Raw genomic sequence first — 57,671 nt, forward strand, 5'->3', positions numbered from 1 at the left:
GGTGTTGCGGACCATGAACTCCTTGAGGATGTCGTTCTGGATGGTCCCGTCGAGCAGCTTGCGCTCGACGCCCTGTTCCTCGCCGGCGACGATGAAGAAGGCGAGGATCGGGATCACCGCGCCGTTCATGGTCATCGATACGCTCATCTTGTCGAGCGGAATGCCGTCGAACAGGATCTTCATGTCCTCGATCGTGTCGATCGCCACGCCGGCCTTGCCCACGTCGCCGACGACGCGCGGATGATCGCTGTCATAGCCGCGATGGGTGGCCAGGTCGAAAGCGACGCTGAGGCCCTTCTGGCCGGCCGCCAGATTGCGGCGGTAGAAGGCGTTGGATTCCTCGGCAGTCGAGAAGCCCGCATATTGGCGGATGGTCCAGGGCCGACCCGCATACATGGACGCGCGCACGCCACGGGTGAAGGGGGCGAAGCCCGGCAGGCCCGGATCGACGGTCACGTCCTCGGCCGTGTAGAGCGGCTTCACCACGATACCTTCGGGGGTATCCCAGTTCAGATCCTTGCCCTTCACTTCCTTGGCCGCAGCGGCGGCCCACTGGTCCAATGTCGGCTTCTCGGTCATGCGTGTCCTATCCTACCCATTCGTCACCCCGGCCTTGAGTCGGGGTCCCGCTATCTTCATCCCGCTTGCTGAAAAGAAGCGGGATGCCGGATCAAGTCCGGCATGACGTAATTCAATGCGCACCGTCCTTCGGCGTCTCCATGATCTCGGTCAGCACCCCGTTCATATCCTTGGGGTGGACGAAGAAGATGGGCGTGCCATGAGCGCCGATGCGCGGCTCGCCCAGCACCTTCTTCCCCAGCCCCTCGAACCAGGCCTTGGCCTCGTGGATGTCAGGCACTTCATAGCACATATGATGCTGCCCGCCGGCCGGGTTCTTGGCGATGAAGCCGTGGATCGGGCTGTTCTCGCCCAGCGGCTCGATCAGTTCGATCTGCGTGCCGGCGGTGCCGCCTTCACCCGGCGTATCGACAAAGCACACCTTCACCCCCTGCGCCGGCAGGTCGAACGGTTCATGCGTGATCGTCGCGCCCATGATGTCGCGATAATAGGCCAGGCTCGCCGCCAGCGAAGGCGTCGCGATGCCGATATGGTTCAAGCGGCCGAGTTTCACATCCTATCCTTCGTCATTGCGAGCGAAGCGAAGCAATCCATGCGACGTTTCACCCTTGAGCGATGCCCTGATACAAATCCTGCCAATCGGGATTGAACCCGGTAATCAATGCTAGCTTCTTCGCCCGCGAGCCTGCCTTGATCTGCTTCTCGCGGGCGATGGCTACCTCCATCGTTTCCGCCATTTCGTACCAGACCAGCATCTTGCAGCCGTACCGTTGCGTGAACCCGACGGTTATACCCTCCCGATGCTGCCACACACGCTGCGGCAGGTTTGAGGTGACACCGGTATAGAGCGTCCCGTTCCGTCCGCTCGCCATGATGTAGACCGCCGGCTGCATCATCTTCATTCCATATCTTCGTCATTGCGAGGAGCCGCAGGCGACGCGGCAATCCATACGGCGCGCAAGTGGATTGCTTCGCTGCGCTCGCAATGACGAATAAAATGTCATTTCAAACCCTCACAGCGGAATATTGTCGTGCTTCTTCCAGGGGTTCTCCAGCGCCTTGTTCTTGAGCTTGCGCAGGCCCAGCGCGATCCGCTTGCGGGTCGAATGCGGCTGGATCACCTCGTCGATGAAGCCCTTGCTCGCCGCCACGAAGGGGTTGGCGAAGCGGTCTTCATATTCCTTGGTCTTCTCGGCAATCTCCTCGGGCGTCTTGCCGCGGAAGATGATCTCGACCGCGCCCTTGGCACCCATCACCGCGATCTCGGCGGTCGGCCAGGCATAGTTGAGGTCGCCGCGCAGATGCTTGGAACTCATCACGTCATAGGCACCGCCATAGGCCTTGCGGGTGATCACGGTGATCTTCGGCACGGTCGCTTCGGCATAGGCGAACAGCAGCTTGGCGCCATGCTTGATGATGCCCGAATGTTCCTGCGCGGTGCCCGGCAGGAAGCCCGGCACGTCGACGAAGGTGACGATCGGGATTTCGAACGCATCGCAGAAGCGCACGAAGCGGCCGGCCTTCTTGGACGAGTTGATGTCGAGCACGCCGGCCAGCACCATCGGCTGATTGGCGATGATGCCCACCGTCTTGCCCTCGATCCGGCCGAAGCCGCACAGGATATTGCCCGCATGGGCCGGCTGCACCTCGAAGAAGTCGCCCTCGTCCACCACCTTGCGGATCAGTTCGTGCATGTCATAGGGCTGGTTGGCATTGGCCGGGATCAGCGTGTCGAGACTGTCCTCCAGCCGGTCCCACGGGTCCGCGCTCGGCCGCTCCGGCACCGGTTTCTTGTTGGACGCGGGCAGGAAGTCGACGAAATCGCGCACGGCCAGCAGCGCTTCGATGTCGTTCTCGAACGCCACGTCCGCCACGCCCGACTTGGTCGTGTGGGTGATCGCGCCGCCCAGTTCCTCCTGCGTCACCACCTCGTTGGTGACCGTCTTGACCACGTCGGGCCCGGTCACGAACATGAAGCTGCTGTCCTTCACCATGAAGATGAAGTCGGTCATCGCCGGCGAATAGACTGCGCCGCCCGCGCAGGGGCCCATGATGACGCTGATCTGCGGCACCACGCCCGACGCCAGCACATTGCGCTGGAAAATCTCCGCATAGCCCGCGAGCGAGGCGACGCCCTCCTGGATGCGCGCGCCGCCGCTGTCGTTGAGGCCGATCACCGGCGCGCCGACCTTCATCGCGATATCCATGATCTTGCAGATCTTCATCGCGTGCCGTTCCGACACCGCACCGCCATAGACGGTAAAATCCTGGCTGAAGACATAGACGAGGCGGCCGTTGATCGTGCCCGATCCGGTGACCACGCCGTCGCCCGGAATATGCTGTTCATCCATGCCGAAGTCGATGCAGTTATGCTCGACATACATGTCCAGCTCTTCAAAGCTGTCCTCGTCCAGCAGCACTTCGATCCGCTCCCGCGCGGTCAGCTTGCCCTTGCCATGCTGCGCGTCGATGCGGCGCTGGCCGCCGCCCATGCGGGCGCCTTCGCGCTTGACTTCCAGCTGTTCGATGATGGCGAGCTTCGACATGAAAGGCTTCTCTCCAAATTCGTGGCGTCAATAGCTTGGCCGACGCCGCCTTGCCCTTCCCCTACCCAGCCGCAAGCAAAGTTCGCAAATGTAAATTTGCCAATTTGCAAATCGCGACTTCGCAAATTAGGGTAAGGATTATGGCACGCGGCAATCGTATATTCGCAGGTCCACGCCTGCGCCAGCTGCGCCTGGACCATCGCATGGACCAGGCGACGATGGCGCAGGCACTGGGCATATCCGTATCTTATCTCAGCCAGATGGAAAATGACGATCGCCCGCTGACCGCCAAGGTCAAGGCCGCGCTCGCCAACGCCTTTCCCACCGACTGGGCCAGTTTCGACAGCCGTGAGGATGAGCAACTGCTGGGCGCCTTCGCCTTTGCCCTGTCCCATCCCGAACTGCCTGGCCCGGCACTGGAGCCGGAACGGATCGAGAAGCTGCACCTGCAATTCCCCGAATTCGCCGCGCGCTATGTCGATCTCTACAACGCCCATATGCGCGCCAATGAGCGGATCAACATGATCGAGGAGGCGATCGCCAACGATCATGAGGTGCAGGCCCGCCTGCCCTGGGAAGCGGCGCGCGACTGGTTTCATGAGGCCGGCAATTATGTTCATAGCCTCGACTGCCTGGCCGAGGAGATGGCCGAGAGCTTTGCCCAGGGCCAGGTGCTGGACGAAGGGATGCTGGTCGAGGCGCTGGCCCGCCGCCACGGCATCGAGACGCTGATCGCCGAGACGCCCGACAGCGCGCTGCGCGCCTATCGCGCCGCCGACCGGCAATTGTTCATCAACGCCGCCCTGCCGACCGAAAGCCGCAAGTTCATGCTCGCCCACCAGCTGATGATGCTGGAGGGGCAGGCGGTGATCGCCGATGTGGTGCGCAAGGCCGGCCTGCCGGTCACCGGCGCCGACCGGCTGCTCGCGATCGGCCTTGGCAATTATGCCGCCGGCGCGCTGCTGATGCCCTATGCCCCCTTCCGCGAGGCGGCACGGACGATGCGCCATGATATCGACCGGCTGGCCCGCACCTTCGGCGTCAGCTTCGAACAGGCCTGCCACCGCCTGTCCACGCTGCAGCGGCCGGGCCTGCGCGGCATCCCCTTCTTCTTCTGCCGGGTCGACATGGCCGGCAACATCACCAAGCGCCACAGCGCCACCCGCCTGCAATTCGCCCGCTTCGGCGGCGCCTGCCCGCTGTGGAACGTGCATGAGGCGGTGGCCGTGCCCGACCGCATCAATGTGCAGCTTGGCGAGACCCCCGACGGCGTGCGCTATGTCTCGATGGCCAAGGGGCTGGTGAAGCCGTCCGGCAGCTACAAGCGCACCCCGCGCCGTTTCGCCGTGGTGCTGGGCTGCGAGGTCGCCCATGCGGCCAATTTCGTCTATGCCGACGGCCTGCATCTGCAGGAGGAAGGCGCCGCGACGCCGATCGGCATCACCTGCCGCCTCTGCTCGCGCCAGAGCTGCGACCAGCGCGCCTTCCCGCCGGCCGACCGCCCGATCCATGTCGACCCCGACAATCGCCAGATCGTGCCCTACTGGATCGGCTGACACGAAGTAATAATGGCACGAAAATCCGAAATAAAATTCTACGTTACTTTTACATTTCAATACTCATCTTCAATCATGAATATCATGCAGCATATTGAAATATAATTCACTTATATGTCGTGTCACTTTTAACAAAATTGTCATAGCGAAATCCCAGTTGCAGGGCGGGACTGTCACGGACAGCTCGGTGCCAGAACAGATAATCGGCACCCTTGTCGCACATGGTAAAAAGGGATTTCGGGTCAATGAAACAGCTATTGATGTGCAGCGCCGCGCTGGTCGTGGCGGCTGCGCCGGCGACCGCGCTTGCGCAATCGACCGGCTCGCAGGATTTCGAGGACAGCATCATCGTCACCGGCGCGCAGGGCGACCAGAGTGTCGGCGGCGTCAAGATTCCCGAAACACCCAAGGCCAAGGTCACGCTCGACCAGGAAATCATCGCCCGCCAGCGCCCCGGCCAGGCGATCAACGAAACGCTGAACCTGGTGCCCGGCGTCAGCTTCTCCAACCAGGACCCCTGGGGATCGCTGGGCGGCAGCTTTACCGTGCGCGGCTTCAGTTCCGACCGCGTGTCGCAGACGATCGACGGCATTCCGCTCAATGACTCGGGCAATTACGCGCTCTACACCAACCAGCAGCTCGACCCGGAAATCATCGAGGCGGCGACCGTCAGCCTGGGCTCCACCGATGTCGACAGCCCGACCGCCTCGGCCGCCGGCGGCACGATCAACATCCGTTCGCTGATGCCGTCGGACGAGATGGGCGCGATGATCAGCGCCAGCTATGGCAATATCGTCGCCCGCGGCAATGACGATGATCGCGCCTATCACCGCATCTTCGGCATGTTCCAGACCGGCGTCTTCACGCCCTTTGGCACCAAGGCCTGGTTCTCCGCCTCGCGCGCGACCAATAAATCGACCTACACCAATTATGGCGGCGTCGATAAGCAGCAATATAATGGCAAGATCTACCAGCCGATCGGCAGCAATGGCGACTTCATCGCGCTGGCGGGCCATTACAACCAGAACCGCAACACCTTCAACGGTTCGACCTATACCACCGCGACCTTCCCCGGCACGACCGACGGCCGCTTCTACGACACCGCGACCTGCACCGTGGACACGCCCCAGACCGGCGTCACGGATTATGCCAATAGCTGCGGTTCGGCGTTCGAGCGGCGCTACAACCCATCCAACACCGGCAATGTCCGGCTCAATTCGCGCTTCACCCTGGCGAACGGGCTCACGCTGACGGTCGATCCCAGCTTCCAATATACCAAGGCCAATGGCGGCGGCACATCCTATGCCTATGAAGGCGCCAGCGCCGACGGCAATACGGGCGGCTATTATCTCAAGGACAGCCGCAACACCGCCACCAGCAGCTCGACCCAATATTATTATGTCGGCGGCGTGGACCTGAATGGCGATGGCGACACGCAGGATTTCGTCCGCGTCCTCTCACCCAGCCAGACCGTGACCAAGCGCTATGGCGTGATTGCCAACCTGTCCTACGATATCGACCCCGACAACCGCCTGCGCCTGTCCTACACCTATGACCGCGCCCGCCATCGCCAGACCGGCGAGGCCGGCTATCTGGAGGCCAATGGCGATCCGGTCGACGTCTTCCCGATCAACAATCCGATCGTCGATGCCGACGGCAATGTCGTACAGAAGCGCAACCGGCTATCCTATGCGACGCTGAACCAGATTTCGGGCGAATATCGCGGTTCCTATCTCGACGATCAGGTCATCCTGCTGCTGGGCGCGCGCCTGCCCTTCTTCAGCCGCGACCTCAATCAATATTGCGTCACCACCGACGCATCGGGCAACGTCAACTGCCCGGCGACCCAGGCCGGCGTCGATGCCCAGCTTGCCGCCAACAGCGCCTATGCCGCGCCGCAGTCGCGCAAGTTCGACTATAACAAGCTGCTGCCCAACCTTGGCGTCACCTACAAGTTCACCAGCAAGGCCAGCGTCTTCACCAGCTATGCCAAGAACCTGTCCGTGCCCGGCACCGACGCCCTCTATGGGGCGCTTTATTTCGACGAAGGCTCCAGCTCGGGCAATCCCAAGCCGGAAACCTCCGATGCGTTCGACCTTGGCGTGCGCTATCAGTCGGGTATCGTCCAGGCGCAGCTGTCGGGCTGGTACACCCGCTACAACAACCGCCTGGCGACCGCCTATGACGCCGATTGCGATTGCAGCGTGACCCGCAACCTCGGCCGCGTCGACAAATATGGCGTCGACGGCAGCGTCGCGGTGCGTCCGGTCAAGGATCTGATGCTCTACGTCTTCGGCTCCTACCTCAAGTCGGAGATCAAGGACGATGTCCAGACTGGCGCCAGCACCTATGCCGCAACCGCCGGCAAGCGTGAGGCCGGCGCGCCGGTCTACACGCTGGGCAGCCGCATCCAGGGCACGCTCGGCCCGGTCGATATCGGCCTCCAGATCAAGCGGACCGGCGAACGCTATGTCAACGACATCAACACGGTGAAGCTGCCCGGCTATACGCTGGTCGATCTCGACGCCCGCTTCTCGCTGGAGCAATGGGGCCTCAAGAAGACCTTCTTCCAGCTCAACGTCACCAACCTGTTCGACAAGGTCTATATCGGCTATTCGGGCACCGGCCTCACCAGCACCGCCACCACCGCCTATCTCGGCTCGCCCCGCGCGATCAGCGGGTCGATGGTCGTCGCCTTCTGACCGGACGAAGGGGCGCCGACATCGGCGGGCGCCCCTTCAGCCCATCACGGGCATCGCCCCGTCCAGATAGTCGAGAAAAGCGCGCACCCGCGCCGCCGTGCGATCTTCTGCCGCGTAGAGGGCGTGAATATCCTCGCCATCGCCGGGATTATAGTCGGCCAGCACTTCGACCAGGCGCCCCGCCCTGATGTCGCTGGCGACATGGAAATGGCCGTGCCGGGCGATGCCACCGCCGGCGACCGCCATCTGCCGCACCACTTCGCCTGAATTGCCGTAGAAGCTGCCCTGCACCGGCCGCTGCACCAGCTTTCCGCCGATGCGGAACGGCCAGCCGTCGATCGAGCGGCGGAAGCTGAAGCGCAGGCAATCATGATCGTCCAGATCGTCCGGCGTCTGCGGCGTGCCGCGCCGGGCGAGATAGGCAGGGCTGGCCACCAGCACCATTGCGCTATGGCCCAGCTTCTTCGCGCGCAGGCTGGTGTCGCGCAGCGGGCCGATGCGGATGGCGATGTCGGCCCGCTCCTCGACCAGGTCGACAATCGTGTCGGACAGGGTCAGGTCCACCGTCACCGCCGGATAAAGGTCACGAAAGCCCGGCAGCACCGGGATCAGGCATTCGATGCCGAATGAGGGCGAGGCATTGATCCGCAGCAGCCCGCGCGGCGTCGTGCGATCCTCGCCCAACCCCGCCTCCAGCGCCATCATGTCGCCCAGCAGCACCGCCATACGGTCGCGATAGGTGACACCTTCCGGCGTCAGCGCCAGCGCGCGCGTCGTCCGCCGCAGCAGGGTGACGCCCAGCCTTTGTTCCAGCCGGGCGATCGACCGGCTGACTGCCGATGGCGTCAGGCGCAGCGCCTTGGCGGCCGCCGCCAGACTGCCCTCGCCCGCCACCATCAGGAAGGTTTCGATGTCCCCGAACCGATTATCCATGATTTCAAATCACTTCTGAAATGCGAAAGTGCAATCTAATCACCAATGATAAATAGTCTATCTTGGTGTCAACGTCGCTGTCACTTTTCAGAGGAATGCACCATGGATCTTCAGCTTTCGGGCAAGACCGCCCTCGTCACCGGATCGACCGCCGGCATCGGCTTCGCCATCGCCAAGCGCCTGGCTGAGGAAGGGGTCGAGGTCGTCATCACCGGCCGCAACCAGGCCAAGCTGGACGCTGCCGCCGCCGAGCTTTCGCAGGCCGGCACCATCCGCCCGGTGCTGGCCGATCCCGCCACCGCAGCGGGCGCCGACGCGCTGATCGCGGCCGTCCCGGACATCGACATTCTCGTCAATAATCTCGGCATCTATGAGGCCAAGGACTTCACCGACATCACGGATGCGGACTGGCATCATCTGTTCGAGGTCAATGTCGTGAGCGGCGCCCGCCTCGCTCGCCATTATTTCCCGAAGATGCTGGCCAAGAACTGGGGTCGCGTCCTGTTCATCGCCAGCGAAAGCGGTCTGCTGCCACCGGCCGAGATGATCCATTATGGCATGACCAAGTCGGCGCAACTCGCCATTTCGCGGGGCCTTGCCGAACATACGCGCGGCACCGGCGTCACCGTCAATTCGGTGCTGCCCGGCCCGACCCGTTCGGAAGGCATTGTCGAATTCATCCGCTCGGTGGTCGAGAACAAGGACGCGTCCGAAGCCGAGCGCGAAGCCGAATTCTTCACCAAGCTGCGCCCGCTCTCGCTGATCAAGCGGCTGATCGAAGCCGATGAGGTCGGCGCGATGACCGCCTATCTCGCCAGCCCGCTGGCCGCCGCCACCAATGGCGCGGCGGTCAAGGTCGAGGGGGGCATGGTGCCGACGATCTACTGACGCCCAGCGCCAACCTCCAAAAAACGGAAGTTTGCGCGCGCCTCCATCACAATCCTGCTTGTGGCAACTGGCCCTGTCGCTCGTTTCCTCCTCTGCCTATGGGGATGGAAATGAGCGATACGGACTGCCTGCCCACCATCGACCAGGCGCTGGAACAGGATGGCTATGCCCGCCTGGCCGGCGCCGACCTGCTGCGCCAGCTGGATATCGGCGCGGCCGACTGGGCGCCCTTTGCCCGCAGCTGGAACGATCTTGGCCCCGATCTCTTCATGGCCGATGGCGGCCGTTATCGCCGCCGCCGCCACGCCACCTTCCACTGCGCCGCCGGGCAGTTCAGCCGCCAGCCGCATCAGCCCCATTATCAGAGCCGCGACTATAACCCGCTGAACGGCGACGTGCAGCGCTGGTTCGATCCGGTCGAGGATGCGACGATCGCGCTGCCGGTGACGCAGGCGCTGCTCGCCTTCTGCGCCGGCCATTTCGATCCGGCGTCATCGGGCGACTGGCATGTCGAGATGCACCAGTTCCGGATCGAGGCGAAACCGGGCGAGCTTGGCCGTCCCACGCCCGAGGGCATGCACCGCGACGGCGTCGACCGGGTCTTCGTGATGCTGGTGGAACGCCGCAATGTGCGCGAGGGCGTCACCCGCATCGGCGCCGCCGACGGCACGCCGATGGGCGAGTTCACCCTGGCCCAACCGGGCGACGCGATGCTGATCGATGACCACCGCATCTTCCACGGCGTGACCGAGATCCACGCCGTCGACCCAGCCCAGCCCGCCTGGCGCGATGCGCTGGTGATCACCTTTCAATCCTCCCCGGCACGGGGAGGTGGCATCGCGCAGCGATGACGGAGGGGGCTGGCCGAAGGCACGCCCCCTCCACCCCTGGCTTCGCCAGCGGTCCCCCTCCCCGCGAGCGGGGAGGATTATTTCAGCAACACCAGCTCTTCGGCCATGCTGGGGTGCAGCGCCACGGTATCGTCGAAATCCTGCTTGGTGAGGCCCGCCTTCACCGCGACGGCGGCTGCCTGCAGGATTTCCGGCGCATCCGGGCCGATCATGTGCAGGCCCACCACCTTGTTGGTGGTCGCATCCACGACCATCTTGTAGAGCGCCCGCTCGTCGCGCCCGGCCAGCACATTCTTCATCGGCCGGAAGTCGGAGGTATAGACCTTCACCGTGCCATATTTGTTCTTGGCCTGCGCTTCGGTCAGGCCGACGCCGGCCAGCGGCGGATGGCTGAACACGGCCGACGGCACGCAGCTATAGTCGACGGTGCGCGGATTGTTGCCGAACACGGTGTCGGCAAAGGCATGGCCCTCGCGGATCGCCACCGGGGTCAGTTGCAGCCGATCGGTGACGTCGCCCACCGCATAGATGCTCTCGCAGTTGGTACGGCTATATTCATCGACCTTGATCGCGCCCTTGTCGTCGATCTCGACGCCGGCATTCTCCAGACCCAGACCGTCGGTGTGCGGGCGGCGGCCGGTGGCGAACAGCACGATATCGGCCGCGACCGGATCGCCATTCTTGAAGTGGACGCACAAGGTGCCGTCCTCCTTCTTCTCGATCTTCTCCATCTGCGCGTTGAAGCGGAAATTAATCCCCTTCATCGTCGAAATCTGGAGCAGGCGGTCGCGGATCTGCTCGTCATAGCCGCGCAGCAGCGTGCCACCGCGGTTGACCATCGTCACATGGCTGCCGAACTGGTGGAAGATGCCGGCAAATTCATTGGCGATATAGCCGCCGCCGACGATGACGATGCGCTTGGGACATTCGTCCAGATGGAACACCTCGTTGGAGGTGATGCCATATTCGGCGCCCTCCACCTCGGGGATCAGCGGCCAGGCGCCGGTCGCGACCAGGATGACCTTGGCCGTCACCTCGCGCCCGCTGGCAAGCTTCACGCTATGCGGCCCGGTCACCGTCACGCGCTCGGCGATCAGCTCGACCTTATGGCTGTTGAGCGTATTGGTGTAGAGCCCTTCGAGCCGGTCGACATCGGCCAGCACATTGTCGCGCAGCGTCGCCCATTCGAAACCGCAATCGGGCACGTTCCAGCCGAAGCGGCGCGCGTCCTTCAGATCCTCGGCGAAATGGGCGCCATAGATGAGCAGCTTCTTGGGCACGCAGCCGCGAATGACGCAGGTGCCACCGACGCGAAATTCCTCGGCCACCGCGACCTTGGCGCCATGCGCCGCGGCGACGCGCGACGCGCGCACCCCGCCCGATCCTGCGCCGATGACGAAAAGGTCGAAATCATAATCGCTCATGCCAGTCTCCGCTCGGCGCACTATCTTGGCGGCGGATATGGCGGCTGGATGGCCCAGTTACAAATGGGAATTTTGGCTGCAACTTCCGTTCGTTTCGAGCCTGTCGAGAAGCCTTTCCCGACATCGCCCGAAACGAACGGTCGCTATTGCCTTATTCGCCCAACGCGATCTCGATCAGCGCCATGGTCGAGGGGTCGAAGCCGGTCGGGCCGTTTGCCTCGATCGACTTGGCGATCTCCTTGCCCAGCTCGACACCGAACTGGTCATAGGGATTGATCCCCATCAGCACGGCATTGGCGAAGGTGCGATGCTCGTAGAAGGCGATCAGCGCGCCCAGGGCATGCGGGTTCACATCGTCCATCAGGATGGTGGTCGACGGGCGGTTGCCGGCATAGGCGCGCGCCGGGTCTTCATTGTCCTTGCCGCGCATCAATGCCGCGCCCTGGGCGAAGCAATTGACCAGCAGCGCGCGATGATGCGCCGGGTCGAGCGCATTGCCCGGCTCGATCGAGGCGATGAACTCGACCGGGGTCAGGATCGTGCCCTGGTGCAGCAGCTGGAACACGGCATGCTGCGCATCGGTGCCGACACCGCCCCAGGTGATCGGAGCAGTCGGCCCATCCACCGGCGAGCCGTCCAGCTTCACCGACTTGCCGTTGCTCTCCATCTCCAGCTGCTGGAGATAGGAGGGCAGCAGCGCCAGTCGCTCGTCATAGGCGAACAGGGCGCGGGTCTCGCAACCCAGCACGCGGGCATAATATTGATCGACGAAGGCAGCGATCAGCGGGATATTCTCGCGCGGATCGGTCAGCTGGAAATGGCGGTCCATCGCCGCCGCGCCCTCCAGCAGGCTCTCGAACGCGTCCCAGCCCAGCGCCAGCGCGGCGGGGAAGCCGATCGACGACCAGAGCGAATAGCGGCCGCCCACGCTTTCGGGGAAGGGCAGGATGCGGGTTTCGTCGACGCCCCATTCCATCGCCTTTTCCGGCGCGGCGGTCAGCGCGATGATCTTGCCATAAGGGTCTTCGACACCGGCCTCGACCATCCAGTTGATCGCGCTCGCTGCGTTCAGCATGGTTTCGCTGGTGGTGAACGTCTTGGACGCGATCGCGATCAGCGTGGCGTCGGGGTCGAACGCATCCATCGCCTTTTCGAGCGCCGTGCCATCGACATTGGAGACGATCGCGACATCATAGCGCATGCCGTCGCCGCCCAGCGCATCGACGATCAGGTCGGGGCCGAGCGCCGAGCCGCCGATGCCGATATGCAGGATATGGCGGATCGGGCCGAGCGCCTCTGCCTCGATCGCGTCGATCAGCGCGCGGGTGCGATTGTGCAGCGCCTTGGCCAGCGCCACGCTGTCGGCATTGCCGACGCCGCGCTGCGCGGTGTGCTCGGCGGCGCGCCCTTCGGTATTGTTGACCGCCTCGCCGGCGAACAGCGCCTCGCGCCGGCCGGCAAAATCCTGTTCCTGCGCCAGCTTCAGGAAGCCGTCGACCAGATCGTCGGTCAGATGCGTCTTGGACCAGTCGAAGCGCAGCGGCCCATGGCTCAGCACAAGCTTGGACAGGCGGTCGGGATCACTCTCGAAGATGGTCTTGAGTTCAGCTTGAGGCAGGGCGGCAAGGGCCGCCAGTGCGGGACTGGACATGCGGGAGATCCTCTTGGTCGTTGGTCGATATCGACGCTGCACCGGTCGATTCTTCCTCTCCTTATCCAAAAGCGGCACGCATTGCATCGTCCACGCGCTTGACGCGGCGCGGGCGACCCCGCAAAAGCCGCGACAGGCCGCAGTGACACGTCGCAGCGCGGCACGATCTTGAAGGAACATTAGGCAGACATGAGCGCAAAATCGGAAACGCGGGACTTCATCTGGTTCCTCGCCAAGCTGGCGGTGTTCGTCTTCGTCCTGCGCAGCTTCATCGTCTCGCCCTTCAACATCCCTTCGGAATCGATGCAGCCGCGGCTGCTGATCGGCGACTATCTGCTGGTTGCCAAATGGCCCTATGGCTATTCGCGCTATTCCCTGCCCTTCTCGGTGCCGCTGATCCCCGGTCGCATCTTCGCCTCGACGCCGCAGCGCGGCGACGTGGTGGTGTTCAAGGCGCCGCCGAGCCAGAAGAACGACTATATCAAGCGGGTGATCGGCCTGCCGGGTGACATGATCTCTGTCCGTGGCGGCACCGTCTATCTGAATGGCCAGGCGATCCCGAAGCAGAAGGTCGCCGACCTCGTCATTCCGGTGACGCCCAACATGGAAGATGCCGCGCAGAAGGAAGGCAGCCCCTCCCCCTGCTATCGCCCCGAATTCGAACAGGCCGCGCCGGGCGGTGGCAAACAGTGCCGCTATCCCCAGTATCGTGAGACGCTTCCGGGCGGCAAGAGCTATAACGTCCTCGACCTGGTGCCCGATGGCGCCGCCGACGACCGTGACACCGTGCTGGTGCCGCAAGGCCATCTGTTCATGATGGGCGACAACCGCGATCGCAGCGCCGACAGCCGCTTCCCGGCGGTCGAAGGCGGCGGCATCGGCCTCGTCCCCGAGGAAAATCTGGTCGGCAAGGCGCTGGTTTCCGTCTTCTCGACCGACGGCAGCGCCAACTGGCTGCTGCCCTGGACCTGGTTCACCGCCGCACGCTGGAGCCGGATTGGGGAAGGCTTTTGATGGTGGCTTCGCACAGGCCTGATACCGCAGCCTGGCTGATCGCGCTGATCGGCCGCGCGCCGATCAACCCCGCTGCCTTCGAACAGGCGCTGACCCATGGCAGCGCCAAGGCGGAAAATTACGAACGGCTGGAATTTCTGGGCGACCGCATCCTGGGGCTGCTGATCGCCGAATGGCTCTATGCCCGCTTCCCGGCCGAACCGGAAGGCAAGCTGTCGCGTCGTTTCAACGCGCTGGTCTCCGGCGAAACCTGCGCGCAGGTGGCCCGCGCCGCCGGCGTGCCCACCCATCTGGTGCTGGGCAAGCAGGCGCGCGATGATGGCGCCGCCGACAGCGACAATGTGCTGGGCGACGTGATGGAGGCGCTGATCGGCGCCCTCTATCTGGAGGCCGGACTGGACGAGACACGCACACTGGTCCGTCGCCTTTGGGGCGACCGGGTCGACACCCAGACCGCCGCGCCGCGCCATCCCAAGTCGGCGCTGCAGGAATGGGCCGCGTCGAACAAGCGCAAGCCACCCGAATATGTGATGACGGACCGGTCGGGGCCGCACCATGCGCTGCGCTTCACCGTCACCGTCTCGATCAAGGGCGCGGGCGAGGCGAGCGCCACCGGCGGCTCCAAGCAGGAAGCCGAAACCGCTGCCGCGAAAGCCCTGCTGGAGCAATTGGCGGGCTAAGCCTGTCCCCAACATTCATTTTGGTTTAGGAAGACGTCTCCGCGCATTGGCGTGGAGCGAACGGAGCATGTGATTGACCATCGAGTTTGAAAATCAGCGCTGTGGCGTCATCGCCATCGTCGGCGCCCCCAATGCCGGCAAGTCGACGCTGGTCAATGCGCTTGTCGGGCAGAAGGTGGCGATCACCAGCCCCAAGGCACAGACCACGCGCACCCGCGTCATGGGCGTCGCGATCGAGGGCGATGCGCAGATGGTGCTGGTCGACACGCCCGGCATCTTCGCGCCGCGCCGCCGCCTCGATCGCGCGATGGTGCAGGCCGCCTGGGGCGGCGCGCAGGGCGCCGACCTGATCGTCCTGCTGGTCGATGGCAAAGCGGGCCTTGGCGCCAAGATGGAGCCGATCATCGCTGCGCTGAAGGCCCGGCCGGAACGCAAATGGCTGGTGCTCAACAAGGTCGACATCGCGGTCAAGGAGAAGCTGCTGGTCCATACCCAGCGCCTCTATGAGGAACTGGAGTTCGAGGAGACCTTCTTCGTTTCCGCAGCGACCGGCGATGGCTTGCCCGAACTCAAGACCGCCTTTGCGAACGCCATGCCCCAAGGCCCCTGGCATTTCCCCGAGGATCAGGTGTCGGATGCGACCGACCGCATGCTGGCGGCCGAAATCACCCGCGAGCAGCTTTATCACCAGCTCCACGCCGAACTGCCCTATGCCGCCGCGGTCGATACCGAGCAGTATAAGGAACGCGACGACGGTTCGGTCGAAATCCACCAGCAGATCCTGGTCGGCCGCTCCAGCCAGCGCGCGATCGTGCTGGGCAAGGGGGGGCAGCGCCTCAAGGAAATCGGATCCAAGGCGCGCGCCGAACTGGCCAACCTCCTGGGCGTCAAGGTCCACCTCTACCTCCACGTCAAGGTGAAGGAAGACTGGGAAGAAGATCGCTTCATCTATCGCGACATCGGCCTCGACTGGGTCGACTGACTGACGACCGTTCGCTTCGAGCCTGGTCGAGAAGCGGAGAGCGCTGCGCGCGCGTTTCTCGACACGCTCGAAACGAACGGATCGGGGTTCGATTACTCAAGCGAAACATAATCACCATCCCGGTCGTTGAGCCATCATGCTCAAGACCATCATGGTGGCCACGCGGGATCGCGCACGACTGGCCGAGATTACCAGCGTCGCGACCCGCTTCGGCCTCGACATGCTGCTCGCCCGGCTGGGACTGGCGAAAGGCGATGACAGCGCCGCCGCCGATCCGCCCGACCTGCCCCGCCGCACCCGGCAGGCAATGGAAGCGCTCGGCCCGACCTATGTGAAGCTCGGCCAGATCCTCGCCACCCGGCAGGATCTTCTGCCCGAGGCGTGGATCGCCGAATTCGGCAAGCTGCACAGCGACGCGCCAACCCTGCCCTTCGATCAGCTTCGCCCACGCCTCGAAGCGGTGTTTGGCGAACCGGTCGAAACCGCCTTCGCCCGCTTCGACACGGCGCCGCTCGCCGCCGCCTCCATGGCGCAGGTCCATCGCGCGACCCTAACCGACGGGCAGGAGGTGGTGGTCAAGATCCGTCGCCCCGGCATCCGCAAGGCGATGGAGGCGGACCTGCGCCTCATCACCCATCTGGCCGGCGTCGTCGAAGCAAGCAGTCGCGAGGCGCGCCGTTTCCAGCCGCAAGCGCTGGTGCAGCAATTGCTCGACACCGTGCTGGAGGAACTGGATTTCACCCAGGAAGGTCGCAATGCCGACCGGCTGCGCGAAGACCTAGCCGACAACCCGGCCGTGGTCATCCCGGCGATCCACTGGACCTATTGCGCGGAAACCGTGCTGGTGATGGATTATATCGACGGCGTGCCGCCGCGCGACGGCGATGCCTTGCGCGCTGCCGGCATCGATCCGGCCGCGATCGCCGACCTCGGTGCCGCGCTGGTGCTCGACATGGTGCTGGTCCATGGCCGCTTCCATGGCGATCCGCATCCCGGCAATCTTCTCTGCCTGCCCGGCGACCGGCTCGCCTTGCTCGACCTTGGCCTGATCGGTCATGTCAGCGCGCGGCGGCGGCAGGAATTCCTGTCCTTCATCCTCTCGCTGCGCTCCGGCGACGCGCGCACCCTGGCCGACACGCTGCTGGTCTGGTCAAAGGCCAGCGCGCCCGATCCCGGCCAGGTGCTGGACGCCGCCGAGCAACTGGTCGCGCGCCATGGCAGCGGCCCGCTGGTGCTGACCCGCATGGTCGCCGACTTCTTTCCGCTGCTGCGCAAGGAGGGGCTGGTGCTGCCGCCCGACCTCGCCCTCATCTTCAAGGCGCTGATCACGATGGACGGGGTGCTGGGTGCGATCCAGCCCGGCTTCGACCTGTCGCAAGCCCTGCAGAAGGCGCGCGGCCGCCTGGTGATGAACCAGGTCGCGGCAGCCCATGCCCCGGAAAAGACCGTTGCCCTGCTGCTTGAGCTCTCGCGCATCGCCGACGACGCCCCGCGCCTGCTGCGCGCGCTGACGCGCCGACTGGAGGCAGACGCAACACCAGCCACCCCGTCCCCATCGGACCAAGGCAGCAAATGGATCGCCGCCGCCATCCTGGCCGCCGGCACCCTGATCGCTGCCGCCCATAATTGGGGCTAGCCCCGCAGCAAGCGACCAGGGCGATGGCGGATTATTCCGCCGCCGCCTTCTTCTTGGCCGGCGCCTTCTTGGCGGCGGGCTTCTTTTCGCCCGCTTCCTTCTTCGCCGCGGGCTTCTTGGCGGCGGCCTTCTTCGCCGGTGCCTTCTTGCCCTTCTTGGCCGGGGCGGCCGCTGCGCGCGCGTCGATCAGTTGGGTTGCTTCCTCCAGCGTCAGCGCATCCTGCTCGATCGTCTTGGGCAGGGTCGCGTTGGTCGTGCCGTCGGTGACATAGGGGCCATAGCGGCCCGCCATCAGCTTGATCTCCGCCTCGGTGCGCGGATGCTTGCCAAGCACCTTCAAGGGCTCGCGCGACGATCCGCCACGCCCGCCCTTGTTCGCCGCATCGGCGAGCTTGGCGACGGCCATGTTCATGCCCACCTCGAAAATCTCGGCGGTCGAGGACAGCCGGCCATATTTGCCGTCATGCAGCAGGTAGGGACCGAAACGGCCGATATTGGCAACGATCGGCAGCCCGGTTTCCGGGTGCAGGCCGACTTCGCGCGGCAAGCTCAGCAGCTTGATCGCCCAATCGAGCGTCATCTCGCCATCGGGCAGATCCTTGGGGATCGACCCACGCTTGGCCTCCTTGCCCTCGCCCATCTCGATATAGGGGCCGAAACGGCCAGACTTCTTGACGATGTCCTGCCCGGTCTCGGGATGCTGGCCCAGAATTTCGGGGCCGGTATCGGCGCCATCGCTGCCGCCCGGCTGGCCGAACTTGCGGGTATATTTGCACTCGGGATAGTTGGAGCAGGCGATGAACGCACCGAAGCGGCCACCGCGCAGCGACAGCTGGCCATCGGCGCAGAGCGGGCAGGCGCGCGGATTGCTGCCGTCCGCCTTGGGCGGGAACAGCATCGGCTCCAGGAACTTGTCCAGCTCGGCCGTGATGTCGGACGGCTTCTGCTCCATGATCTCGGCGGTCTTGGGCTTGAAGTCCTTCCAGAAGGCTTCGAGCACCTCCTGCCACTGGGCACGGCCGCCGGAAATCTCGTCCAGCTCGTCCTCAAGGCCCGCGGTGAAGTCATAGGAGACATAGCGCTCGAAAAAGCGCTCCAGGAAGGCCGTGACGAGACGCCCGCTTTCCTCGGCGAAGAAGCGGTTCTTCTCGACGCGGACATAGTCGCGGTCCTTCAGCACCTGCAGGGTCGAGGCGTAGGTCGACGGGCGACCGATACCCAGCTCTTCCAGCTTCTTGACCAGCGAGGCTTCGGAATAGCGCGGCGGCGGCTGGGTGAAATGCTGTTCGGCGCTCACCTTCTTCTTGGCCGGCGCGTCGCCTTCGCTCAGGCGCGGCAGCAGCTTGCTGTCGTCGTCTTCCGCGTCGTCGCGACCTTCTTCGTAAAGGGCGAGGAAACCGGGGAAGATCACCACCTGGCCGGTGGCGCGCAGCGTGTGGCTGCCGCTGCCGTCGACCATGTCGATGGTGGTGCGTTCCAGCCGGGCCGAGGCCATCTGGCTCGCCAGCGCGCGCTTGAAGATCAGGTCATAGAGGCGCGCATGATCGCCACCACCGACCTTGTCGCGATGGAATTCGGTCGGACGAATGGCTTCGTGCGCTTCCTGCGCATTCTTCGCCTTGGTCTGATATTGGCGTGGCTTTTCGGGCAGGTAGCCGCCGTCATAGCGCTCCGCGATCGCCTTGCGCGCGGCCGAGATGGCGCTGCCGTCCATCTGCACGCCATCGGTACGCATATAGGTGATCGCGCCATCCTCGTAGAGCTGCTGCGCGATCCGCATCGTGTGGCTGGCCGAAAAGCCGAGCTTGCGCGCGGCTTCCTGCTGCAGGGTCGAGGTGGTGAAGGGCGGTGGGGGATTGCGGGTGAGCGGCTTGGTCTCGACCTTGTCGACGGTGAAGCGCCCGGCCTCCACGTCCGCCTTGGCCGCCATGGCATCGCCTTCCTTGCCGATGGTCAGGCGGTCGATCTTCTCGCCCTTCCAGCGGACGAGGCGCGCGGTGAAGCCCTGCCCGCCCTGCTCCATCTCGGCCGAGATCGACCAATATTCCTGCGGCACGAAGCTTTCGATCTCGCGCTCGCGCTCCACCACCAGCCGCAGCGCGACCGACTGGACGCGGCCCGCCGACTTGGCGCCGGGCAGCTTGCGCCACAGCACCGGCGACAGGGTGAAGCCCACCAGATAGTCGAGCGCACGGCGCGCCCGATAGGCATCGATCAGATCCTCGTCCAGCGCGCGCGGCTTCGCCATCGCGTCCAGCACCGCCGCCTTGGTGATCGCGTTGAACGTCACCCGGTCGACCGTCTGCGGCAGCGCCTTCTTGGCGCGCAGCACTTCCTGCACATGCCAGCTGATCGCTTCCCCTTCGCGATCAGGGTCAGTCGCCAGGATCAATCGCGTGGCCTTCTTCGCCTCGTCGGCGATGGCCTTGAGCTGCTTGCCCTTGTCGCCATAATTTTCCCAGGACATGGCAAAGCCATTGTCGGGATCGACCGACCCGTCCTTGGGCGGCAGGTCGCGGATATGGCCGTAGCTGGCCAGGACATGGAAATCCCCGCCCAGATATTTCTCGATGGTCTTCGCCTTGGCCGGCGATTCGACAATGACAAGTTGCATTCAGGCCCCGGTTTGGAAGTCTCTCACGTATACGCGCGAGTTTGATCGAGTGACCTAACGAAGGTCAACAGCGGACACGCTTGGCGCGAGCTAGCTCATTTGATCAGGCTAGAACAATGGACTTTCTGGAAACGAAGAACATAATCTCCAACGACCACAGTGTCGCCGTCATCCAGCTCCACGCTGCCGCCCGCCCTCACCTCTCGTCCATTCACATGCACACCGTTGGTTGAGCAATAATCTTCAAGAAACACATGCTCCCCCTCCGATATCAAGCCACAATGGAAGCGAGATATGTCATCAGCGCTCAACATCAGATCATTCCCTGGATCCCGTCCGATTGTAACCCTCGAATTCAGCGCAACAAAAAGAACTATTCCTTTATGCACGACCCTTTCAGGTGGCTCGCTTTGAATTTTTAATATTCCTACAGCAAAGCGTCTTTGCGCCCCTTGGGAAGTATTCGGATCCAGCAACAAGCGTGTAATTTCTATCGCGATCTCGCCCCTACGTTTGCGATTCTCCTTGCTCACCGTTCGATAGGCAACAAAAATGCTGGCGCAGGCAGCGATCAGCGCTGCCGAAAGTGTTCCCCATATCGGCAATGCTATCAATTCTAACATTTAGCTTACACTCACTTTCCCACCCGCCTGCCGTTCCAGCCCGCCCGCCAGTTCCAGTTCCAGCAGCACCGTCTGGACGATAGCGGGCGACAGGCCGGACAGGCGGATGACCTCATCCACCGCCACCGCGACCGGTCCCAGCAGCGCGATCACTGCCGCGCGGTCGGCATCGGCGACATCGCTCGACACCGGCTGGCCGATGAAGTCGAAACTGCCCTGCCGCACCATCCGGGGATCAAGCCCGCCGACCGCCTCCAATATATCGTCGGCATTCTGCACCAATGTCGCGCCCTCGCGGATCAGCAGGTTGCAGCCCTGGGCGCGCGGGTCGAGCGGCGATCCCGGCACCGCCATCACCTCGCGCCCCGCCTCGGTCGCCAGCCTTGCGGTGATCAGCGACCCGGACTTGGGCGCCGCCTCCACCACGACCGTGCCCAGCGCGAGGCCGGCGATGATCCGGTTGCGCGCCGGGAAATGCCGGGCGAGCGGCTGGGTGCCGGGCGGATGCTCGGTCACCAGCAGGCCGCGCTGCGCGACATCCTCCTGCAAGGCGCCATTTTCGGGCGGGAAGCCGATGTCGATGCCGCTGGCGATCACGCCGATCGTGCCGCTGTCGATCGATCCGCGATGCGCTTCGGTATCGATACCGCGGGCCAGGCCGGACACGACCACCGCGCCGCGATCGCCCAGCTGCTGCGCCAATATCCGGGCAAAGCGGCAGGCCGCCGCCGACGCGTTGCGCGCGCCGACCATGGCGATGCAAGGCCGGCCCGCGATCGCGGCATCGCCGCGCACGATCAACGCCGGCGGCGCGCCCTCCATCTCAGCCAGCAGCGCGGGATAGTCGGCATCGCCCATCAGCAGATAGCGGGCGCCGATCGCGCGGGTCGCGGCAATCTCCCGCTCGATCGCAGCTCCATCGGCCACCCGCGCCTCGCCCCCGCCGCGCGCCGCAAGCATGGGAATGGCGCGCAGCGCCTCGGCCGCGCTGCCGAAGCGCGCGAGCAACTGGCGGTAGCTGACGGGGCCGATCCGGGGGGATCGGATCAGGCGGAGACGGTCGAACCGCTCCTGCCCGCTCACTCGGTGGTGGCTTTCTGCTTGGAACTGCCGACCTTGGGCTCCTCGCCCTTCATCAGCCTGGCGATATTGGCGCGGTGCCGCCACAGCACGATCAGCGCGAGCGCCAGGCTGACCGGCACCAGATCGATCCGGCCAAAGGCAAACATGGCGATCGGCGCGCTGACTGCGGCGGACATGCCGCCGACCGACGACCATTTGGTGCCGAACAGCGCGCCCAACCACACGACCGCAAAGACGATGCCGGCCGGCCAATACATGGCCGTCACCACGCCCATCATCGTCGCCACGCCCTTGCCGCCGGCAAAGCGCAGCCAGACGGGGTAGCAATGGCCGATGAACGCCATGGCGCCCGCCATCGGCCCGCCACCATCCACCAGCGCCGCGCCGATCAGCACCGCCGCCGCGCCCTTGAGCAGGTCGAGCAGCAGGGTCGCTGCCGCCAGCCCCTTGCGCCCGGTGCGCAGCACATTGGTCGCGCCGATATTCCCCGACCCGATCTGGCGCAGGTCGCCAGCGCCGGTGAAGCGCGTCAGCAGCAGGCCAAAGGGGATCGAGCCGAGCAGATAGCCCAGCACCAGGACAAAAGCGGGAAGCAACCAGGGAGGTGTCATGAAATTCGCCGATAAAGCGTTTTCAAAGCAGGTGGAACAACTGCTGACTCGGAAAACGCGGTACATCAAAAGACCAGAACAGGACAGCCGATGCAATCGGCCGGCCTGTTCTGATTGTTGCGCGCGACCATAGCGTGACAGGCGCGCGGAGCAATGGGCAGTATCGGTTTACCGCACCCGCGCGGGATTGCCGACCACGGTTGCACCGGCCGGCACGTCGCGCGTCACCACGCTGCCCGCGCCGATCAGCGCATCGTCGCCGATCGTCACGCCGGGCAGGATGATCGCGCCACCACCGATCCACACATTGCGGCCGATACTGATCGGCACGCCCCATTCGATGCCGGTGGCGCGCTCGGCCGGATCGCGCGGATGACCGGCGGTCAATATCTGTACTCCGGTGCCGATCTGCGTGCCGTCGCCGATCGTCACCGGCACGACATCCAGGATGACGCAGTTGAAGTTCAGGAACACGCCCGCGCCCAGGAAGATGTTGAAGCCATAGTCGCAGTGGAAGGGCGGCCGGATCGTCGATCCCGCCCCCAGCGCGCCCAGCCGCTCGCGCAGCAGCACCTCGCGCTCGGGCGGCAGGGTCGCGTTGAAACGCTGCATCCACGCCGCTGCGGCCAGTTGGTCCGCGATGATTTCCGGGTCGCTCGCATGATAGGGCTCACCCGCGATCATCTTCTGCTTCATGCTGGGCTGCGTCATCCTGTTCTCCTTCGATCGGCCCGCGAGGTGGCAGCGACCGGCCCGCTTTGCAAGCACCGGGCGTTGACACTCCCGCCCCATGCCGCGACACAGGCGCGCATGACGGTCGCACCAGACGCTCCCATCCTTTTCTTCGATTCCGGCGTGGGGGGGCTGTCCATCCTCGCCCCGGCCCGCGCTGCCTTGCCGAACGCCCCGGTCGTCTATGCGGCCGACAGCGCCGGCTTCCCCTATGGCACAAAGAGCGAGGCGGAGATCGCGGCGCGCGTGCCCGCCCTGCTCGGTCGGCTGGTGGAGCGCTATCGCCCGCGCCTCGCCGTCATCGCCTGCAACACCGCCTCGACCATCGCGCTGCCGCATGTCCGCGCCGCGCTCGACATTCCGGTGGTCGGCACCGTCCCGGCGATCAAGCCGGCGGCACTATTGTCCAAAAGCCGGGTGTTCGGCGTGCTGGGCACCAATGCCACCGTGCGCCAGCCCTATGTCGACCGGCTTGCCGCCGAACATGGCGCCGACTGCACCGTGCTGCGCCATGGCAGCGCCGCGCTGGTGCAACTGGCCGAGGCGAAGCTGCGCGGCGAAACGCTCGATCCCGCTATCGCCCGTGATGCGCTGGCGGGGCTTCTCGACCAGCCGGGCGGCGATCGGATGGACATGGCCGTCCTCGCCTGCACCCATTTTCCGCTGGTGGAACAGGAACTTGCAGCCGCCGCGCCGCATCCGATGGGCTTCGTCCATGGCGGCGAAGGAATCGCTCGGCGCATCGCCTTCCTGACCGATGGCCAACCCTGGCCGGACACGCCCTCGCCCGGCATCGCCGTCTTCACCCGTGTCGATGACAAGGTCGATGCGCTGCGCGACGCTCTTGCCGGCTATGGCCTTGATCGCATCGACGCGCTCTAACCCCAGGGGGTAGGCCATTTGTCCAATGGCAAAGCGTTTCGATCACACTGATAGGGAATCTGCGTATCGTTGCGAGCGGTTATCGCTGGCAATGGCAGGCGCGCGCAGGTAAATGCACTCCTCAGGCAGAGGATGGCGCGACCATAGAAGAACCGGCGCGCGAGCAACGGGAAGAACGGCGTAGTGAATTACAAGCATATCTTTTCGCAGGCGATCGACCGGCTCCACAGCGAGGGCCGCTACCGCGTGTTCATCGACATCCTGCGCAACAAGGGCGCGTTCCCCAACGCCCGCTGCTTCCACGGCCATAACGGCCCGAAGCCGATCACCGTCTGGTGCTCGAACGATTATCTCGCCATGGGCCAGCATCCCAAGGTGGTCGCCGCCATGGAGGAAGCGCTCCATGATGTCGGCGCCGGATCGGGCGGCACCCGCAATATCGGCGGCAACACCCATTATCATGTCGATCTGGAAGCGGAACTCGCCGATCTGCATGGCAAGGAGGCGGCTCTGCTCTTCACCTCGGGCTATGTCTCGAACGAAGCGACGCTCTCGACCCTCGCCAAGATTTTGCCGGGTTGCATCATCTTTTCGGACGAGCTGAACCACGCCTCGATGATCGCGGGCATCCGCAATTCGGGCTGCGAAAAACGCGTCTTCCGTCACAATGATCTCGATCATCTGCGCGAACTTCTCGCCGCCGAAGATCCCGAGGCACCCAAGCTGATCGCCTTCGAAAGCGTCTATTCGATGGACGGCGACGTCGCGCCGATCGCGGAAATCTGTGACCTGGCCGACGAGTATAACGCGCTCACCTATCTCGACGAAGTCCATGCCGTGGGCATGTATGGCGCGCGCGGCGGCGGCATTTCGGAGCGCGACGATGTCGCCCATCGCCTGACCATCATCGAAGGCACGCTGGGCAAGGCGTTCGGCGTGATGGGCGGCTATATCGCCGCCGACCAGATGATCGTCGACGTGATCCGCAGCTATGCACCCGGCTTCATCTTCACCACCTCGCTCTCGCCCGTGCTGGTCGCCGGCGTGCTGGCGAGCGTGCGGCACCTGAAGGGCTCCAGCGCCGAGCGCGAAGGCCAGCAGGCATCGGCCGCCAAGCTCAAGCAATTGATGCGCGACGCCGGCCTGCCGGTGATGAACTCGGTCACCCATATCGTGCCGCTGATGGTGGGCGATCCGGTCAAGGCCAAGCGGATCAGCGACATCCTTCTCGCCGAATATGGCGCCTATGTGCAGCCGATCAACTATCCGACCGTGCCGCGCGGCACGGAACGGCTGCGCTTCACGCCCGGCCCGGCCCATAATGAAGAGATGATGCGCGACCTGGTGTCGGCACTGGTCGAAATCTGGGACCGGCTGGAACTGGAACTGCTGGAACGCCAGGCAGCCTGACCGGACAGGAACGGGGCGGCCGATCGCAGCGCCGCCCTGTCCTATCCGCGCAAAAGCCGCTATGACGAGCCAGGCCGAAGCTATCTGTTCCGACGCCCTTCCCGCAACAAGATGTCCTACATTGGATATCAAATGTCACAATGTGCGGGAAATATGCGAAGTTAAGCGCGCCCTTTCCTACAAATCCAACAGGGCCGGCGCCCGTGTCCCCTCAGGATCATCCGTCCAATTACAGGCCGGCCTGCAAATTACTGTGGGGCACACATATATAGTTGACGATCCCAACATCACTTCCCCATCTAACCTGCTCAAGAAGGGGGAATATCATGTTGATCAGGGATTTAGCCAAGAGCGGCGCATGTCTGGCGCTGGCGATCGCCATGCCGGCGCAAGCCGCGCAAAATGGCATAACCTATGACTGCGATACAGCAGCCAATCATTATTCCGATCTGGTGCTGCCAACGCCGCAAGGTCCATTCACCGTCCGTGGACAGCTCAGGCTCAATCAGGTCGCCTCGTCGGATCAATATGTGCCGATGACCGGCATTGCGATCGCCGATGCGCTGGACGCACCCGGTGCCAGTTCCAAGGATGCCGCCGGCTTCAAACTGGTTGCCATGCACGCCAGACTTCTGGGCGTGAAGACCAAGGACAAGGATGCCGTGCTGCAATTTCAGCAGTGGAACGAGGTCAAAGGCGGGACCGAAGTCGCGCACGACCCCATCCCTCTTCCCGACACCCAGAATGGGGGCGCCTTTTCGCTCAGCTATGACGGCAAGTCCGTCACCGTGGAATTTGCCGGTCAGCGTCGGGACATCCCCCTCACCGCCGCAACACCGGTGGTTCGCCTGACCTGCTCGACGGGTGAATTTCTCTACACCGACCTGATCATTCAGGGTCAGTAATCTATAGCGCCGCCTCCCATGAACAGGAGGCGACGTCATCAGACCCGGATCAGCCCGCCCCTGACTGCATAGCCGCGATAGAGCGTCCGGACATGGGGAAAGCCGCCCATATCCTGGGCCAGTCGGTTGATCGCGCCGTTGAGTTCGCGCCGAGGCGAGACGTGGAACCGCTCCAGCCAGCCGAACAGCGCCCGTTTCCAGAGCGCAGGCAGTTCGTCCTGCTGGCCGAAATCCACGATCTCCAGCTTGCCGCCGGGCGCCACGCAGCGCGCCGCCTGGACCAGCGCCATTTCCCATTCGGGGATCATCGATAGCGCATAGCTGATGAACACCCGCTCGAAGCTTGCCCGACCGAACAGCGCCTGCGGATCGAAGCCGCAGGCATCGCCCTGCGCCAATGTCACCCGATCCGCCATGCCCGCCCTGATGACCGAGGCGCGCGCCGTATCCAGCATCGCTTCGCTGATATCGACGCCATAGAGCCGCACCCTGGGCCAGGCCTTGCCCACCGCAATCAGGTTGCGGCCAGTGCCGCAGCCAATCTCCAGCACCGCGCCGCCGGCGGGCGGATCGAGATCGGCGATCAGCCCGTCGCGGCCCAGCAGATAATATTTCCGGGTCAGGTCGTAAATGTGCCGCTGGTAGCGATAGACCCCGTCCATCAGCTGCCCATGGCCACTCATGCGTCGACGCCCTTCAGCACATAGAGATGCACGCCGCCATAGATGGCCGACCGGTCGCGCGCGGTATAGTCGCGCGAGGCTTCGGCGCGATAGTCCCAATGGGCCAGCACGTCATCGGCGACCCGGCCGGGCAGGATGCTCGGTTCGCCAGCCGTGCGGAACAGCACGCGGGCACCCGGCTTGGCCGTCCGCGTGATCTGCGCCCACAGCGCGTTCAACTGCTCGTCATCCATCCAGTCCTGCGCATCGAGCAGGATGTAGCGGTCGCACGATCCCGCCGGCTGGCTGGCGAGGAAGTCGGTGAAGTTGATGTGGCGTACGTCGACCCGCTCGGCCCGGTCGCGCACCGAGCGATGATTGGCCGCCTGCAGGTAGGGCGGCAACGGCCCCTCACCACCTGCATAACCCCGCCCAAAAGCCTGCACGGCGAAATAATTGTCCTTGAGGTCGAAGTCGCAGGCCAGCTTCCTGAGCCGCGCTTTCAGCACATTGTCCATCCGGTCGTCGCCGGCCAGTGCCTCGAACTGCGCGGGCGGGATGCCGAGACCGAACAGTGAGGCGGGCTGGCTGGTCAGCCAGCGGACAAAGCCCTTGTCGAAGATCGGCGCCAGTTCGCGCTCGAAGATCGCCAGTTGCTCCTCGCGGCTCTGCGCGTCCAGCATCCGCTTGGGGTTAACGCCATGCAGCCGAGCGAGCAGATGGGCTGCGCCGATGAAACGGCCAAGCAGGCCATGCCTGTAGATGCCCCGCGCAAAGCCACCGATACGGCGGCGACCGGTCATGTCGCGGCCTTCCCAATAGCGGCGCGTCGCCTCATCCAGACGCGGCGCCACAATCTCGCGATAGGCGGCGATGTTCGCCTTGTCGTCCGCCCGCGCGAAGAAGCGATGGAAGGCGGCATGATCGGGCAGCGTCTGCGCCGCCATCAGCTTCAGCCGGTTGAGCGCGATATGGGCGGTGTTGAGGTCGACCGCGGTGATCTTCGCCGGATCGGCGGTCAGGTAGGACAGGACATTGCAGCCGCCCGACGCGATCGTCACCACATGGCTGTCGGGCGTGATCGCCAGCGCTTCCATGTCGACGGCCGGATCTTCCCAGATCTGGGCATAGACCAGGCCACGGAAGGCGAAAGTGAAGGCGCGTTCCAGCAGCCCCTGCTTCGACAGATGGCGGTGACGATGCACCGCGTTGGTGACTTTCTTGTGGGCCGATGCGGCCATGGGCGCACTCCTCGCTGCCGGGTCGTTCGGTCGGCCGATAGGGCAGGCGCGTGTCGTGCGCATGACCGCTGGGTTACGCCATGATGACGCCCCTTGCGGAACCCAGAGCACCTCTCCCATCTTCTGCATCTGATGGCGCACTGGATCGAACCCCACCCCACCGGCATCTATGTCCGCCCCGCCGATGCGTGGATCGACCCGTCGCAGCCACAGGAACGCGCGCTTGTCACCCATGGCCATGCCGACCATGCGCGCGGCGGCCACGGCCATGTCTGGGCCACACGCGAAACGCTGGCTATCATGGCGCTGCGCTATGGCACGGCCAGCGGCACGGCGGTCAGCTATGGCGAGGAGATCAGGCTGGGCGGCGTCACCATCCGCTATGTCCCCGCCGGCCATGTGCTGGGATCGGCGCAGATCATCCTCGATCATGCCGGCGAACGGGTGGTAGTGACCGGCGACTACAAGCGCCGCCCCGACCCCACCTGTCTGCCGTTCGAACCGGTCCCTTGCGACATCTTCGTGACCGAGGCGACCTTTGGCTTGCCGGTCTTCCGCCATCCCGACACCGGCAGCGAAATGGACCGGCTGCTCCACGCGCTCCATGCCAATCCCGATCGCTGCGTGCTGGTCGGCGCCTATGCGCTGGGCAAGGCACAGCGGGTGATCTGCGAATTGCGGGCGCGCGGCCATCATGACCCCATCTATATCCATGGCGCGCTCGAACGCATGTGTGCGCTCTACCAGGATTTCGGGGTCGACATGGGGAAGTTGCGCGGCGCGACTGGCGTGCCGGCCAAGGATATGCGCGGCGCCATCGTGCTGGCGCCACCCTCCGCACTCAACGATCGCTGGAGCCGCCGCCTGCCCGACCCCATTGCCGCCATGGCGTCAGGCTGGATGCGGGTGCGCCAGCGCGCCCGGCAGCGCAATGTCGAACTGCCTTTGGTCATTTCCGACCATGCCGACTGGGACGAGCTGACCGACACGATCCGCGAGGTCGCGCCGAGCGAAACCTGGATCACCCACGGCCGCGAGGAAGCCCTGCTCCACTGGTGCATGACCCACCAATATCGCGCCCGCGCGCTCGCGCTGGTCGGTCGCGAGGATGAGGAGGAAGGGTAATGAATATCGCATCACCACCTCCGTTCGGTTCGAGCCTGTCGAGAACCGGTGCGCATGGGTTCTCGACAGGCTCGAACCGAACGGGACAAGACGGATGAGGCAATTTTCCCAACTGCTCGACGGCCTCGTCTACACCCGCTCGCGCAATGGCAAGCTGGCGCTGATCGCCGCCTATATGCGCGCGGCGCCCGATCCCGACCGGGGTTGGGCGCTGGCCGCGCTGACCGGCAATCTCGACCTCAAGGCGGTGAAGGCGTCGGCCATTGGCGAGATGATTCGCGCCCGCACCGATCCGGTCTTGTTCGAGATGAGCCGCGACTATGTCGGCGACCTGGCCGAGACCGTCGCCCTGCTCTGGCCCCGCCCCGGCAATGAACCGACCGAACTGGACGACGGCTCGCTCAGCCTGTCCGGCGTCATCGACCGGCTGCACAATGTCAGCCGCGCCGCCGCACCGGATGCGCTGGCGCAGATGATGGACCATCTCGACGCATCGGGCCGCTTCGCCCTGCTGAAACTCGCAACCGGCGGCCTGCGGGTGGGCATTTCCGCCCGCCTTGCCAAGACCGGTTTCGCTCAGGCCTTCGACCTCGACGTCGATGATGTCGAACAGGTCTGGCACGCGCTCGCTCCGCCCTATACCGCCCTGTTCGACTGGGCCGAAGGCCGCAGCGCCCGGCCCGATCCGGAAGGCACGCCCTATTTCCGTCCCTTCATGCTCGCCCATCCGCTGGAAGCCGACAGCGTCGACCTCGCCGACTATGCCGCCGAATGGAAATGGGACGGCATCCGCATCCAGATCGTCGGCACCGGCCCAAAACATGGGAACGAGACCCGCCTCTACAGCCGCGCGGGCGACGACATAACGGGCAGCTTCCCCGAAATCGCCCAGGCCTTCACCGGCCATGCCGTGCTGGACGGCGAATTGCTGGTGAAGGGAGAGTTTCAGGGCGCCAAAGAACATGGAGGCGCTGCCGCCAGCTTCAACGCCCTGCAACAACGGCTCGGCCGCAAGGCAGTGAGCGCGAAAATGATGAACGATTATCCCGCCTTCGTCCGCCTCTATGACCTGCTGATCGAGGGCGACGACGACCTGCGCGCCCTGCCCTGGACGCAGCGTCGCGCGCGCCTCGAAGCCTATATGGCGCAGCTATCGCCCGACCGCTTCGACCTGTCCGCCGTCATCGATGCACCCGATTTCGCGGCGCTGGCCGACATCCGCGCCGGCGCCCGCGATGCCGCGATCGAGGGCGTGATGCTCAAGCACCGCGACAGCCCCTATGTCGCCGGGCGCAAGGCCGCGCTCTGGTACAAATGGAAGCGTGATCCGCTGACCGCCGACTGCGTCATGATGTATGCCCAGCGCGGCCATGGCAAACGCTCCTCCTTCTATTCGGATTACACATTCGGCTGCTGGACAAAGGATGGCGAGCTTCTACCGGTCGGCAAGGCCTATAGCGGCTTCACCGACGAGGAACTCAAATGGCTCGACCGCTTTGTCCGAGGCAATACGGTGAACCGCTTCGGCCCGGTGCGCGAAGTCGAAAAGACGCTGGTGCTAGAAGTCGCCTTCGACTCCATCCATGACAGCAAGCGCCACAAGTCCGGCCTCGCCATGCGCTTCCCCCGCATCGCCCGCATCCGCAAGGACAAGCCGGCAGCGGAAGCCGATACGGTCGAGGGATTGAAGCGTCTGGTCAGTTGACGCATAAGGACCAGAAGGAGAACGAGGATGGCCTATTGCGGAAGCTGCCATTGCGGCGCCGTCACCTTCACCGTCGATGCCGACCCGCCCAGCGAGGCGATGAGCTGCAACTGCTCCCATTGCGGCCGCAAGGGCTTCGTCCTGACCTTCGTTCCCGTCGACCAGTTCCGCCTCGACAGCGGCGCCGATCAACTGACTGACTATCTCTTCTACAAGCACGCCATCACGCATCAATTCTGCAAGACCTGCGGGACGGAAGCCTTCGCGCTCGGCAAATCGCCACAGGGGGACATGCGGGCGATCAACCTGCGCTGTGTGCCCTCGATCGATATCGACGCGCTGACCATCCAGAAGGTGGATGGGGCCAGCTTCTAACTCTGACTTTGCTCTGTCACGCGACGCCCCTATATGGGCGCTTTCGCGCGTCCGGCGCGACCACAGTTATGGAGCAGTTGAATTGAGCAAGGTTCTGGTCATCGGCGCAGGCGGCGTCGGGTCTGTCGCGGTCCACAAGATGGCGATGAACCCTGATATTTTCAGCCACATCACGCTGGCCAGCCGCCGCATCGTCAGCTGCGAGAAGGTCGCCGAATCGGTCAAGAAGCTGGTCGGCGTGGATATCGACGTGGCCCAGGTCGACGCCGACAATGTCGAAGAGACCATCGCCCTCATCCAGAAGATCCAGCCCAAGCTGGTCGTGAACCTCGCCCTGCCCTATCAGGATCTGGCGATCATGGACGCGTGCCTCGCGACCAAGACCGACTATCTCGACACCGCCAATTACGAACCGCGCGACACCGCCAAGTTCGAATATAGCTGGCAGTGGGCCTATCAGGAGCGCTTCAAGGAAGCCGGCATCATGGCGCTGCTGGGTTCGGGCTTCGATCCGGGCGTCACCAGCGTCTTCGCCAGCTACATCAAGAAGCATCTGCTCGACACGATCGACACGCTCGACATTCTCGACTGCAATGGCGGCGACCATGGCCAGCATTTCGCCACCAACTTCAATCCGGAAATCAACATCCGCGAAGTGACCGCCCCGTCGCGCCACTGGCTGAACGGCGAATGGGTCGAAGGCCCGGCATTGAGCCACAAGCAGGTGTTCGACTTCGATCAGGTCGGCGAAAAGAACATGTACCTCATGTATCATGAGGAACTGGAAAGCCTCGCTACCCACTATCCCGAAATCAAGCGCATCCGCTTCTGGATGACTTTCGGCGACGCGTATCTCAAGCATCTCGAAGTGCTGCAGAATGTCGGCATGACCCGGATCGATCCGGTCATCTACAATGGCCAGGAAATCATTCCGCTGCAGTTCCTGAAGGCCGTTCTGCCCGAACCGTCGAGCCTGGGCTCGACCACCAAGGGCAAGACCAATATCGGCGACATCGCGACCGGCCAGAAGGATGGCCAGGAAAAGACCGTCTATATCTATCAGGTCTGCGACCATGAGGACGCCTATGCCGAAACCGGCAACCAGGCGGTCAGCTACACCACCGGCGTGCCGGCGATGATCGGCGCCGCCATGATGCTGACCGGCGCCTGGAAGGGCGAAGGCGTGTTCAACATCGAGCAGTTCGATCCCGATCCCTTCATGGACATGCTCAACAAGCATGGCCTGCCCTGGCAGGTGAAGGAACTGGACGCGCCGCTGGCCTTCTAAGCGACACGCGATATCACATGCCACCCCACTCATTGGACCTCGCGTTCATAGGAGCGGGGCGGCATGCTGATCCGTGACAGCGGGATGATGGAGGGGATGGAATGCGAAAGCTGATGAGCGCCGTTCTGGCGCTTTCTCTTTTTGGAGCGCCGGTTTCTGCGCAGCAACCCGCCGATCCCTACGCTCCGGCCAAGGCCATCGTCGCCGACGTCAACCGCATCGTTACGCCGAACGGCGTGCAGGAAAATCTCGTCGTGACCTTGGGCGGCGCGCGGCAGGCGATCAATGTGCGCGGCGCCGATCGGGCCAACCCGATCCTCCTCTATGTCCATGGCGGCCCCGGCGCGGTGGAAATGCCCTTCGCCTGGTCCTTCCAGCGGCCATGGGAGGATTTCTTCACCGTCGTCCAGTGGGACCAGCGCGGCGCGGGCAAAAGCTATGCGCTGAACGATCCCAAGGCGATCGCGCCGACCATGACGCTGGATCGCTACCGCGACGATGCCATCGAACTGATCGACTATCTCAAGGCCCGCTATGGCAAGCGCAAGGTCTTCCTGCTCGGCCATAGCTGGGGCTCGGCGGTGGGCCTCTCGGTCGCGATCAAGCGGCCCGACCTGCTCTATGCCTATATCGGCATGGGCCAGGCGATCGACTTCCGCGCTGGCGAGCGCATGGGCATGGACTGGACCATCGCGCAGGCAAGGAAGGCCGGCAATACCGATGCCGTGAAGGCGATCGAGGCGCTCGCCCCCTATCCGGACAGCGGACCGTTCACGATCGACAAGGCGGATGGCTGGCGCCGCTACGCCATTCCCTATGGCTCGCTGATGGCCGACCGGCCCGACCCGACGCTCTATTTCCAGACACCGCGCCTGTCGCCCGACTATACGCCCGAAGACCGCAAGGCCTGGGGCGCAGGCAGCGAATTTTCGACCACGACCCTGTGGCCGCGGGTTGCCGATGTCAGCTTCGCCAAGGTCCACGAGATGAAGCTGCCGGTGATCATGCTGCTCGGCCGCATCGACTATACCGTGCCCTCCCCGCTCGCCGCGCAGTGGATGGACCGGTTGAAAGCCCCCGCCAAGAAGACCATCTGGTTCGAGCATTCGGCCCATATGCCGATGGTCGAGGAACCCGGCCTGGTCCTCAAGGCCCTGATCAACGATGTCCGCCCACTGGCGGATCAGGAGTAATAATTTCATGGAAACCAAGGCTGGCGATCCCGCCGCTTTCGCCCATTTCGACCTGTACCGCGTCCCCTCGCCCGCCTTCGTCGTCGATGAGGCTGCTGTGCGGCGCAACCTGTCGGTGCTGCGCGATATCGGTGACCGCGCCGGCATCAAGGTGCTGGGCGCGCTCAAGGCCTTCTCCATGTGGTCGCTGGGCGGCGTGCTGGGCGAATATCTCGACGGCGTCTGCGCCTCGGGCATCTATGAGGCTCGCCTTGGCCGCGAGGAATATCAGGGCGAGGTCGCAACCTATTGCGCTGCCTACAAGCCCGACGATCTCGCCGAAATCCTCAAGATTTCCGACCATGTGATCTTCAACAGCCCCGGCCAGATCGCCCGGATGAAGCCGGTGATCGACGCCGCGCGCGCAGAAGGCCGCATCTTCGACATCGGCCTGCGCATCAACCCCCTCCACCCAGAGGGCGAGGTGCCCAAATATGACCCGTCGCAGCCGCACAGCCGCCTGGGCTTCCCGATCGACCAGTTGCGCGCCGAACATCTGGACGGGGTGGACGGCCTCCACGTCCACAATCTGTGCGAACAGGATTTCCTGCCGCTCCAGCGCACCTGGGCGGCGATCGAGCCGTTCGTCATGCCCCATGTCGCCGGCCTCAAATGGCTGAACTTCGGCGGTGGCCACCATGTCACCCGCGCCGACTACCAGATCGACGACCTCATCGCCTTCCTTCAGGCGATCAAGGCGCAGACGGGCCTTGAACTCTATATCGAACCCGGCGAGGCGATGGCGCTCGATGCCGGCATCCTGGTCGGCGAGATCCTGGACGTGATCGACAATGGCATGCCCGTCGCCATCACCGACATCAGCGCCACCTGCCACATGCCCGACGTGATCGAGGCACCCTATCGCCCCGCCATGCTGCATGAGCAGGACGAAGGCCCGGTCACGCGCCTGGGCGGTCCATCCTGCCTCGCGGGCGATATCATCGGCGATTATCGGGTGCCCGGCGGCGCCGAACCGGGCGCCCGCATCGCCTTCCTGGACCAGGCCCATTATTCGATGGTGAAGACCAACACCTTCAACGGCGTGCCCCTGCCGGCCATCTGGCTATGGAATTCCCAGAGCGATGAACTCCGGGAAATCCGCAGCTTTTCCTACGCGGATTTCAAGAGCCGCCTGTCCTGATTCCATTCCTGATTTTGCCCGGCCGGGCGTGTGAAATTCCGCGTTAATTCCGTGGAAACTATCTTTCACCCGGCCGAAATATCCTGTCTTTTCAACAACCCATCCAGCATGACGCACGTTTCATAGCGGGCTGCGCAACAAAATTTTCATATGCGCTTTACAGGGGGGACCCCACCGCATATATCGGCCGCTCGCTGCCCCATGGGACTTCCACCGCAAGGCAGCTTTTTCGCCCTGAACTACACTGGAGGTCCCTTGAGTTGCACAAGCATCATAGCGCGCTGGGGGTAGCGACCGCCCTCACACCGGCAGCACCGGTAACGCTGATCCGTCCCGAAGCCGCAGCTCGGGCCGCCCGTTTCTTCACTGAGAAGTTTCCGGGTCGCTCGCTCTATGCAGTCAAGGCGAATCCGTCTCCTGATCTGATCCGTACGCTTTTCGATTCGGGCATCACGCATTTCGACGTGGCCTCGATTGCCGAAGTGCGTCTCGTTGCCGAAACGCTCGAAGGCAAGGCCAAGCTCTGCTTCATGCACCCGGTCAAGGCCGAGGAAGCGATCGCGGAAGCTTACCATGTCCATGGCGTGCGCACCTTCTCGCTCGACACGATTGACGAGCTGGAAAAGATCATGCGCGCCACCGGTGATGCGACCGATCTGGAGCTATGCGTGCGTCTGCGCGTCTCGTCCGAACATTCGGAACTCAGCCTGGCGTCGAAGTTCGGCGCGGAGCTGGGCGAGACCCGCGAGTTGCTGATGGCAACCCGCCAGGCCGCCGATGCGCTGGGCATCTGCTTCCATGTCGGCAGCCAGGCGATGAGCCCCCAGGCCTATAGCGATGCGATCGAGCGCGTGCGCGCCGCGATCGTCGACGCGGCCGTCACGGTCGACATCATCGATGTCGGCGGCGGCTTTCCGTCCATCTATCCGGGCATGGAGCCGGTCGCGCTCGAAAATTATTTCGAAGCGATCCATCGCGGTTTCGAAAGCCTGCCGGTCAGCTACTCGTCGGAACTGTGGTGCGAACCCGGCCGCGCGCTGTCGGCGGAATATAGCTCGATCATCGTGCGTGTCGAACGCCGCCGCGGTCAGGAACTCTACATCAACGACGGCGCTTATGGCGCGCTGTTCGATGCCGCGCATATCGGCTGGCGCTTCCCCGTCGCCCTGCTGCGCGAGGATGAGAGCGAGGAAGAGCTGGAAGGCTTCTCCTTCTATGGTCCGACCTGCGACGACATGGACCATATGGTTGGCCCGTTCATGCTCCCGGCGGACGTGAAGGTCGGCGACTATATCGAGATCGGCATGCTCGGCGCCTATGGCGCGGCGATGCGCACCGGCTTCAACGGCTTCACCTCGGAATCGACGATCGAAGTGTCGGACGAGCCGATGGCCAGCCTCTATGCCGAAACGCTGCCGGCCCGTCGTCGCGCAACTGTCATCAAGCTCGGTTAAGACGGGCGCCGCTCCCCTTTAGGAGAGGATGCCCGTCCAACGGCCCGCATAGGCCGAGGATCGAACGAGAGACTATATCCCTCGCTGCCGCCCCCTCGCAGCGAGGGATTTTCTTTGGGGCATTTGTGCCCCTCCACGACGGTGTGAACTTCGCAGAAAATCGCTCAGGGGCGCCGGAAAATCCCGACCAGCTCGACATGGGTCGACCAGCGGAACTGGCCGACCGGCATGACGCTGTCGAGCACATAGCCACCCGCCACCAGATGCGCGGCGTCGCGGGCGAAGCTGCCCGGATTGCACGAGACATAGGCGATCAGCGGCACCGTCGACTGCGCCAGTTGCATCGCCTGTTCGCGCGCACCCGCACGGGGCGGATCGATCACCACGGCGGCAAAGCGGTTCAGTTCCTCAGGCGTCAGCGGCCGACGGAACAGGTCGCGATGATCCGCCACCATGCGCCGCTGCGCGCGATGGCCGGCGAGCTTGAGCGACAACACCAGATCGCGCGCGCCCTCCGCCGCATAGACCGGCCGATTGGCGCCGATCGCCAGCGCAAAGGTGCCAAGGCCGCAGAACAGGTCAGCCACCGCGCCGGTGGTGGGCAACGCGTCCTGCACCGCCTTGACCAGCGCAGCCTCGCCATCGGGGGTCGCCTGCAGGAACGAATAAGGCGGGAAGCCGACCGCCACGCCGCCGAAGCTGACGGTCACCGGCTCGGGCTCCCACCGCGTCTCAGGGCCATCGCCCTGGTCGATGGTCAGCCGTGCCAGAGCGTGCCCGCGGGCGAAATCTCCCAGCGCCTCGTCCGCCGCCAACCCCTCGACCTTCACACCTTCCAGCAGCAGGTCGACGCCCTGATCGGTCAGCGACATGCGCACATGCGCGGCGCGCTTGTCGGGCAGACAGGTCAACAGCATCGTCCGCAGCGGCGCGATCAGTGCAAACAGGCGCGGATCCAGTATCTCGCACATCGTCAGGTCGACCAGAACATGGCTGCCCTGCTCGGCAAAGCCGATGGTGATCCGCTTGCCCTGCCGCGCGGCACGCAGCGAGGCACGGCGACGCGTGCGCGGCGGCGAGACATGGGCCGGCAGCACCATCTGCGGCACTACGCCCTGCCCGGCCAGCGCACCGGTCACGCGGGCGCTGACGAAATCAGCGAGGCTCGGCTCGTCGATCTGCTGCAGTTCGCAGCCACCGCAACCGGGAAAATGGACACAGGGCGCGTCGACATGATGCGGGCCAGCGATGATGCTGCCGTCGGCAGCAATCCGGTCGCCCGGTGCTACCAGCGCGAAATGCCGCCCATCGGCGGTCACGCCATCGCCCTTGGCGGCGATGCGGAGGATGAGATCATTATCTTGGGTCACAGCCGCGAGCCGATAGCGGCTGGAAGCGCGGCAAGCAAATCATCCGCGACAAAAGCCGGCCCGGCCCGGCGTGCAACCTCCCCATGCAGCCAGACCGCTTCGCACGCCGCACGAAAAGGATCGCCGGTCACGGCCAGTCGTCCGGCCGCCAGGCCAGCCAGCACATCGCCCGTGCCGGCGGTGGACAGCCAGGTCGAAGCGCTCCGCGCCACCGCTACCCGGCCATCCGGCGCGGCGATCACGCTATCCGCGCCCTTATAGACGACAACCGACCTTGCCATGCGCGCGCCGGCCAGCGCCCGGTCGATCTTGCTGCCCGGCAGATCGCCGAACAGGCGGATGAACTCGCCTTCATGCGGGGTCAGGATCGATCCGGCCGGGACATGGGTAGGCGCCCTTCCTGCCAGCAAGGTGAGCGCATCGGCGTCCAGCACCAGCGGCCGTCCGCATGCCAGCACTGCCTCAAGCCGCACCTGTGCCCCATCCTCCCGGCCCAATCCCGGACCGACCAGCAGGGCCGCCAGCCGAGGGTCGGAAAGAGCATCGCTGAGGACAGTTTCATCCTCAATCTGCTGATGAACGATGGCGTGCGGCCCGGTTTCACACGGTGAAGCGTCATAGCGCCTCACCATGCCGGCACCGGAATGGGCCGCCGCGGCTGCCGCCAGCGCTGCCGCGCCTTGCATGGAGCCGCCGACAACGCCAACCAGACCTCGGCTATATTTATGCGCAACGGCGTCAGGCGCACGAAGCCGCGGCGGTGCAAGCACATGCATGTCGTGCGGCATGGCGAGGCCGATGTCTGCCCGCACAAGCTTCCCCATGAGGCTGACAGCTGGCTGCAACAGATGCGCGGGCTTGAATGCGCCCAATGCGATCGTCACGTCGAACTTCGGCACCGCCGACAATAGCAGGCCGTCATCCGTCCCCACCCCGCTGGGCAGATCGATCGCATAGCTGTGATTGGCATACGCCACCAATTCGCCAAGCCGCTCCGCCACCGCCGCATCCAGGCCGCGCGTCAGCCCCGTGCCGAACAGCGCGTCGACCAGTTGTGCCGCCGGCGCGGCATCGGCCAGCGACTCTACCGGGCCGTCCCACAATGCCCTGGCCCGCAGGGTGGATGCAGTGCGACTGTCACCCAGGGAGGCAACCCGCACCGGCACACCCAGTTCGCACAATATATGCGCAATAACAAAGCCATCACCGCCATTATTGCCAGGCCCACAGAGGACCAGCGCGTCCCGTCGATGCCCGGCACGCCAGATGATCTGCGCCGCCGCCGCACCGGCTCGTTCCATCAGTTCATAGGGATCGACGCCAGCATCAAACGCCGCCTGCTCGGCCGCGCGCATGGCTGCTGCCGTCAATATCGGGTCGGGCGCCATCAATTCGGCTTGGCTGCGACGGTAGCGGGCAGCCGATACCGGTCGGCACCGATCGTTACTTCGATGAGCCCCTTGCCGATTATGGTGAGCTTTGCCTCCTCGGCGCCATCGGCCGAAACCAGGCCACGCCCGTCCTGCACGATCCTTAGCCGCCGGAACCCGCCGTCGGGATGACGCAGGGTCAGCAGGCCGCGCTCGCGTTCGACGCCACATTCTCGCGACCAATCGCCCTTGCCGATCGCGCAGTCGATCAAGTTGTCGTCATCGGCGATCGCCCCGCTCCCGCCGCCCTTGCCGTCACATCCCGCCAGGGCCAGCCCCGCCAGCATCAGTGCGCCAGACAATCGCAGCCCCATCAGAATATCCCCTTTCGACATCCTCTATGGCCCGGCGCGCCAGGCCCGACCATCAACTCAGCCGGTTACGGCATTCCAGCACGATCGGCCCGAGCAGATCGGCAAAGCGGCGCTGCCCGGCAGCATCGCCAACCAGATCCTGCCGCATCTCGATCCCCAGATAGGGGATGCCATTGGCTTCCGCATGGCGGTTCATGGTCGCATTGAGCAATTGCCCCGAATAGGGCAGTTGGTCGCCGACATTCAGCCCCGCCGCCTCCAGCATCGGAATGGCGATCCGCGCCGCCCGATCATCCTGATTATAGAGAATGCCGATGTCCCAGGGCCGCTGCTGCGCCGGATCGCTCGCCAGGCGCGGTGTGAAGCTATGCACGGACAGGATGAAGGGTGACGTCATGCCGTCAAGCATGGCCGCCACCTGCTGATGATAGGGATGATGGAAGCGGCGCATCCGTTCGGCCAGATCAGCGCCCCGATTACCCGGAATGGCATGGCCGTCACTCATCACCGGCAACAGGCCGGGTGCATCCTCTTCGCGGTTGAGATCGATGACCAGGCGGGAGATGCCGGCCAGGATCGCGGAGCAGTTCAGTTGCGCCGCGAGCAACTGGCTGACCTCCGCCACGCCGATGTCGATCGCAATATGTTCGCGAAGCAGCGCCGGATCGATGCCCAGGTCGATATCATCGGGGACATGGGCCGAGGCATGATCGACGATGATCAGCAGGTCGAGATCGCCCTCGCGCATGGTGGTGAAGGCTTCGCTCATGATGTCCTGATCCTCGTTTCCATCACCCACCAATCCGGATGATCGCGGCGCAGGGCCGCTGCGGCCTGCGCCATTGCCTGCCCGTCATCGAACAGCGCGAAACAGGTCGCGCCCGATCCGGACATGCGCACCAGTCGGGGAGCTTGCGCCTGCAACGCCTGCAGCACATCACCGATCACCGGCGCCAACAGCCGGGCCGGCGCCTCCAGATCATTGCGGCCGGCGCGCGCGAGCCCATCAATATCCAGCGCATCGAGCGGGCCGCGGTCGATCCTGTCCCAACCGGCAAAGACCGACGCCGTCGAGACGCCAACCCGCGGATTGACCAGCAGCATCGGCCGGCTCGACAGATCATCCAGCGCCTGCGCCTCCAGCAGTTCGCCACGGCCGCGCACCAACTGCGTGGTACTGGCCAAGCAGGCCGGCACGTCCGAGCCAAGCAACAGAGATAATTGCTGTAATACAGTATCTTCTACCGCGAAGTTCCAGAGACGCGTCAGCAAGCGCAGCGTCGCGGCGGCGTCCGCCGAGCCACCACCAATGCCGGATGCAACCGGCAGTCGCTTGTCGAGCCGAATATCGGCGCCGACCGTTACCCCTGTGGCCGCCTGAAGGCGCCGCGCCGCGCGCATGACCAGATTGTCATCGTCACCGCTCAGGCCCGCGCCGCAAGGGCCTTCCACGGCGAGCGTGATGACGCCGTCATCGCGGTGCCGGGCATGGAGAATGTCCCCGTCCTCGGCGAAAACGAACAGGCTTTCCAGCGCATGATAGCCATCCGCGCGGCGCTCTCGCACATGCAAGGCCAGATTGACCTTTGCATAAGCAGTTTCAGTTAGTTGTCCGGATATATTCACAGGATTTCGATGCAATCTCAGGGCGCTGCATATTCGGGTTTCAGCCCTTCGCGGGCCTTGGCGTCAAGCCGATTGGCAACATCCCCCTCCGCGAAGACGGCCGCTGCGCGCCAGGCATAGCGCGCCTCGTAGCGACGACCAGCGGTCCACAATGCATCGCCCAGATGTTCGTTGATCGTGGCATCGCCGGGCGCCCCGGCCGCGGCGCGTTCCAGCACCGGGACAGCACCCTTGACGTCGCCGGTCACGAACTTGGCCCAGCCAAGCGAGTCCGTGATCGAGGCATCCTGGGGCTTGAGCGCGCTCGCCTTTTTTAGCAGGTCGAGCGCCACATCGACATTCTGCCGCCGTTCGATCTGGGCATAGCCGAGATAATTGAGGATGACCGGTTCATTCGGGGCCATCACGGCCGCCTTTTCCAACACCGCACGAGCCTCGTCCCACCGCTTCCCCTGCTCAAGCGCACTGCCTTCAAACAACAGCAGCGCCCAAGGCAGGCTGTCGGCCGAATAGCCCGCCTGCGCACGATGGAAAGCCGACGCAGCGCCGTCGAAATCTCCCGAATCCGCCAGCAATCGTCCAAGTCTTACAAGGCGTTCTGGCTCGGCATTAGGAGCCGATACCAGGCTTTGCGCCAGTGCGATCGCGCCGTCGCGATCCCCCGAGGCCGCCAGTGCCTCGACCAACTCCGCCTGGGCGAGCGCGCCGTACCAGCCAGTCACCGGCACCTTGCGCGCTTCCACCGCCGCATAATTGGCGAGATCGCCCGCCACCAGCAGCTTCGCCGCCACCAGATGCGGCTCGGCCGCGGCCGGATCGGCAAAGGTCGCGATCCGCGCCAGACGAATGCCCAGCGCCGTGCCCGTTTCGTCGGACGCGATGTCGACCGCGAGGCGGGCCAGCAATTGGGCAAAGCCCTGCTTGGGCGTGAAGGGCGCGGCGATCGCTCCCGGCACCTTGCCGCGGGCAACGTCCGTACGGGCCTTGGCGAAACTCGCTTCATCGGCGGGCAGCAGAGCCAGGGCATCCGCCTTCGCCCGGCGCCCGGCCAGTTGCGCGGCGAAGGTCAGGCGCAGCGCTTCGTCATCCGTCACGCGCAAGGCCAAGGCGCGGCGCATCGCACCAATTGCCTCTTCCTTGTCGCCCCGCGCCATGGCCTGCAACGCCAGATGCTCGTCGAGATAGCGGGCGCCTAGCGCCCCGAACTTGTCCTTACCGTCGATGACGGGCGCCACATAGCGGCGCTGGCCCAGCGATATCCAGCTCTGCACGACCGGGGCGAGGAAGGAGAAATTGCCTTCCTCCACCAGGCGATCGGTGAAGGTCTGCGCCGCCGCCCAATCCTTGCGCCCCAATGCGTCGCAAATCCGCAGCAAGGTGCCGTCGCGCGGCAGCATGCCGCCCTCATCCAGCAACGCGGCCGATCGCAGCGCCAGCGGCATGTCGCCGCTTTCCAATGCCTGAACATAGGAACGACGGGCAATGGCGAGGCTGGTCGGATCGCCGGCGAGGGCCACACGATAGCTGTCGACCGCAACGCCCAGCGCGCCTTCACCATCGGCAAGGCGCGCGCGGGCATAGGCATGCAAGGCCATATCGGGATCAACCGATGCGCCGGCCGCGACCGGCAGCATCAGCAACAGTCCTGGAATCAGGCCCTTACATGTTCGGATAATTCGGTCCTCCACCGCCCTCGGGCACGACCCAGTTGATATTCTGGGTCGGGTCCTTGATGTCGCATGTCTTGCAGTGGACGCAATTCTGCGCGTTGATCTGGAAGCGAGGCTCCCCTTCTTCCAGACCGACCACTTCATAGACACCGGCAGGACAATAACGCTGAGCCGGCTCGTCATAAAGGGGCAGATTGTAGGAAATCGGGACCGACGGATCCTTCAACTGCAGATGGACCGGCTGGTCCTCCTCATGATTGGTGTTCGACAGGAACACCGAGGAAAGACGGTCGAAGCTGATCACGCCATCGGGCTTGGGATAGGCGATCTTCTCGCACTGGTCCTTGCGCCACAATTTCTCGCAATCGGGCTTGTGCTTCATGGTGAAGGGCAGGCCGATCTTGAGCGTGCGCATCCACATGTCGATGCCCGCCAGCAGCGTGCCGATGGTGTTGCCGAACTTGGCCAGCAGCGGCTCGGCATTCTTCACCAGTTTCAGTTCATCCGCGATCCAGCTGGAACGCAGCCGATCCTCATAATCGTGCAGCACGTCGCGCGCGCGCTCGTCCTGGATCGCCTCGAACGCGGCCTCGGCGGCCAGCATGCCCGACTTCATGGCGGTATGGCTGCCCTTGATGCGCGGCACGTTGACGAAGCCGGCCGAGCAACCGATCAGCGCGCCACCAGGGAAGACCAGCTTGGGGATCGACTGCCAGCCGCCCTCGTTGATCGCGCGCGCGCCGTAGGAAACGCGCCGGCCACCCTCCAGGAACTTGCGGATTTCCGGATGCTGCTTCCAGCGTTGGAATTCCTCGAACGGATAGAGGTGCGGGTTGCGATAGCCCAGGCCCACGACGAAGCCGAGCGCAACCTGACCATTGGCCTGATGGTAGAGAAAACCGCCGCCATATGCGTCAGTTAGCGGCCATCCCTGCGTATGGATGACAAGGCCCGGCTGATGCTTGGCGGGATCGATGTCCCACAATTCCTTCATCCCCAGGCCATAGACCTGCGGCTCGCAATCGGCCTCCAGGTCGAACTGGCGCTTGAGGATCTTGGTCAGGTGGCCGCGCGCGCCCTCCGCAAAGAAAGTATATTTGGCGTGCAGTTCCAGGCCCGGCTGATAGTCCGCCTTGCGCTCGCCATCACGGGCAATGCCCATGTCGCCGGTCGCGACGCCCTTCACGCTGCCATCCTCATTATAGAGGATTTCGGCGGCGGCGAAGCCGGGGAAGATTTCGACGCCCAGCCCCTCGGCCTGCTCGGCCAACCAGCGGCACAGATTGCCCAGCGATCCGGTATAGGTACCCTTGTTGTGCATCCAGCCCGGCGTCATGATGTGCGGCATCGCCATCTTGCCCGCCTTGGACAACACCCAATGCTGATTGTCGGTGACCGGAACATCGGCCATCGGGCAGCCCTGCTCCTTCCAGTTGGGGATCAGTTCATCCAGCGCCCTGGGATCGACCACCGCGCCCGACAGGATATGGGCGCCGATTTCCGACCCCTTTTCCAGCACGCAGACGGCCAGTTCCTGCCCGGCGGCATTGGCCAATTGCTTCAGCCGGATCGCTGCAGACAGGCCAGCCGGTCCCCCACCGACGATGACGATGTCATAGGGCATCGAATCCCGTTCGCTCATAATCCCTCCATAAAGGCGCCCGCCAGCACATGTCCGGCCATCCGGTCGCCTTATTACTCCAACGTTTTGACATTCCACGCGATGAAGATTCTTGACCCTCGCGTCAACCTCTGGCCCAAGGGCATCGTGATGCGGGGATTAGAGCGGGACTTTGGAGCCGCAGCGCCTGACGCCTATCTGGCGTGGTGGTCGCTGGCGGGGGTGGACGGCGCCGTAGCGGAAGCACCAGTCAACTGGTTGCGGCCGCAGCCGACGCGCGCCCAGCTGGCCGAGCAGGCTGCGAAGGCCTTTGCTCCGCCGCCGCCCGAAAAACCCAAGACGCTCGACGCCTATCTCGAATGGCTTGCCGGTGATTCGGCCCAGCCCGAACGCAAATGGCCCGGCACCCCGATCCTGCCGACCGGCCCGGCCGAAGCATCGCTGATGGTCATCACTGACATGCCTGACATGGCAGATGCCGGCGCGGGCCATTTGTTCGCCGATCGCGTGGGCGCTCTGTTCGATGCCATGATGCGGGCCATCGGCCTGCGCCGTGACGATATCTGCCTGGCCTCACTGTTCACCGTCCGCCCCGCCGGCGGCATGGTGGAAGCAAGCGATCTGGCGCATGTCGCCGATCGCATCAGGCTCCATGTCCATCTCGCTGCGCCGCGCCGCCTGCTCCTGCTGGGCGATCGGACGGCCCGTGCGCTGCTTCCGACCGATGGCGCCGACCGGCCCGCCGGTTTACGCCCCTTTAACCATGAAGGCGGCACTGTGCCCGCCATTGCCACATTCCATCCGCGCCTGCTGCTCAGCCAGCCCGCGGCCAAGGCGGAATGCTGGCGCGCCCTGCAAAGCCTGATTGAGGAAGATCGCCCGTGATTCGCGTTGCAACCCGTATTTCCAGCCTTGCCCTGCTCAGCATGAGCGCGGCGCTGGCGATCCCGGCCGGCGCCAAGGCGGCCGAAACCCTCCCCACCTTGCCGACCAGTTCCACCGCCGGCACGCCGCTGCAGCTGTCCGATGGCGACAAGGCGCGTTACAATGCCATCTTCGCCGCCCTACGTGACCAGAAATGGTCTGATGCCAAGGCGATGATCCTGACGCTCGATCCACAGGATGCGGTCCGCCCGCTCGCCCTGTCGGAACTTTATCTTGCCAAGGGGTCGCCGCGCGTCGAGCTGTTCGACCTGCTCGACCTCGTCAACAAGGCAGCCTGGCTGCCCAAGGCCGACCAGCTTTCCCGCCTGGCCCAGAAGCGCGGCGCGACCATCCTGCCCGATCTGCCGCAGGTGCAGAAGCTGGTATGGCTCGGCTCCGCCCCGCGCCGCCAATATGTCAGCGGCAGCAAGACGGACGTTCTGGCCCAGAGCCTGTCGGCCCAGATCCTGACCTTCATCAAGAATGACGATCCGGCCGGCGCGGAAGGGCTGCTTTCCGCCGGCGAAGCGGGGCTGACACCCGAAGGCCTGACCGAGGTGCGCCAGCGTGTCGCCTGGGCCTATTATATCGAAAGCGACGATCTCAACGCGCGCCGCATGGCTGCGCGTGCGCTCGAAACTCGTACCGGCGGCGACTGGACCGTGCAGGCACACTGGACCACTGGCCTGGCCGCCTGGCGCCAGAATGATTGCCGCGCTGCCGCCCCGGCCTTCGCCAATGTCGCCGCACTGGCGGGCGACGCCGACATGCGCGCGGCCGGCGCCTATTGGGCATCGCGCGCCTATATGGTCTGCGGCGAGGCCGAGAAGGTCGAGAATATGCTGAAGCTCGCGGCGCGATCCGACGAGACATTCTATGGCCTGCTCGCCCGCGAGAGCCTGGGCATGCCGCTGGGCGGCGCGACGATGAACGCGCGTTTCAGCGACAATGACTGGCGCCAGCTCAAGGACAGCCCCAATGTCCGCAGCGCGATCGCGCTGGCCGATATTGGCGAGAATGGCCGCGCCGACGAGATTTTGCGCTATCAGGCAAAGCTGGGCGGCACCGCCCAATATGATGCGCTGCTGCGGCTCGCCAGCGCGCTCAACCTGCCCGCAACCCAGCTCTGGCTCGCCCATAATGGCCCGGCCGGCAAACAGCCCGACAGCTTCGCCCGCTTCCCGGCTCCCGCTTGGCGACCCGACGGCGGCTGGCGCGTCGACCCCTCGCTGATCTACGCCCATACGCTACAGGAATCCGGCTTCCGTTCGGACGTCGTCTCCAGCGCCGGCGCCCGCGGCCTGATGCAGGTCCGCCCCGGAACCGCCGGCGATGTCGGCCTGTCCAACGCATCGCAATTGTTCGTGCCGTCCACCAACATGGAATATGGCCAGCGCTATCTGGAATCGCTCCGCGACATGAGCGCGACCGGCGGCCTGCTGCCCAAGGTGATGGCCGCCTATAATGCCGGCCCGCTGCCGGTCGAACGCTGGAACAGCGAGGTGAAGGACAAGGGCGATCCGCTGCTGTTCATCGAGTCCCTGCCCTATTATGAAACCCGCGCCTATGTGAACATCGTCATGCGCAACTACTGGATGTACCAGATCCAGGCGAAGGGCGAGGCCGATTGCCTGACCGGCATGGCACAGGGCATGTGGCCGACCTTCCCCAATGCCAAGGGCGTCAAGCTGGTGCGTCTCAGCAAGGCCGATGGCCGGGCGATGCTCGCCGGCGGATCGGACTGATGCCGATCGACGAGGGCCGGACCTTCCTGCCCGTCCGCATCGCCGTCCTGACCGTTTCCGACACCCGCACCCTGGCCGATGACCGGTCCGGCGATACGCTGGTCGAGCGCCTGACCGGCGCGGGCCATGTCCTGGCCGACCGGCTGATCGTCACCGATGATCGCAGCGCCATCGTCGCGCGCCTTCACGCCTGGATCGACGATCCGCAGGTCGATGTGATCCTGACCACCGGTGGCACCGGCGTCACCGGCCGGGATGTCACGCCCGAGGCACTGGCCCAGGTGCAGGACAAGGAAATTCCCGGTTTCGGCGAACTGTTTCGGTGGCTCAGCTATCAGTCGATCGGCACCTCGACCATCCAGTCTCGCGCCACCGCCTGCGTCGCGCGCGGCACCTATATCTTCGCGCTGCCCGGTTCGACCGGCGCGGTCCGCGACGCCTGGGACGGCATTCTCGCCAGCCAGCTCGACAGCCGGTTCCGCCCCTGCAATTTCGTCGAGCTGATGCCGCGCCTCACCGAGCGCTAAACGCCCTCACTTCTTGAGCGTGGGCGCCGGGTTCTCCTTGAAGAATTTGCTGAGTTCGCCGAGCATCACTGACCACCAGTCGACCACATCGGCAAAATTCTCCTGATTGAGACCGCCGATCGTGCTGACGTCATAGGACACGTCCAGCGTCTTGTCGTCGGCCAGCGACATCTGGATGAAGCGCTTGGACTGGTTCCACTTGTTCGCCAGTTCGACCGTGTTGCCGCCATCATCCGCGAAATTGATACCAAACTGCAACGAGTTGCAGTCCTTCATTTCTTCGCAGCCATAGAAATAGATGGTGAAATTATAGCCACTGGCAGCGCTCTCGATCATCGGATTGCCGGTCGACTTGCTCTTGGTCAGCGCCGCCTTGTAACCTGCCGCCTGCAACGCATCGACCACCGACTGTGGGCGGCTCGCACAGACCATATTGGCCGCACAATCCGTCGTCGGCGTCGCGGCATCGGCCGCACCTGCCATCATCATCAGAACCGGAACAAGCCACCGGGCACGCATGATATTTCCCCCTGCTTTCAAGGGCGCAGCCATGACGCGTCGGAAGCGACCTTGTCAATAAGTTCCTGATATGTTCTTATTTCAACATGGCAATCATTCCCGGACGCGGCGCAACGCACAACCAGGCAAGCAGCCGGTTCAACCTGGCCGCGCGCGAGGCGGACGGCGACTGGCTCGACGCGGTAGAGGCTATCGACGGCCCAGCGCAGAAACTGCGCTCCAGCGTGTCGCTGATCACGCCGCGCACGATCATCTCGCGCAACGCGTCGCCCGACATCGCCTTCTCCCAGTCGATCAATGCCTATGCCGGATGTGAACATGGCTGCATCTATTGCTTTGCCCGGCCGACCCACGCCTATCATGACCTGTCGCCAGGCCTGGATTTCGAGACGCGGCTTTTCGCCAAGCCCGATGCGGCGGCGTTGCTGCGCAAGGAACTGGCACGCGGCAATTACAGCGTCTCACCGATCGCCATGGGCACGAATACCGACCCCTATCAGCCGATCGAGAAGGATTGGGGGATCACCCGCCAATTGCTGGAGGTGATAGTGGAATGCCGCCATCCGGTGTTCATCACCACCAAGTCCGACCGCATCCTGCGCGACATCGACCTGCTGGCCGATCTGGCGCGCGACAATCTGGTCGCGGTGATGATTTCGGTAACCTCGCTCGATCCCAAGGTCGCGCGCACGCTGGAGCCGCGCGCACCCCATCCCGAACGACGGATCGCCGCGATTGCTCGCCTGGCCGAAGCCGGCGTGCCGGTATCGGCCAACATGTCGCCGATCATCCCGGCGATCAACGATCATGAGATCGAACAGGTGGTGGCGCGGCTTGCCATGGCCGGCGCGCAGGACGTCAACTACATCCTCGTCCGCCTGCCGCATGAGGTCGCGTCACTGTTCCGCGCCTGGCTGGAAACCCATTATCCCGATCGGGCCGCCAAGGTGATGGCGATGATCCGCGACATTCGCGGCGGCCGCGACAATGATCCCGATTTCGGCAGCCGGATGCGCGGCCAGGGCGTCTGGGCCGACCTGACCCGCACCCGCTTCATCAAGGCACGGCGCAAGGCCAATCTGGGGCAGGCGCGGATCAGCGTCCGCACCGACCTGTTCCGGCCGCCCGAAGGCGCGCAGATGCGGCTCTTCTAGAGGCCGATCAAATCTCGACCTGGCTGCCCAGTTCGACCACGCGATTGGTCGGCAGGCGGAAGAACTCCATCGCGCTTTCCGCGTTGCGGAGCATCCAGGCGAAGATCTTCTCGCGCCACAGCGGCATGCCGGGATTTGCTGACGGCAACAAAGTCTGACGCGCCAGGAAGAAGCTGGTGTCCATCATCTTGAACGCCTGGCCGCAGCCGGTCACATTCTTGAGCGCGGCCGGAACATCCGGCTCCTGCATGAAGCCATATTGCAGCACCAGACGGAAGAAGCCGCGCCCCAGATCCTCCAGCTTGCACCGGCCGTCATCCTCGACCACGGGCACATCCTTGATCTTGACCGTCAACAGGATCACCCGCTCGTGCAGCACCTTGTTGTGCTTGAGATTATGCAGCAGCGCATGCGGCACGCCATCGGGCGTCGAGGTCATGAAGACAGCGGTGCCCGGCACGCGCACCGCGCTGTTGGCGGCCGAGGCCACGAATACCGGGATCGGCATCGCTGCCTCGCGCAGCCGTTCCTGCACCAGCCGGCGCCCGCGCGACCAGGTGGTCAGCAAGGTGAAGACGACGAAGCCGATCAGCAGCGGGAACCAGCCCCCGTCGGGCACCTTGGTCAAATTGGCCGCCAGATAGGCACCATCGACCAGGTAGAAGACGGCAAGCAGCGGCGCGGCATAATACCATTTCCAGTGCCATAGGCGGTAAAGCACCACGGTCAGCAGCACATTGTCGATGAACATCGCACCGGTGACGGCAATGCCGTAGGCCGCGGTCAGGTTGGACGATGTCTTAAACACCAGCACCAGCAGGATGACCATGACCATCAACCCCCAGTTGATCAGGGGAATGTAGATCTGGCCGGCCGTCGAGGCGCTGGTATGCTCGATCCGCAGACGCGGCATGAAGCCGAGCTGGATCGCCTGCTGCGTGACCGAGAAAGCGCCGGATATCACCGCCTGCGAGGCGATGATCGCCGCCAGCGTGGCAAGGCCGATCAGCGGCAACTGCATCCATTGCGGCGCGAGATTGTAGAAGGGACTGTGGAGCGCCGCAGCGCCCTCACGGAAGAGCAGCGCGCCCTGCCCCATATAATTGAGCATCAGCGCCGGCAGCACGAAGATCAGCCAGGACACACGGATCGGGCTGCGGCCGAAATGGCCCATATCGGCATAGAGCGCTTCGGCGCCCGTCACCGCCAGCACGACCGAGCCCAGTGCCAGGAAGGCGGGCAGCGGATCGGTGGCAAAGAACATCACCGCCCAATAGGGATTGAAGGCGTAGAGAATGCCCGGCGTCTTGACGATGCTGAGCACGCCAAGCGACGCGATCGTCACGAAATATATCAGCATGATCGGCCCGAACAGGGTCGCAACCTTGTTGGTCCCTAGGCCCTGGATCCAGAACAGGCCGAGCAGGATCAGCACCGCAACCGGCAGGATCGCCGGCGCCAGATTGGCATTATAGACCGCCAGGCCTTCCACCGCCGACAGCACGGAAACCGCCGGCGTGATCATCGAATCGCCGTAGAAGAGAGCCGTCGCGAACACGCCCAGCAGCACGATGCCACGCGACCAGCGCTGCGTCTTGGTCTGGCCGTTGATCAGCGCCAGCAGCGCCAGGCTGCCACCCTCGCCCTTATTGTCGGCGCGCATGATGATGCTGACATATTTGAGCGTCACGACCAGCATCATCGACCAGAACATCAGGCTGATGACGCCCAATATATGGTCGGGATCAAGGTCAAGATGATGGTGCCCCGCAAAAGTTTCGCGGAAGGCGTAGAGCGGGCTGGTGCCGATATCGCCGAAGACGATACCGATCGCGCCGACGACCAGCTTGGCCGTGGCTTTCTGGCGGGCATGGCCATGCCCATCCTGCTCGCCGTCTTCGGGGACGGCGACCGCGCTGTCATCAGCCATGAAGGAAATGCTCGATCATCAATATCATGTCGCAACCCTTGCCAGGGCAATTCTCATTCCAAGGACGGAGCCCAGCAAACCGCCGGCCCCTACCATGGGCACAGGGTTCACGCAATGATCGCCCCGATGCGGATCATCGCGAAGCCGCATCCATCGCCAACATGGCATCGATACGCGCGATATTGGCCTGCAGTTCCGCCTTGATCTTGCTGCCTTCGGGCGCCGATTGCGCCAGCGGCAACCATTGCTTGCGCGCCGCGTCCAACTGCCCGGCCTGGGCGAGGGCAAGGCCATAGAAATAGCGCGGCGCCGGCCCTTCCGGGTCCAGCCGCAACGCCTGCCGATAGGCATAGTCGGCCGCCGGCGCGACCACGCCATCGGCATGCGCAACCAGCGCATTCCCCATGCCGAGCCACAAATTGGCGTCTTCCGGCGTCTGCTTGAGGCCGGAGAGCAGGATATTGGCCGCCTCCTTGGTCAGGCCGCGCCGCCCGTAGGAATCCGACATAATCAGCCATTGGCCGGCCGGGCCATAGCGCTCCGCCAGGCTGCGGCGTCGCTCCGCCAGCTTCTCGTCGAACTGCGCTTCCTTCTCGGCCGCGACCTGTCGCGGCGCGCCGGCAAGGCCGGGATGCCCCTGCCAGGCATAGCCCGCGAGGCCGACCAGCAAAGCCGCTGCAACAATCTCCCGCGTCACGCGCGGGATACGCCCGATGAAGCAGAGCGCCGCCATGGCCAGGATGGCGATGCCGAAAGCGATGATCCAGCCCGTCATGTCCGTGACCTCCGCTTGATCCGTCCGCGCATCAACAGCAACCCCAATGCAAGCAACACGATCGGCGCCGCCCATAGCGGCCAGAGGATCGGCGCGGCCGTGGGCTCATAGCTCACCCAGTCGCCATAGCGCTCGATCAGCCAGCGCCTGATATGCTCCGGCTCTTCCCCCGCCCTGATCCGCTCGCGTATCTCCGAGCGCATGTCGCCCGCCATGCTGGCGTTCGAATCGGCGATCGACTGGCTCTGGCAGGTAAGGCAGCGGATGGTTTCCATCAGCGCCTTCGCCTTGCGCTCCAGCGCCGGGTCATCAAGCTGCCGATCGGCATAGGGCGCCGGCGGCAGGGCGGTCTGCGCCTGAACTGGCGCCGCCAGCAAAAGCAGGAGAATAGAAATCAACGCCTTCATTGCGCGTCCTTCAGCCGTTGCAGCAGCATCGGCACGTCATCGGCGCGGATGTCACCAATATGCTGATAGGCAATCCTGCCCCTGCCATCGATCACGAAGGTTTCCGGCACGCCGGACGAGCCCAGTGCGATCTGCACGCCACTGCGCGCATCCAGGCCGATCCGGCTATAGGGATTGCCGTTGCGCGCCAGGAAGGCGTCGACATCGGGCCGGGCATCACGGATCGCGATCGCATCGATCTCCACCCCGGCCTGCTTGAGCGCCATCAGTTGCGGCGCCTCCGCCGCGCAGGGAATGCACCAGCTGGCAAAGATGTTGAGCAGACGCGGCTTGCCATCCGCCAACTGCGTGCTGGCGAGCGCGGGACGATCGCTGGCAGCAGCCGGCAGGGTGAAGGCCGGCAAAGCCTGGCCAATCAGCTTGGAGGTGATGACGCGGTCATCCGGCTTGAACAGGCCGCTTGCGAACAGCGCGAAGAAGCCGAGGAACAGGACAAGCGGTAGCCAGATCAGCAGCTTCCTCATGCCATTGCCCTCCGTGCGCGCCATTTCATTAGCCAGCCGCGCCGCTCTCGCCCGACCAGCGCCAGCAGGCCGCCCAGCGCGATCATGATGCCGCCCAGCCAGATCAACGTCACGAACGGCTTCCACCAGATCCGCATCTGCCAGCGGCCGGCATCGGCTTCCTGCCCCAGCACGACATAGAGCTGGCCATTCCACCGGGTCAGCAGGGCCGCCTCGGTCGTGGTCGTCGGCGGCGAGGCGAAGAAGCGTGACTGCGGATGGATCACCACCGCCCGGCCGCTCCGCTCCGCAATGACGTCCGCCTGCAGCGCCGTCCAATTGTCGCCAGCAAGCGGCAGGATGCGCTGGAAGCGCAGCGTCCAGCCGGCCGTCTCGATGCTGTCGCCCGGTCGGACGGCCACCAGCTTCTCGACCGTGAACGCCGAATCGCAGGCCATGCCGGCCAGGCTGACGGCACAGCCCAGATGGGCGATCACCATGCCATAGGTGAAGAGCGGCGTGCGGCGCAGGTTGCGCTTCCACAGCGGCGCGAGCGATCCCACGCCGACGGCCAGTGCCACTACCAGCCCGCAATAGGGCAACAGCCCGATCCGCCCCCAGGCGAGCGCGCCGACCAGCACCACGGCCGCCAGTGCGACCGCAGCCGGAACAAGCATGCGCCCGGCCACGGCGCGCGCCTGATCCCGGCGCCAGCGGGTGAGCGGCCCTGCCGCCATGACGATCAGCAGGATGAGCGCGATCGGCCCGGCAATGCGATCGAAATAGGGCGCGCCGACCGACACCTTGTGCCCGAATGCTTCGGTCATCAGCGGGTAAAGCGTGCCGATCAGCACCAGCCCGAGGATCACCGAAAGCAACAGGTTGTTGACCACCAGGAAGGTTTCGCGGCTTACCAGTTCGAACGGCGCGCCCTCGCGCACCGTGCCAATCCGCCAGCCGAACAGGGCTAAAGCGCCGCCGATATAGAGTGCCAGCAAGGCCAGGATGAAGCTGCCCCGCTCCGGATCGACGGCGAAGGCATGGACGCTGGTCAATATGCCCGACCGGACCAGGAAGGTGCCGACCATCGACATGGAGAAGGCGACGACGGCCAGCATCACCGTCCAGGCACGCAGCGCGTCGCGGGTCGCCAGCACGGTCACGCTGTGCAGCAGTGCGGTCGCCGCCAGCCAGGGCATCAGCGACGCATTTTCGACCGGATCCCAGAACCACCAGCCGCCCCAGCCCAGCTCATAATAGGCCCAATAGCTGCCCGCCGTGATGCCGAGTGTCAGCATGACCCAGGCGGCCAGCACCCAGGGGCGCATGGCGCGAGCAAAGGCCGCATCCACCTGCCGCGTCAGCAAGGCCCCGACCGCGAAGGAGAAGGCGACCGACAGACCGACATAGCCAAGATAGAGCGTCGGCGGATGGAAGGCGAGGCCGGGATCCTGCAGCAGCGGGTTGAGCCCCTGCCCGTCCGCCGGTGCCGGGGAAATGCGGGCGAAGGGATTGGAGGAGAAGAGCAGGAAAGCGTAGAAGCCCAGGCTGATTGCCGCCTGCGCCCCCAGCGTCGCCATATGCGCATCGCGCTTCAACGCCCGCTCGAACAGCGCCACGGCCGCGCCGGCGACGCCCATCACCGTCACCCAGAGCAGCATCGACCCTTCATGATTGCCCCAGGTTCCAGCGAACTTGTAGAGCCAGGGCTTGGCCGAATGGCTGTTGGTCGCCACCAGCAGCACCGACATGTCGGACCGCAGGAACAGGCTGATCAACGCGACAAAGGCGGCGGCCGTCAGCACACCCTGCAAAACAGCGACAGGACGGACGGCGCCCAGCACCTCGCCCTTGCCGCCCGCCAGCCCCATGCCGACCAGAAACAGCTGGAGCAGCGCGAGGACGGCGGCAAACCACAGGGCGGCGAGACCGGCTTCGGCGATCATGGCGCGGCCTTCATCTCATACGTGGTTTCATTATAGGTCATGCCGTCCAGTTCGCGCGGCATGTAACGCTCGTCATGCTTGGCCAGCAAATTGGTGGCGACGAACCGCCCCTGCCGATCAAAAGCGCCCTCCGCGACCACGCCGCTGCCTTCCTTGAACAGGTCGGGCGCGATACCGCTGAAGGTCGCCGGCACGGTCGCCTTGCCGTCGGTCACGTCGAAATTGATCGTCACGCCATCGGCCGCGCGCTTGAGGCTGCCCTTCACCACCATGCCGCCCAGACGGATCGCCTTGCCGGGATCCACGCCCTTGGTCTTCACGTCGTTGGGCGCGTAGAAATAGGCCGCTTCATCCTTCAGCGCTGATACGGCGAGCAGCCCGGCGCCGATGATCGCCACCAGCGCTGCGAGCGCCAGGATCAGCCGTTGATGCTTGGCCTTCATGTCCGATCAGACAGTCGTTCGGCCTGACGTTCCGCAGCCCGCATCGCGCGCCAGCTGGCGATGGTGACGATCGCCGTGCCTACGGCCGTCACGGCATAGGCGGCGATCACGAAAGCCCATTGGTTCATCTCTACCCTCTCGTCAGGCGCTGCATTCGCGCCTCGACCTTATTTTGCGCCAATATTGCCCGCATCCGCATCAGCACGATCGCCGCGAACAACAAGGTGAAACCGAACAGCGTCAGGCCAAGCGGCCAGAGCATCGATCCGTCAATGCTCGATCCGCGCATCGTGATGCTCGGCCCCTGGTGCAGGCTGTTCCACCAGACCACCGAACGGTTGATGATCGGGATGTTGATCGCGCCGACCAGGCCGAAGATCGCGGTCACCGGGCTGACGCCGCCCTGCCCCTGCCGCGCCGATGCGTTGGCCAGGGCAATATAGCCGAGATAGAGAAAGAGCAGCACCAGCATCGACGTCATGCGCCCGTCCCATTCCCACCAGGTGCCCCAGGTCGGCCGCCCCCAGATCGAACCGGTCATCAGGCAGATGGCGGTGAACAGCGCGCCCGGTGCCGCGATCGCGCGGCCGGCTACGGCAGCCAGCGGATGGCGCCAGACCAGTTGCATCAGGCCGGACACGGCGATGCCGGTCCAGCCCGCCATGCCGAGCCACGCGGCCGGCACATGTATATAGAGTATGCGCACCGTATCGCCCTGCAGATAATCCGCCGGCGTCAGGAACAGACCCGAAGCGCAGCCGCCCAGCAGCAGCACGAGGCCGGGCCAGAACAGCCAGCCCGTCATCGGACGGGCGATCTTCAGGAAGCGGGCGGGATTGGCAAAACGGTGCATGAGTACAGGTTTCTTAGCGACACCCGAACGCCAACGCCAGTGGCCGTTTAGCCCATGGAAAAGCCAGCAAAACGCAGCGTTGCCACGATTGGCCACGCTTTTTTGTTACAGGCAGGCGACAAATCGACCGGGAAGGACTATATGCGCGCGAAAGGTCGCCCCAGAGGGGTGGTCAGGAACGGCAATGGACCCGCTCACACCCATGATTACGACGAATCCTTTCGACGACGACAAGTTGCGCGAAGAATGCGGCATTTTTGGCGTATCTGGCGCAGAAACCGCGTCCGCGATGGTAGCGCTCGGCCTTCACGCCCTGCAGCATCGCGGCCAGGAAGCGGCAGGCATCACCAGCTGGGACGGGCATGATTTCCATACCCATCGCGCCATGGGCCATGTCGCCGGCAATTTCGACCGCGACGAGGTGATTCGGGGCCTTCCCGGCGACACGGCCTGTGGCCATGTCCGTTACTCGACCACCGGCGAAACCTCGCTGCGAAACGTCCAGCCGCTCTATGCCGAACTCAATTCCGGCGGTTTCGCGGTTGCCCATAACGGCAATATCTCCAACGCGATGAAGGTCCGCCGCGAACTCATCCGCCGCGGCTCCATTTTCCAGTCGACCTCGGACACCGAAGTCATCATCCATCTGGTCGCGACGTCCAATTATCGCACCCTGCTCGACAAGTTCATCGATGCGCTCAAGCAGATCGAAGGCGCCTATTCGCTGATCGTGATGACCCCCGAGGGCATGATCGCCTGCCGCGATCCGCTCGGCATCCGCCCGCTGGTAATGGGCAAGCTGGGCGATTCGACCATCTTCGCTTCGGAAACCGTCGCGCTGGACGTCGTCGGCGCAGACTATGTCCGCTCGATCGATCCGGGCGAACTGGTGATCGTCACCAAGGATGGCGAAATGCGCTCGATCCGCCCGTTCGGCGAAGTGCATCCGCGTCCCTGCATCTTCGAGCATGTCTATTTCAGCCGCCCTGATTCGATCATCGACAATTCCAGCGTCTATTCGGTCCGCAAGGCGATCGGCGCGCAGCTGGCGATCGAAAATCCGGTCGAGGCCGACTATGTCATCCCGGTGCCCGACAGCGGTGTGCCGGCCGCCATCGGCTATGCGCAGGAATCGGGCATCCCGTTCGAACTGGGCATCATCCGGTCGCACTATATCGGCCGCACCTTCATCCAGCCGGGCGACAAGGTCCGCCACCTGGGCGTCAAGCTGAAGCATAATGCCAACCGTGCCCTCATCCAGGGCAAGCGCATCGTGCTGATCGACGACTCGATCGTGCGCGGCACCACCTCGCTGAAGATCGTGCAGATGATGCGCGAAGCGGGCGCCGCCGAAGTGCATATGCGCATCGCATCGCCGCCGACCAAGCA

53 protein-coding genes (2 of these 53 cut by a window edge) are annotated in these 57,671 nt (G+C 64.4%); 23 read left to right on the plus strand and 30 right to left on the minus strand.

Going from position 1 to position 57,671, the window contains the following annotated elements:
• The 4 genes from scpA to E5554_RS15140 all read right to left on the minus strand — a co-directional run.
• Positions 1-579: the beginning of a methylmalonyl-CoA mutase gene (scpA, locus tag E5554_RS15125; RefSeq protein WP_010338812.1), read on the minus strand. The gene continues 1,575 nt to the left of window position 1, outside the view; only the first 579 of its 2,154 coding nucleotides appear in the window; its start codon is at positions 577-579; its stop codon lies beyond the left edge, outside the window.
• Between the two features lie 112 nt (positions 580-691).
• The gene (gene mce / locus E5554_RS15130) at positions 692-1,132 is read right to left on the minus strand and encodes a methylmalonyl-CoA epimerase (protein WP_136187301.1); all 441 of its coding nucleotides are present in this window, start codon (positions 1,130-1,132) and stop codon (positions 692-694) included.
• A gap of 49 nt (positions 1,133-1,181) precedes the next feature.
• A complete protein-coding gene (locus E5554_RS15135; RefSeq protein WP_136188385.1) occupies positions 1,182-1,472 on the minus strand; it encodes a GIY-YIG nuclease family protein in 291 nt (96 codons plus the stop codon).
• A 120-nt stretch (positions 1,473-1,592) separates the two neighbouring features.
• Positions 1,593-3,125 (minus strand): acyl-CoA carboxylase subunit beta, encoded by a 1,533-nt coding sequence (locus E5554_RS15140; RefSeq protein ID WP_136187302.1) that lies wholly within the window; start codon positions 3,123-3,125, stop codon positions 1,593-1,595.
• 140 nt (positions 3,126-3,265) lie between these two features.
• Between E5554_RS15140 and E5554_RS15145 the strand changes: the two genes are divergently transcribed.
• Positions 3,266-4,681 carry a helix-turn-helix transcriptional regulator gene (locus tag E5554_RS15145; protein WP_010338815.1) on the plus strand — a complete coding sequence of 472 codons (1,416 nt, stop codon included), beginning with the start codon at positions 3,266-3,268 and terminating at the stop codon, positions 4,679-4,681.
• 245 nt (positions 4,682-4,926) lie between these two features.
• A complete protein-coding gene (locus tag E5554_RS15150; protein WP_247594281.1) occupies positions 4,927-7,383 on the plus strand; it encodes a TonB-dependent receptor in 2,457 nt (818 codons plus the stop codon).
• Between the two features lie 36 nt (positions 7,384-7,419).
• Here the strand turns inward: E5554_RS15150 and E5554_RS15155 are convergent, their stop codons facing one another.
• Positions 7,420-8,316 carry a LysR family transcriptional regulator gene (locus E5554_RS15155; protein WP_136187303.1) on the minus strand — a complete coding sequence of 299 codons (897 nt, stop codon included), beginning with the start codon at positions 8,314-8,316 and terminating at the stop codon, positions 7,420-7,422.
• 102 nt (positions 8,317-8,418) lie between these two features.
• Between E5554_RS15155 and E5554_RS15160 the strand changes: the two genes are divergently transcribed.
• A complete protein-coding gene (locus tag E5554_RS15160; RefSeq protein ID WP_125985984.1) occupies positions 8,419-9,204 on the plus strand; it encodes an SDR family oxidoreductase in 786 nt (261 codons plus the stop codon).
• Between the two features lie 110 nt (positions 9,205-9,314).
• Positions 9,315-10,055 carry a 2OG-Fe dioxygenase family protein gene (locus E5554_RS15165; protein WP_136187304.1) on the plus strand — a complete coding sequence of 247 codons (741 nt, stop codon included), beginning with the start codon at positions 9,315-9,317 and terminating at the stop codon, positions 10,053-10,055.
• 77 nt (positions 10,056-10,132) lie between these two features.
• Here E5554_RS15165 and gor read toward each other — a convergent pair whose 3' ends face one another.
• Both gor and pgi read right to left on the minus strand, forming a co-directional pair.
• Positions 10,133-11,479, minus strand: coding sequence for a glutathione-disulfide reductase (gor, locus tag E5554_RS15170; protein ID WP_136187305.1), 1,347 nt, complete (start codon positions 11,477-11,479; stop codon positions 10,133-10,135).
• A gap of 151 nt (positions 11,480-11,630) precedes the next feature.
• A complete protein-coding gene (pgi, locus tag E5554_RS15175; protein ID WP_136187306.1) occupies positions 11,631-13,130 on the minus strand; it encodes a glucose-6-phosphate isomerase in 1,500 nt (499 codons plus the stop codon).
• A gap of 189 nt (positions 13,131-13,319) precedes the next feature.
• Between pgi and lepB the strand changes: the two genes are divergently transcribed.
• From lepB to E5554_RS15195, 4 genes are all read left to right on the plus strand, one after another.
• Positions 13,320-14,144, plus strand: a complete 825-nt coding sequence (gene lepB, locus E5554_RS15180) for a signal peptidase I (protein WP_125985982.1) — start codon at positions 13,320-13,322, stop codon at positions 14,142-14,144.
• The gene (gene rnc, locus E5554_RS15185) at positions 14,144-14,824 is read left to right on the plus strand and encodes a ribonuclease III (protein ID WP_136187307.1); all 681 of its coding nucleotides are present in this window, start codon (positions 14,144-14,146) and stop codon (positions 14,822-14,824) included. The genes lepB and rnc overlap by 1 nt, the downstream gene beginning before the upstream one ends.
• Before the next feature lie 73 nt (positions 14,825-14,897).
• Complete coding sequence (era, locus tag E5554_RS15190; RefSeq protein ID WP_048937133.1) at positions 14,898-15,806, plus strand: GTPase Era; 909 nt, start codon at positions 14,898-14,900, stop codon at positions 15,804-15,806.
• Positions 15,807-15,942: 136 nt separating this feature from the next.
• Entirely contained in the window at positions 15,943-17,442 is a 1,500-nt protein-coding gene (locus tag E5554_RS15195) for an AarF/UbiB family protein (protein WP_136187308.1), read from the plus strand.
• Between the two features lie 31 nt (positions 17,443-17,473).
• Here the strand turns inward: E5554_RS15195 and topA are convergent, their stop codons facing one another.
• The 5 genes from topA to E5554_RS15220 all read right to left on the minus strand — a co-directional run bounded on the left by topA (position 17,474) and on the right by E5554_RS15220 (position 23,084).
• Positions 17,474-20,056, minus strand: coding sequence for a type I DNA topoisomerase (gene topA / locus E5554_RS15200; protein ID WP_136187309.1), 2,583 nt, complete (start codon positions 20,054-20,056; stop codon positions 17,474-17,476).
• A gap of 95 nt (positions 20,057-20,151) precedes the next feature.
• Positions 20,152-20,679 carry an FHA domain-containing protein gene (locus tag E5554_RS15205; protein WP_136187310.1) on the minus strand — a complete coding sequence of 176 codons (528 nt, stop codon included), beginning with the start codon at positions 20,677-20,679 and terminating at the stop codon, positions 20,152-20,154.
• Positions 20,680-21,762 (minus strand): DNA-processing protein DprA, encoded by a 1,083-nt coding sequence (gene dprA, locus E5554_RS15210; protein WP_136187311.1) that lies wholly within the window; start codon positions 21,760-21,762, stop codon positions 20,680-20,682.
• A complete protein-coding gene (gene plsY, locus E5554_RS15215; RefSeq protein ID WP_125997587.1) occupies positions 21,759-22,373 on the minus strand; it encodes a glycerol-3-phosphate 1-O-acyltransferase PlsY in 615 nt (204 codons plus the stop codon). Before plsY ends, dprA begins: the two co-directional genes overlap by 4 nt.
• Positions 22,374-22,541: 168 nt before the next feature.
• The gene (locus E5554_RS15220) at positions 22,542-23,084 is read right to left on the minus strand and encodes a sugar O-acetyltransferase (RefSeq protein ID WP_136187312.1); all 543 of its coding nucleotides are present in this window, start codon (positions 23,082-23,084) and stop codon (positions 22,542-22,544) included.
• Between the two features lie 99 nt (positions 23,085-23,183).
• On the opposite strand from E5554_RS15220, the gene murI reads away from it, so the two are divergent.
• From murI to E5554_RS15235, 3 genes are all read left to right on the plus strand, one after another.
• On the plus strand, positions 23,184-23,987 hold the full coding sequence (murI, locus tag E5554_RS15225; RefSeq protein ID WP_136187313.1) for a glutamate racemase: 804 nt from the start codon (positions 23,184-23,186) through the stop codon (positions 23,985-23,987).
• 183 nt (positions 23,988-24,170) lie between these two features.
• Positions 24,171-25,397, plus strand: a complete 1,227-nt coding sequence (gene hemA / locus E5554_RS15230) for a 5-aminolevulinate synthase (RefSeq protein WP_136187314.1) — start codon at positions 24,171-24,173, stop codon at positions 25,395-25,397.
• 326 nt (positions 25,398-25,723) lie between these two features.
• Positions 25,724-26,302 carry a hypothetical protein gene (locus tag E5554_RS15235; protein ID WP_037506670.1) on the plus strand — a complete coding sequence of 193 codons (579 nt, stop codon included), beginning with the start codon at positions 25,724-25,726 and terminating at the stop codon, positions 26,300-26,302.
• A gap of 38 nt (positions 26,303-26,340) precedes the next feature.
• Here the strand turns inward: E5554_RS15235 and E5554_RS15240 are convergent, their stop codons facing one another.
• The gene (locus E5554_RS15240) at positions 26,341-26,985 is read right to left on the minus strand and encodes a class I SAM-dependent methyltransferase (RefSeq protein ID WP_136187315.1); all 645 of its coding nucleotides are present in this window, start codon (positions 26,983-26,985) and stop codon (positions 26,341-26,343) included.
• The gene (locus tag E5554_RS15245) at positions 26,982-28,205 is read right to left on the minus strand and encodes a DUF3419 family protein (protein WP_136187316.1); all 1,224 of its coding nucleotides are present in this window, start codon (positions 28,203-28,205) and stop codon (positions 26,982-26,984) included. The genes E5554_RS15240 and E5554_RS15245 overlap by 4 nt, the downstream gene beginning before the upstream one ends.
• A 132-nt stretch (positions 28,206-28,337) precedes the next feature.
• Between E5554_RS15245 and E5554_RS15250 the strand changes: the two genes are divergently transcribed.
• The 7 genes from E5554_RS15250 (at position 28,338) to E5554_RS15280 (ending at position 36,525) form a co-directional block, all read left to right on the plus strand.
• Entirely contained in the window at positions 28,338-29,330 is a 993-nt protein-coding gene (locus E5554_RS15250) for a ligase-associated DNA damage response exonuclease (RefSeq protein WP_136187317.1), read from the plus strand.
• 94 nt (positions 29,331-29,424) lie between these two features.
• Positions 29,425-31,035 (plus strand): cisplatin damage response ATP-dependent DNA ligase, encoded by a 1,611-nt coding sequence (locus E5554_RS15255; RefSeq protein WP_136187318.1) that lies wholly within the window; start codon positions 29,425-29,427, stop codon positions 31,033-31,035.
• A 27-nt stretch (positions 31,036-31,062) separates the two neighbouring features.
• Positions 31,063-31,410, plus strand: a complete 348-nt coding sequence (locus tag E5554_RS15260; protein WP_136187319.1) for a GFA family protein — start codon at positions 31,063-31,065, stop codon at positions 31,408-31,410.
• 82 nt (positions 31,411-31,492) lie between these two features.
• Entirely contained in the window at positions 31,493-32,698 is a 1,206-nt protein-coding gene (locus E5554_RS15265) for a saccharopine dehydrogenase family protein (RefSeq protein WP_136187320.1), read from the plus strand.
• A gap of 101 nt (positions 32,699-32,799) precedes the next feature.
• Entirely contained in the window at positions 32,800-33,891 is a 1,092-nt protein-coding gene (locus tag E5554_RS15270) for an alpha/beta hydrolase (protein ID WP_136187321.1), read from the plus strand.
• 7 nt (positions 33,892-33,898) lie between these two features.
• Positions 33,899-35,071: a carboxynorspermidine decarboxylase gene (locus E5554_RS15275; protein WP_136187322.1), complete on the plus strand. Its 1,173-nt coding sequence runs from the start codon at positions 33,899-33,901 to the stop codon at positions 35,069-35,071.
• 260 nt (positions 35,072-35,331) lie between these two features.
• Complete coding sequence (locus E5554_RS15280; RefSeq protein ID WP_004207266.1) at positions 35,332-36,525, plus strand: type III PLP-dependent enzyme; 1,194 nt, start codon at positions 35,332-35,334, stop codon at positions 36,523-36,525.
• A gap of 164 nt (positions 36,526-36,689) precedes the next feature.
• Here the strand turns inward: E5554_RS15280 and E5554_RS15285 are convergent, their stop codons facing one another.
• From E5554_RS15285 to E5554_RS15315, 7 genes are all read right to left on the minus strand, one after another.
• Positions 36,690-37,895 (minus strand): class I SAM-dependent RNA methyltransferase, encoded by a 1,206-nt coding sequence (locus E5554_RS15285; RefSeq protein WP_136187323.1) that lies wholly within the window; start codon positions 37,893-37,895, stop codon positions 36,690-36,692.
• Positions 37,892-39,283, minus strand: coding sequence for an NAD(P)H-hydrate dehydratase (locus E5554_RS15290; protein WP_210729756.1), 1,392 nt, complete (start codon positions 39,281-39,283; stop codon positions 37,892-37,894). The genes E5554_RS15285 and E5554_RS15290 overlap by 4 nt, the downstream gene beginning before the upstream one ends.
• Positions 39,283-39,639 carry a hypothetical protein gene (locus E5554_RS15295; RefSeq protein ID WP_136187325.1) on the minus strand — a complete coding sequence of 119 codons (357 nt, stop codon included), beginning with the start codon at positions 39,637-39,639 and terminating at the stop codon, positions 39,283-39,285. Before E5554_RS15295 ends, E5554_RS15290 begins: the two co-directional genes overlap by 1 nt.
• A 52-nt stretch (positions 39,640-39,691) precedes the next feature.
• A complete protein-coding gene (locus E5554_RS15300; protein WP_136187326.1) occupies positions 39,692-40,408 on the minus strand; it encodes an N-formylglutamate amidohydrolase in 717 nt (238 codons plus the stop codon).
• Positions 40,405-41,211 (minus strand): 4-(cytidine 5'-diphospho)-2-C-methyl-D-erythritol kinase, encoded by an 807-nt coding sequence (locus tag E5554_RS15305; protein WP_247594447.1) that lies wholly within the window; start codon positions 41,209-41,211, stop codon positions 40,405-40,407. Before E5554_RS15305 ends, E5554_RS15300 begins: the two co-directional genes overlap by 4 nt.
• A 71-nt stretch (positions 41,212-41,282) precedes the next feature.
• On the minus strand, positions 41,283-42,899 hold the full coding sequence (locus tag E5554_RS15310; RefSeq protein ID WP_136187327.1) for a tetratricopeptide repeat protein: 1,617 nt from the start codon (positions 42,897-42,899) through the stop codon (positions 41,283-41,285).
• Between the two features lie 25 nt (positions 42,900-42,924).
• Entirely contained in the window at positions 42,925-44,577 is a 1,653-nt protein-coding gene (locus E5554_RS15315) for an electron transfer flavoprotein-ubiquinone oxidoreductase (RefSeq protein WP_136187328.1), read from the minus strand.
• A gap of 81 nt (positions 44,578-44,658) precedes the next feature.
• Here E5554_RS15315 and E5554_RS15320 point away from each other — a divergent pair, with 81 nt between their 5' ends.
• Genes E5554_RS15320 through moaB form a run of 3 tightly spaced genes read left to right on the plus strand, consistent with a single transcriptional unit; the run spans position 44,659 to position 47,752 of the window.
• Positions 44,659-45,441, plus strand: coding sequence for a uracil-DNA glycosylase family protein (locus tag E5554_RS15320; protein ID WP_136187329.1), 783 nt, complete (start codon positions 44,659-44,661; stop codon positions 45,439-45,441).
• Entirely contained in the window at positions 45,438-47,225 is a 1,788-nt protein-coding gene (locus E5554_RS15325; RefSeq protein ID WP_136187330.1) for a lytic transglycosylase domain-containing protein, read from the plus strand. The genes E5554_RS15320 and E5554_RS15325 overlap by 4 nt, the downstream gene beginning before the upstream one ends.
• Entirely contained in the window at positions 47,225-47,752 is a 528-nt protein-coding gene (gene moaB / locus E5554_RS15330; protein WP_136187331.1) for a molybdenum cofactor biosynthesis protein B, read from the plus strand. The genes E5554_RS15325 and moaB overlap by 1 nt, the downstream gene beginning before the upstream one ends.
• A gap of 6 nt (positions 47,753-47,758) precedes the next feature.
• On the opposite strand, the gene E5554_RS15335 is transcribed toward moaB, so the two are convergent.
• The gene (locus tag E5554_RS15335; RefSeq protein ID WP_136187332.1) at positions 47,759-48,271 is read right to left on the minus strand and encodes a YbjN domain-containing protein; all 513 of its coding nucleotides are present in this window, start codon (positions 48,269-48,271) and stop codon (positions 47,759-47,761) included.
• A gap of 86 nt (positions 48,272-48,357) precedes the next feature.
• Here E5554_RS15335 and E5554_RS15340 point away from each other — a divergent pair, with 86 nt between their 5' ends.
• Positions 48,358-49,425 carry a PA0069 family radical SAM protein gene (locus E5554_RS15340; RefSeq protein WP_136187333.1) on the plus strand — a complete coding sequence of 356 codons (1,068 nt, stop codon included), beginning with the start codon at positions 48,358-48,360 and terminating at the stop codon, positions 49,423-49,425.
• Between the two features lie 7 nt (positions 49,426-49,432).
• Here the strand turns inward: E5554_RS15340 and E5554_RS15345 are convergent, their stop codons facing one another.
• From E5554_RS15345 to ccmC, 8 genes are all read right to left on the minus strand, one after another.
• Entirely contained in the window at positions 49,433-51,355 is a 1,923-nt protein-coding gene (locus tag E5554_RS15345) for a potassium transporter Kup (RefSeq protein ID WP_125985953.1), read from the minus strand.
• 133 nt (positions 51,356-51,488) lie between these two features.
• Complete coding sequence (locus E5554_RS15350) at positions 51,489-52,130, minus strand: hypothetical protein (protein WP_004207280.1); 642 nt, start codon at positions 52,128-52,130, stop codon at positions 51,489-51,491.
• The gene (locus E5554_RS15355) at positions 52,127-52,537 is read right to left on the minus strand and encodes a cytochrome c-type biogenesis protein (protein WP_136187334.1); all 411 of its coding nucleotides are present in this window, start codon (positions 52,535-52,537) and stop codon (positions 52,127-52,129) included. The genes E5554_RS15350 and E5554_RS15355 overlap by 4 nt, the downstream gene beginning before the upstream one ends.
• On the minus strand, positions 52,534-53,061 hold the full coding sequence (locus E5554_RS15360; RefSeq protein ID WP_247594282.1) for a redoxin family protein: 528 nt from the start codon (positions 53,059-53,061) through the stop codon (positions 52,534-52,536). Before E5554_RS15360 ends, E5554_RS15355 begins: the two co-directional genes overlap by 4 nt.
• Entirely contained in the window at positions 53,058-54,986 is a 1,929-nt protein-coding gene (locus tag E5554_RS15365) for a heme lyase CcmF/NrfE family subunit (protein WP_136187336.1), read from the minus strand. Before E5554_RS15365 ends, E5554_RS15360 begins: the two co-directional genes overlap by 4 nt.
• Complete coding sequence (ccmE, locus tag E5554_RS15370; protein ID WP_136187337.1) at positions 54,983-55,429, minus strand: cytochrome c maturation protein CcmE; 447 nt, start codon at positions 55,427-55,429, stop codon at positions 54,983-54,985. The genes E5554_RS15365 and ccmE overlap by 4 nt, the downstream gene beginning before the upstream one ends.
• Positions 55,426-55,557, minus strand: a complete 132-nt coding sequence (locus E5554_RS15375; protein WP_010337862.1) for a heme exporter protein CcmD — start codon at positions 55,555-55,557, stop codon at positions 55,426-55,428. The genes ccmE and E5554_RS15375 overlap by 4 nt, the downstream gene beginning before the upstream one ends.
• Positions 55,558-55,559: 2 nt before the next feature.
• Positions 55,560-56,282, minus strand: coding sequence for a heme ABC transporter permease CcmC (ccmC, locus tag E5554_RS15380; RefSeq protein ID WP_136187338.1), 723 nt, complete (start codon positions 56,280-56,282; stop codon positions 55,560-55,562).
• 184 nt (positions 56,283-56,466) lie between these two features.
• Here ccmC and purF point away from each other — a divergent pair, with 184 nt between their 5' ends.
• Positions 56,467-57,671, plus strand: the 5' portion of a protein-coding gene (purF, locus tag E5554_RS15385; protein WP_004207288.1) for an amidophosphoribosyltransferase. The gene runs 274 nt beyond the window's last position; only the first 1,205 of its 1,479 coding nucleotides appear in the window; the start codon lies at positions 56,467-56,469; its stop codon lies off the right edge, out of view.

The sequence above is a fragment of the Sphingobium sp. PAMC28499 genome, from assembly GCF_004795815.1.
Taxonomy (GTDB): domain Bacteria; phylum Pseudomonadota; class Alphaproteobacteria; order Sphingomonadales; family Sphingomonadaceae; genus Sphingobium; species Sphingobium yanoikuyae.

Excerpts from the sequence above, each read along its gene's own strand:
- E5554_RS15135 (WP_136188385.1), bottom strand. The coding sequence starts at position 1,472 with ATGCAGCCGGCGGTCTACATCATGGCGAGCGGACGGAACGGGACGCTC.
- E5554_RS15140 (WP_136187302.1), bottom strand. The coding sequence starts at position 3,125 with ATGTCGAAGCTCGCCATCATCGAACAGCTGGAAGTCAAGCGCGAAGGC.
- E5554_RS15145 (WP_010338815.1), top strand. The coding sequence starts at position 3,266 with ATGGCACGCGGCAATCGTATATTCGCAGGTCCACGCCTGCGCCAGCTG.
- E5554_RS15150 (WP_247594281.1), top strand. The coding sequence starts at position 4,927 with ATGAAACAGCTATTGATGTGCAGCGCCGCGCTGGTCGTGGCGGCTGCG.
- E5554_RS15155 (WP_136187303.1), bottom strand. The coding sequence starts at position 8,316 with ATGGATAATCGGTTCGGGGACATCGAAACCTTCCTGATGGTGGCGGGC.
- E5554_RS15160 (WP_125985984.1), top strand. The coding sequence starts at position 8,419 with ATGGATCTTCAGCTTTCGGGCAAGACCGCCCTCGTCACCGGATCGACC.
- E5554_RS15165 (WP_136187304.1), top strand. The coding sequence starts at position 9,315 with ATGAGCGATACGGACTGCCTGCCCACCATCGACCAGGCGCTGGAACAG.
- gor (WP_136187305.1), bottom strand. The coding sequence starts at position 11,479 with ATGAGCGATTATGATTTCGACCTTTTCGTCATCGGCGCAGGATCGGGC.
- pgi (WP_136187306.1), bottom strand. The coding sequence starts at position 13,130 with ATGTCCAGTCCCGCACTGGCGGCCCTTGCCGCCCTGCCTCAAGCTGAA.
- lepB (WP_125985982.1), top strand. The coding sequence starts at position 13,320 with ATGAGCGCAAAATCGGAAACGCGGGACTTCATCTGGTTCCTCGCCAAG.
- rnc (WP_136187307.1), top strand. The coding sequence starts at position 14,144 with ATGGTGGCTTCGCACAGGCCTGATACCGCAGCCTGGCTGATCGCGCTG.
- E5554_RS15195 (WP_136187308.1), top strand. The coding sequence starts at position 15,943 with ATGCTCAAGACCATCATGGTGGCCACGCGGGATCGCGCACGACTGGCC.
- topA (WP_136187309.1), bottom strand. The coding sequence starts at position 20,056 with ATGCAACTTGTCATTGTCGAATCGCCGGCCAAGGCGAAGACCATCGAG.
- E5554_RS15205 (WP_136187310.1), bottom strand. The coding sequence starts at position 20,679 with ATGTTAGAATTGATAGCATTGCCGATATGGGGAACACTTTCGGCAGCG.
- plsY (WP_125997587.1), bottom strand. The coding sequence starts at position 22,373 with ATGACACCTCCCTGGTTGCTTCCCGCTTTTGTCCTGGTGCTGGGCTAT.
- E5554_RS15220 (WP_136187312.1), bottom strand. The coding sequence starts at position 23,084 with ATGACGCAGCCCAGCATGAAGCAGAAGATGATCGCGGGTGAGCCCTAT.
- murI (WP_136187313.1), top strand. The coding sequence starts at position 23,184 with ATGACGGTCGCACCAGACGCTCCCATCCTTTTCTTCGATTCCGGCGTG.
- E5554_RS15235 (WP_037506670.1), top strand. The coding sequence starts at position 25,724 with ATGTTGATCAGGGATTTAGCCAAGAGCGGCGCATGTCTGGCGCTGGCG.
- E5554_RS15240 (WP_136187315.1), bottom strand. The coding sequence starts at position 26,985 with ATGAGTGGCCATGGGCAGCTGATGGACGGGGTCTATCGCTACCAGCGG.
- E5554_RS15245 (WP_136187316.1), bottom strand. The coding sequence starts at position 28,205 with ATGGCCGCATCGGCCCACAAGAAAGTCACCAACGCGGTGCATCGTCAC.
- E5554_RS15250 (WP_136187317.1), top strand. The coding sequence starts at position 28,338 with ATGGCGCACTGGATCGAACCCCACCCCACCGGCATCTATGTCCGCCCC.
- E5554_RS15255 (WP_136187318.1), top strand. The coding sequence starts at position 29,425 with ATGAGGCAATTTTCCCAACTGCTCGACGGCCTCGTCTACACCCGCTCG.
- E5554_RS15260 (WP_136187319.1), top strand. The coding sequence starts at position 31,063 with ATGGCCTATTGCGGAAGCTGCCATTGCGGCGCCGTCACCTTCACCGTC.
- E5554_RS15270 (WP_136187321.1), top strand. The coding sequence starts at position 32,800 with ATGCGAAAGCTGATGAGCGCCGTTCTGGCGCTTTCTCTTTTTGGAGCG.
- E5554_RS15275 (WP_136187322.1), top strand. The coding sequence starts at position 33,899 with ATGGAAACCAAGGCTGGCGATCCCGCCGCTTTCGCCCATTTCGACCTG.
- E5554_RS15290 (WP_210729756.1), bottom strand. The coding sequence starts at position 39,283 with ATGGCGCCCGACCCGATATTGACGGCAGCAGCCATGCGCGCGGCCGAG.
- E5554_RS15295 (WP_136187325.1), bottom strand. The coding sequence starts at position 39,639 with ATGGGGCTGCGATTGTCTGGCGCACTGATGCTGGCGGGGCTGGCCCTG.
- E5554_RS15300 (WP_136187326.1), bottom strand. The coding sequence starts at position 40,408 with ATGAGCGAAGCCTTCACCACCATGCGCGAGGGCGATCTCGACCTGCTG.
- E5554_RS15310 (WP_136187327.1), bottom strand. The coding sequence starts at position 42,899 with ATGCTGCCGGTCGCGGCCGGCGCATCGGTTGATCCCGATATGGCCTTG.
- E5554_RS15315 (WP_136187328.1), bottom strand. The coding sequence starts at position 44,577 with ATGAGCGAACGGGATTCGATGCCCTATGACATCGTCATCGTCGGTGGG.
- E5554_RS15320 (WP_136187329.1), top strand. The coding sequence starts at position 44,659 with ATGAAGATTCTTGACCCTCGCGTCAACCTCTGGCCCAAGGGCATCGTG.
- moaB (WP_136187331.1), top strand. The coding sequence starts at position 47,225 with ATGCCGATCGACGAGGGCCGGACCTTCCTGCCCGTCCGCATCGCCGTC.
- E5554_RS15335 (WP_136187332.1), bottom strand. The coding sequence starts at position 48,271 with ATGCGTGCCCGGTGGCTTGTTCCGGTTCTGATGATGATGGCAGGTGCG.
- E5554_RS15340 (WP_136187333.1), top strand. The coding sequence starts at position 48,358 with ATGGCAATCATTCCCGGACGCGGCGCAACGCACAACCAGGCAAGCAGC.
- E5554_RS15345 (WP_125985953.1), bottom strand. The coding sequence starts at position 51,355 with ATGGCTGATGACAGCGCGGTCGCCGTCCCCGAAGACGGCGAGCAGGAT.
- E5554_RS15350 (WP_004207280.1), bottom strand. The coding sequence starts at position 52,130 with ATGACGGGCTGGATCATCGCTTTCGGCATCGCCATCCTGGCCATGGCG.
- E5554_RS15355 (WP_136187334.1), bottom strand. The coding sequence starts at position 52,537 with ATGAAGGCGTTGATTTCTATTCTCCTGCTTTTGCTGGCGGCGCCAGTT.
- E5554_RS15360 (WP_247594282.1), bottom strand. The coding sequence starts at position 53,061 with ATGAGGAAGCTGCTGATCTGGCTACCGCTTGTCCTGTTCCTCGGCTTC.
- E5554_RS15365 (WP_136187336.1), bottom strand. The coding sequence starts at position 54,986 with ATGATCGCCGAAGCCGGTCTCGCCGCCCTGTGGTTTGCCGCCGTCCTC.
- ccmE (WP_136187337.1), bottom strand. The coding sequence starts at position 55,429 with ATGAAGGCCAAGCATCAACGGCTGATCCTGGCGCTCGCAGCGCTGGTG.
- E5554_RS15375 (WP_010337862.1), bottom strand. The coding sequence starts at position 55,557 with ATGAACCAATGGGCTTTCGTGATCGCCGCCTATGCCGTGACGGCCGTA.
- ccmC (WP_136187338.1), bottom strand. The coding sequence starts at position 56,282 with ATGCACCGTTTTGCCAATCCCGCCCGCTTCCTGAAGATCGCCCGTCCG.